This is a genomic window from Mucilaginibacter sp. OK098 (genome assembly GCF_900142915.1).
Lineage (GTDB): Bacteria > Bacteroidota > Bacteroidia > Sphingobacteriales > Sphingobacteriaceae > Mucilaginibacter.
On the sequence record NZ_FRCM01000007.1, the window covers coordinates 346,030 to 403,700 of the forward strand.

Consider the following 57,671-nt stretch of genomic DNA (forward strand, 5'->3'; position numbering starts at 1 on the left):
CTTCTTAAATATTGCAAAAAAACCAAGGGCAAAGCCGCCTAATACAACTAAAGGGGCAATAACAATTTTTGTGTTGCTATAAATATCGGTAGTGCCGCTCATTAATATAAAGCCCAAAGCTACTACAGCAATGCTGATAATCAATAAGCGGTAATTGCCTTTATCAAATATAAAGCTTACCGGTTTTGTCTCTGTTGCTTTATAAGCCGGCTTAGCAGCAGCGGTTGTGTTTTTTACCGGGGCAGTTGGTTTAAATGGTTGTTGTGCCATGTTTAATATTTTCTTAATTATTGAATTAGTGATTTGGTGAATTTCTTAAATCCGAAATGGAACATCCGAAATCCGAAATACCCTCTACCTATACAGGTTATATATTTTTAAACGTAAAAACTTGTTCACAGCCAAAAAGGTGCTGAACCCTGATATAAAGATCCCTATGCCTAATATCGCAACAAATATTAACCCGAATTCTGTATAATTTCTGAGGATGATCAGGTCGGGGATTTCTTTGTAAGCCAGGGAAAGCGTTCCTACTAAAATTACAATAGCTATCAGTCCGCCTAAAAGGCCGTGCCAAATGCCATAAAGCATAAACGGCTTGCGGATAAACCCTTTAGTAGCGCCAACCAGCTGCATTGATTTGATCAGGAAGCGTTGCGAATAAATGGCAAGCCTGATGGTATTATTTATAAGTGCCACCGATAAAACTACAAATATGCCCGCAAATACAAGGATGATGAGGCTTATGGTGGTAATGTTCTCGTTCATCTGGTCAACCAGTGATTTTTGATATTTTACTTCCTTTACCAATGGATTTTTTAACAATTCGGCTTTAAACTTTTCAATATCGGTATTGTTGGCGTATTCGGCCTTCAGGTAAATATCCAATGATTGCGATAGTGGATTATAGCCAAGGAATTTTACAAAATCTTCACCCAGGTCTTTTTGAAGGTTACGGGCTGCAAGCTCTTTACTTACGTACTGGGTTTGCTTCACCATAGTATTGCCTTCTATCTGTTTTTGCAGTTGCAATACATCGGTTTCATGTGCTGCGTCATCAACAAAAACATTCAGCACAATATTTTCTTTTACATACCTGCTAAGGTTATTTGCCTCAACCAATATCAAACCCAAAAGCCCTATCATCGACAATACCATAGCGATGCCGAAAACGGTAGATATATATATCGTTTTGGTTTTTTTTGACGATGCGCTTGCTTCAAATTCTTCCATATGCAGATTTGTTTTGAGATGTGAGATTTGAGACGTGAGACAAATAACCTTAATAGTTTATTACCTCAATCACAATTCATTCCACCTAACTTATTTTGCGAAAATAAGAAACCTAAGCCTAAAGGTAAAAGTTTATCTGTTATAATTATCGTTATAGCATGTAAACAGCAAAAAGTTTAACAAAAATTAACGAAAAGAAAAGCACGAATTTGTACGAATTGGATCGAATTTCACGAATTAACCTTACCGTCGAAGATTAATTTCGGGACTTTGGAGATTTTAATTCGTGAAATTCGATTCAATTCGTGGCATTAGTGTTCAATTCATTTAATAATTCAGCAGCTTTTGCATGGTTTCTTCAAGACGGGCTTTTGCCAAGAACTGCTCCTCCAGCGCTTTGTTCATTGGGATAGCTGTATCAAGGCTTGCACAGCGCATAATGGGTGCATCCAGGTGTTTGAAGCAATGTTCTGCCAAATGCGCCGCTATCTCGCCACCAAAACCACTGGTTAAGGTATCTTCCTGTAAGATAAGTACCCTGCCGGTTTTTTTTGCGCTTTTTTCAACAGCGTCTTTATCCCAGGGCTGTAAGCTGCGCAGGTCTATTATCTCAACAGAAAGATCAGGATATTTAGCAGCATATTCAATGGCCCAGTGAACGCCCAGACCGTAAGTGATGATACTAGCTGCTGTTCCCTCCTGTATTACTTTGGCTTTACCTATCTCTATATAATAATCGCCTTCGGGCACTTCGCCGCTGTTGCTGCGGTATAAATATTTATGCTCAAAATACATTACCGGGTTAGGATCGTCAATGGCGGCCATCAGCAGCCCTTTAGCATCCGCCGGAAATGCGGGGTAAACAACTTTTAGTCCGGGAGTTTTGGTGAACCAGGACTCGTTACTTTGCGAATGAAAAGGCCCTGCGCCTGTGCCTGCACCTGCGGGCATCCGGATCACCACATCAACCCCCTGTTCCCAGCGGTAATGTGTTTTTGCCAGGTTATTTATTATTTGGTTAAAGCCAACAGTGGCAAAATCAGCAAACTGCATTTCCATAACGGCTTTATAACCATTTATGGCCAATCCCATAGCCGCGCCTACCACACCCGACTCGCAAATCGGTGTGTTCCGAACCCGGCCGCGACCAAATTCCTCCACAAATCCCTGTGTGATTTTAAAGGCACCACCATATTCTGCAATATCCTGCCCCATTATCACCAGGTTATCGTGCTTGCGCATGCTTTGCCTTAATCCATCGCTTATGGCATCAATATAACGCTTTGTTGTTGAAAGGTTGGAAGGTTGAAAGGTTGGAAAGTTGTAAGGTTTGTACATATCCTTTACTTCCGTTTCAACATCAGGGATAATATCAGGCTCGTTAAATACCCTTTCAATTTCTGATTCTATCTGGGTAAAAAACTCCTTTTTCATTTCCGGGATCCATTCGGGACGAAGAACATTTTCATCCAGCAAATAATTTTCAAAATTGCGGATCGGGTCTTTCTCTTTCCAGGTATCAAATAAATGCTGCGGTACGTATTTTGTGCCTGATGCCTCTTCATGTCCCCGCATTCTGAACGTCATACATTCCAGTAACACCGGTCTGGGGTTTTCGCGCATGCTGGCTGCCAGCTCGCTCACGGTATGGTAAACTTCCAGCAGGTTGTTACCATCAATTCGCCGCCCTTCCATGCCGTAGCCGATAGCTTTATCAACCAAATATTTACAGTTATATTGCTCGCTTACCGGGGTTGATAAGCCATAACCATTGTTTTCTATTAAAAATATTACGGGCAAATTCCAAACAGCGGCAATGTTTAACGCTTCGTGAAAATCGCCTTCGCTGGTGGCGCCTTCGCCGGTAAATACAAGGGTAGCTTTTTTGCGTTTGCTCAATACGTCGGCAAGAGCAATGCCATCTGCAAGGGCAAGCTGCGGCCCCAGGTGCGAGATCATGCCGATGATCTTATATTCCTGCGTTCCGAAATGAAATGAGCGGTCGCGGCCCTTGGTAAAGCCTGATGCTTTTCCCTGCCATTGCGCCATTAACCGCGAAAGCGGAATGTCGCGGGCGGTAAAAACGCCCAGGTTGCGGTGCATCGGCAAAATATATTCGTCGCTATTCATAGCCAGGGTGCTGCCAATGGCAATAGCCTCCTGCCCTATCCCCGAAAACCATTTGCCTATGCGCCCCTGCCTTAAAAGGATCAGCATTTTCTCCTCAACAAGGCGCGGCCATAGTAACTTTTTGTAAAACTCAAGTAATTGGTTACTATTTAGGTTTTTTCGATCGAAAATCATCTGGCAAAACTACTGAAGTTTTTAAAACTTTGTATGTTTGGATGTCGGTCATTAGTCATTAGTCATTAAGTCATTGGCCAGGACAGACGTATGTCTGACAAGTTTGATTTTTATTTGTAGTTTGCGGCATAATTATTCCGAAGGTGCAATAATTAACAAGAATCCTATGATGAAACGTACACCACTTTTACTCTTAATACTCGCGGCAGCTATCGGATTGGCTGCAACCACGCACGATTTTTTCCTGCTGCCCGAATTCTTTTTTATGCACAAGGGCGATAAGCTTAACCTACATTTGTTAAGCGGCGACTCCTTTATAAAAGATGCCGAAATAAACTATCAACCCAGCAAAACCACCCGGTTTATGCTGTACAACGGCTCAAAAAAAATCGACTTAAGCAAGGTTGCTAAAGACAGCGCAGCACCCGTATTAAGTTATGAGATGGTAAATCAGGGGCAGTCGTTAATTGAAATGACCAGGGGGTATGAGTTCAGCTTTACCTCGCGCGATGCCTATGCCGAGTTTTTAAATAGCCAGGGTCTGGATAAAATGGCCGAAAAGGTAAAAAGCGGCAACCAGTTCAGGGTGAAAGAAAAATATACGCGTTATTTAAAAACGCTGGTTTCTGTTGATAACGAGGATGGAAACGCTTTCGAGAAGATCCTTAACGAAGATTACGAGATAATTTTAAAACAAAATCCCTATAAGAAAAGGTACGGTGACGACATGATTGCCATATTAAAGTTTAAGGGTAAACCTGCGCCTTCCGCAGCTATGCTATTATACATAAAAACTACAACCGGCAACGTATATACGCAAAACCTTACAACCAGCGCCAATGGCGAAGTATCTTTTAACCTGAGCCGGGAAGGAGTTTATTTGTTGCGCAGCGTAAGAATTGAGCCAACCAAAGATAAGGATGCCGATTACGAAAGCTGGTGGGCCTCCTACACCTTCCCTTTCAGCAGCTCAGAGGATCTGCCGAATACTTATAAGGAATTTGGATTTGGGAATAAGCATTAGTTCTTAGTCTTGAGTCGAAACCGGTCGTCACAAAAACATCAACATTTACAACGGCTTCAGCCTTTTCCAACCAAACAACTATATTTGCCCTCATGACTAAAGAACAGATCCAGGATTTAAGGGATAGAGTAACTTCCCTGAGGAGGCATCTTTGACATCGACAAGAAACTCGATGCCCTGCAAATTGAACAGGAAATAACCATTGGCCCCCATTTTTGGGATCACCCAAAAGAAGCAGAAAAAGTTCTGGCTTCCATCAAAGTAAAAAAAGTATGGACCGATGCCTACCAAAAGGTAGTTGCCACGGTTGAAGATACAGGCGTGCTTTTGGAATTTTTCCAGGCAGGCGACGCTACCGAGGCAGAAATGCAGGAGCAATACAATGCCGCAATAAAAGAGATTGAAGAGCTTGAATTTAAAAACATGCTCTCGGCCGAAGAAGACCAATTTAATGCCGTACTGCAAATTACCGCAGGCGCAGGCGGAACTGAAAGCTGCGACTGGGCCGGCATGCTGATGCGCATGTATATTATGTGGGGCGAAAAGCATGGCTATAAAGTAACCGAACAGGATTTCCAGGAAGGCGATGTTGCCGGGGTTAAAACCGTTACCCTGCAAATTGAGGGCGATTTTACCTACGGTTACTTAAAAGGCGAAAATGGCGTGCACCGTTTAGTGCGCATCTCGCCCTTTGATTCAAACGCCAAGCGCCATACTTCGTTCGCATCCGTGTATGTTTACCCGCTGGTTGACGATACTATTGAGATTGAGGTTAAAGATGCGGATATTGAATTTGAAACCTTCCGCTCCGGCGGTGCTGGCGGACAGAATGTGAACAAGGTGGAAACTGCCGTACGTTTATATCACAAACCATCGGGCATTATCATTAAAAACCAGGAATCGCGGTCGCAATTGCAAAATAAGGAGAACGCTATCAGGTTGCTAAAATCGCAATTGTACGAGGCTGAAATGCGTAAGCGCATGGAATTAAGCAATGCGGTAGAAGGCAACAAGAAAAAGATAGAATGGGGGTCACAGATCCGCAACTATGTTTTACATCCTTACAAACTGGTTAAGGACCTGCGTACAGATCATGAAACCTCAAATGCAGCAGCTGTATTGGATGGCGACCTTGATGAGTTTTTAAAGTCGTATTTAATGGAGTTTGGCGGGCCAAAGAGTTAAGTTTTGGTTGATTGGGTTGATTAAGTGAGTGGTTGATTAGGTTCGTTTTTTATATCAATAATTATAGATCATGAAAACAGTTTTGTGTGCCCTGATGCTTGTGTGTGCGGTTATTTTAACCCATGCGCAGGAAAAGCCCTTGCCTTTGTATCCCAATGGGGTGCCAAATGCCAAACCCACGCCAAAAACATACGTCGAAAAAATCAATAAGGATTGGGCCTCCTATGTTAGCGTTCCCACTATTACGCCTTATTTACCTGAAAATGGAACTGCCAATGGTACCGCTATAGTGATCTTTCCGGGAGGCGGCTATACTGGCCTTTCTATGGAGAATGAAGGATCGAACATAGCTAAGGCATTTAATAAAATTGGCGTAACCGCCTTCGTTGTAAAATACCGCCTGCCAAGCGACAGTATTATGGTTGATAAAACTATCGGCCCATTGCAGGATGCGCAGCAGGCGGTTTTAATGGTGCGCAAAAATGCGGTTCAATGGGGTTTAAGGGCAGACAAAATTGGCATCATCGGATTTTCGGCTGGCGGTCACCTTGCATCAACGGAAGGAACGCATTTTGATAAGGTACTGGTTGATGATAAAGAGAACATCAGCGTTAGGCCTGATTTTATGATGCTGCTTTACCCGGTTATCAGCTTTGGCGAAATGACCCATTTTGGTTCGCGCGAAAGTCTGCTGGGTAAAAAACCCGGAGTTGACCTGTTAAACCTGTACAGCAATGAAAAGCAGGTAACCGCCAACACGCCGCCAACCTTTTTGGTGCATGCAGAGGATGATACGGTGGTTCCCGTACAAAACAGCCTGATGTTTTATGAGGCCTTATTAAATGCAAAGGTTAAAGCCGAAATGCATCTTTTCCAGGCAGGCGGCCATGGTTTTGGGTTAAATAACTCAAAAAGCAAAAATAAGTGGATTGACTGGGCAAAGAACTGGCTGGATGAGAATGGTTTTTTGTAGATCTTAAGAAAACCTTATAGGTAAGGCCGTTAAATCTATCTCAATAGTTTAATAGAGTTTCGCACCTGACGGCGCGAAAAATGATTGTATTTTATTATTCTACCGACCTTTTGCTCCTAAAGGAGCAGCTTTAAAACAAATGCTTCCACACTACTGTGCCTGCATAAACGCATGGCGCAGAGTTGACTCACCCGACGACTCCGCTAGCCAGCGGATGGTCGACCTCTCTTCGCCTGCGGCGGAAAGAGGTGAGGAAAAATAAAAAGTTTTTTTAGCCCTCTTTACGCGCAGCGAAGAGAGGGCTGGTCGAGCGAAGCAATGACCGGGTGAGTAAACTCTGTGCGCGATAGTAACGCTATTGCACTGGCGCAAACGTACGGCGGCGGCCCCCATCCCCCCTCTCTGCTACCCCATCTAAACCAGTAACATTACTTCAATTTCGCCAATGCTTCTTTTACCCTTGGGATAAGTTGTTGAATATCCTGCAGTGTGCTTGCACCTACCGATGCCCTGAACCATGGCATCTCGTCATCGGTACCAAATGCCGCGAACGGCACAAAGGCTACCTTAGCTTCTTTAATCAAATAAAAATTAATATCGGCGGATGTTTTTAATACTGTGCCGTCGGGTGTGGTTTTACCGGCGTAGTCAATCTTTATGGTCAGGTAAATGGCCCCCATCGGTTCAATGGCATCAACGTTAAATCCTTCTGATTTTAGTTGCTGAAAGCCCTGGTACAGCGTATTAAGGCTGTTTTGAATATTGCCTTTTAACTGAGCAAGATAGCCGTTAACATTATCGTCCTGCTTTAAAAACTTTGCCATAGCAACCTGTTCCGCCTTTGGCGACCATGCGCCCATGTGCCCTACAATTGCTTTCATGTGGCTCACAACATCGGCCGGACCAAAGCCCCAGCCAACACGTACACCGGTGGCGGCAAAACATTTTGATGCACCATCAACAAACAGCGTTACATCTTTTAACTCAGGGCGTAAGCTAACCGGGTTAAAATGCTCGTGCTTTCCAAATGTTAGCTGCGAATAGATCTGATCATATAAAAGATAAAGCGGCTTTTCGCCTGCTTTACGGGTTTTGTTTTCGGCAATCACCAGGTCGCAGATCTCTTCCAGGTCCTTTTTGGTGAACATGGTGCCGGTTGGGTTAAGCGGCGAGCATAATGCAAGCAAGGTAGCACCTTTTAAATGCGGGGCTATCTCATCCGCAGTGGGCATAAAATTATTTTCAGGCGAGGTAGGGATAATCACAGCCTCGGCTTTCAGCAGGTCGCAATAATGATTGTTGTTCCATGACGGTGCAGGGAAAACCACCTTATCGCCCGGGTCAACAACGGCTAAAAATATAGAGTAGATCAAAGGCCTTGACCCGCCTGATACCAGGATCTGATTTGGGGCATAATCCAAATTAAACCTGCTCTTTAAAAACGCCGAAACGCTTTCGCGCAGGTTCAGCATCCCATCGGCAGGGGGATAATTAGTTTGATTATCGGCATAAGCATCAACAATACCTTGTTTTAGCTGGGCCGGGATAGGGTAAATATTAGAGTCGAAATCGCCGATGGTTAAATTGGCAATGTTTTGTCCCTGGCGTTTAAGTTCATTTATCTCGCCGGCAATTTTAATAATTTCGGAGCCGTGCAGATTTTGGGCTAATAAAGAAACACTCATAATAAATGTGCGAATTTTTGATGTGCAAATGTGCGGATTTTAATTTGAAAATTTGATGATAGGGTGATTTGAAAATGCATTTGGCCAAACTGAAATAATAATCTCCGGACTTACTTTCAGCGAAAAAACTTACCGATGATATCCGGTGGAAAAGCTGGTATCGCAGGGTTTCAAGGGAGCGAAGTAGGGTGCCGGGATTGGAGGCTAGTGATTGGAGATCAGTAGGCCTGTCAAACGCATTAATTGCGGGAATTCTAAAGGGGAATGACAAGGGGTGGCCTGTCATGTTGAGCCTGTCCTTAGGTTGCGCGGGTTGCTTCGAAGCTATATTCCCTCTTAGAACTTAAGCATCTTCCCGCTCATAGCCGCGGAGGCCTAGTTACTTTTTGTCTTGATACAAAAAGTAACCAAAAAAATCAAGACAGAAAAAAGCTTCCCCCCGCAGGCCAGACTCCCCGGCCCGCTTTTCTGTCGTGCCTTTGCCCGCTTTTGTTTTTGGTTCAAATATGTGTTGGTTCTTCGATTAGGCTAGGTCGCGGATGTTGGTGGTTTGAAGCGGAAAAACACAAAACCGGGTGTCATGCTGAGGCGCAAGCCTGCCCTGAGTTTATCGAAGGGAAGCATGTGGGCAAAGGCCTCTGCGCCATGCTTAGCACGCGGATAGGCCTCTGCTCACGTCGCCCTTCGACAGGCTACCCATGACAAGTTTCAACGCCACCAGATTTACGAAGTTTTAAAAACTTCGTAAATCTTTATACCCTTGCCATTTCTCCTTCAGACTTCCCAGGGCGTTTATATCTCAGCAATGACGATTTATTAAAACTGCGAATTCATTTTAATAAACTCCTCCGAAAACTGGGCGAGATACCTGTCTACATTATTCCTTATCTCTTCCAGGTCGCGGTTTTCAAGTTTGGCCAGGATTTGCATCAGCAGCAGGTTATTTATTTTGTTGTAGGCATGGGTTGATGCGGCACTGCTGATCAGCGTAGCGTTCATGTCCATTGAGCGGCCCAGTAAGTCGGCCTTAATTTTGTCGTTTTCGAATTGATCGTTCATGGATTTGGGGTATTAATTGGGTGTTGTTAATGAACGGGGAAGATGCGGAAAAGTTTTGATATGTGGGGAGGGAAATTCGGTGGTAAAAAGGGTTGATGGTTTTTTTGAGAGGCTTTTACTTGATTTAGAGGCTTGGTAAAAACTACGGAATTGGGGGATGGGCAAGGTTTAATTGTGGCGAATTTGCCATAATTAGATGCCGTTGGATTTTTCTAATAGCGCTTTAAATTTTTCAATAGCTATGAATTGAATTGCCAACTCATTGGAATATTCAACCCCTTCAAACTCATGCCAGGTAGGATCAATCCTATAATCAAACGTCCCCCCAAATAATTCTGGCAATCCCCATTCATCGGCATAAAACCATTGGCCATCAATTAATTTAGAGCGAATAAGTGTTTCTCTTTCAGATAACTCAATGTTATCAGGATTGGCAAATATTACTGCACCATACTTTTTATAGTTGGCGCTATCGCGGTATAGGTAATTAAATTTAATGTTTCGCATTAGCCAATGTAGAAACATCAAGATGTTTTGTCAATCGGATATAAGTGAACTTTAACTAACCAATAGCAAGTTTCCCACTTTCTTTCCAAATATATGCAGGCATGGGTTCATTTAAATGCCACTCTACGTTCATCGGCTTTGATCCGCTTGAATTAATGAAGTTTGCTTCCCCTAAAAATACATATGACATTGTAAACCCAAATTCATCCTCATTCTGCTCTCTTACAAACAGTAATATTCGTTTATTTAAATCTTCTTGATTTATATATGATAATCCTTTGGGAGATTCTGGGGAAGTTGCATTCTGTGACTGCCAATGAAATAGATATTCATTAATAGCATAGTCATCATACAGTGTTGTTGGAGAGTATTCTTTTTCGGATTTTTTTAACGTTACAAATAATGCTTCTGTATTTAGATACTTATTTAAAGCAACACCTTCGCGGTTTGAAGATGATTTTTCAAACTCATGAAGACGCAATGCCACTAAGATCTGATCTCGATTGTAACGACTGTGTACTTTTAAAGGAAATGGATAATCTAATTGAATATCCTTTTCAACAAAATCAATCCTGTCAATCAAATATTTTATTACTTCTTCAAACTCTTGAATCATTAGTGGATTTTTGGCAAGTTGTAACATGCTTTCTTTAATAGACTTAAAACCAGCTTTTAATCCTTCCTTTTGCCATATATCATAATGCAACATTAATAACATTAGCCTTTCTTCTTCCGTTTGAACATCAACATTGAAGTTATTTTTGATTAAGTAATTAATGAATTGCAAATAGCTTATTGAATTGCATTGAAGTAATCGTTTAATGCCTTTTGTTATTTCATCTTCATTGGGTTCTATAAAGTCTTGAATTATCCCTGCTTCTACACAAAGTCTTTTCCAATTGCCCTTTTTGTAAATTAATTGTAATTCAATGTGCTGGAATTCGATAAAGTTTTTTAGCGTGAGAGAGGCTGTTGATTGGTGTTTAAAATTTTGAATTTTTATGACCAGTTGTCTTCTATTAAAACCAATTGCAGCCGCAATATTTTTTAGAATGATTTCTTTCGCTTTCTTTTCTAGTATGATAGAGCATCCTAAAGGTAAATGAGGAAACTCATCTTCAATTTCTTTTATAACAGATGTATGAGTCTTTCCCACCAACGCTCTAAACTTATGTGCAAAATCATATTCAGGTCGAGCATTTCCTACAAAATCTAAAACAGTTAAACAATCTTTATTTGGTGCAAGTCGTAAACCTCTTCCAAGCTGCTGAAGGAATATTGTTAAACTTTCCGTGGGTCTAAGGAAAAGAACTGTATCAATTTCGGGAATGTCCACACCTTCATTAAAAATATCCCTCACAAATAAGTAATTGATTTCCTTATTCCTTAGTTTTTCCCTTAGTTCTGTTCTATCTCCGGGGCTGTTACTTGTTAAATAATCCGCTTTTAAGCCTGCAAGTGTAAACTTTTCAGCCATATAGCGAGCATGCTCTTGACTAACACAAAAACCAAGAGCGATAACATCATTTACATCGGTTAAATACTTTTCACAGTTAATTAAAATATCACCTATACGACGATCATCTTCAGTATAAAGTTTGGTCAGTTCATTAATTTCATACTTTCCATTTTTCCATGATAATTTCGATAAATCAACGTTGTCCGATAAGGCAAAATATTGAAATGGAGAAAGCAGTTTTCTATTTAATGCTTCAGGCAATCTAATTTCAGCAGCAATTACTCCGCAAAAATCATTTAAAATATCATCACCATCACTCCGTTCAGGTGTGGCTGTTAATCCTAGTAGTATTTTTGGTTTAAATTTTTCAAGAATAGGTCTATAACTTGATGCAGCTATATGGTGCACTTCGTCAATAATTATAAAATCAAAAAAATCCTCAGAAAGAGCTAATTGACTTATTCGATTATTAATCGTTTGAACTGAAGCAAACACAAATTCATAACTATCTGGCTCTTCCCCGTCAACCCAGAGGGCCCCGAAATTAGCGTTTCTTAAAACGTGTTTAAAAGTAGTTTGTGCTTGTTCTAAAATCTCTTTGCGATGCGCTACAAATAACAGTCTTGCTCTTGGTTGATTGTCTTTAAAGTATTTGTAATCAAAAGAAGAAATCACAGTTTTGCCTGTACCGGTAGCTGCAACAACTAAATTTTTATATCTATTGTGGACGATTCTTTCAGATTTCAATTTCTCCAAAATCTCTTCTTGATAAGGGAAGGGCTTTAAATCAAAAAAGGTTGAAATTCCTTCTTTATAATGTGAATTTTGCTTTAAGGCTTTTTTTAATTTTTGTTTGTCTTGGCCTGATTCATAAAATTCAAAATCCTTATCCGCCCAATAGGTATCAAAGGTTTTTTTGAATTTATCTATTATATGACCGATTTCTTTAGCTGTAACTTTTAAATTCCATTCTAAACCATTTGTTAAAGCCGACCTTGAAATATTTGAAGAACCAATATATCCAGTATTAAACCCCGTATTCCTTAAAAACAAATAAGCCTTGGCATGCAATCGTTCATGCTCAGAATTATATGATACTTTTATTTCAGTGTTTTTTAAGTTGGATAGAAATTCAACAGCTTTAACATCTGTTGCTCCCATATAGGTTGTGGTAATAATTTTAAGCCTTTTTCCACTATTAGTAAATTCTTCCAATTCTTCCTTAAAGATTCGTATGCCTGAGAATTTAATAAAAGAAACAAGCCAACAAATTTCATCTGCAGAAAGTATTTCTTTTTTTATTTCACTTTCTAAAGTAATTCCTGAATTACTACCTGTAAAAAGCTCACTTTGACTTAATCTCGTATAAGGCGTAATTTGTTTAAGTCTTTCATTAAGATCTGGATAGGGGGAATCAAGTTTAGAAAAAACAGCCTCTAATATTTTCCCTTCATTATAAATTAAGTTATTTGAGAGGCCTAATTTTGGTAGTTCATCTATTAAAACTTGAATGAGTTTATTAGAAAGCTCAACTTGGCGAAGTGTTTTATTTTCATCTTTAATCTCATTTAGAGCAAACTTAATTGTCTCAGCTAAGTATAAACTTAAATATCTTGAGGCCTCTTCTTTATCAAGTACAGTACTTTTAATAAAGAAGTTATCACCATTTAATAAGCTTAATTGATTAGCAATTAGCTTTGTTATCAGTTGCTCATAAATTCCTAGTTCAAATTGCATTTAGATATTTTAGGTAATTATTAAGGATAGGGATATCCGCATCGGCCCAATCCAAATCTAACAATTCACTTGTATTTAGCCATTTAAAATCGGCGTGCTCCCTTAACTCGATTTCGCCGCTAACACATTTACAAATGAAGGGAATAAGCTTTATACTTATAAATGGGTAATCATGAATGTTTGGGGCAAGACTCTTAGTAATTTCGATCTCAATATTTAGTTCTTCTTTAATTTCTCGAATTAAACATTGTTCAGGTTTTTCATATGGCTCCATTTTACCGCCTGGTAGTTCCCATTTTAATGGTAAGCTCATTATGGAACTTCTTTGAGTGGCTAACAATTGGCGTTTATCATCAATAATTAAGGCACAAGTAACATCAATTATTTTGCGTGACACCTCTTTCATATCTAATTTTCTACCTCACAAAATACATGTTTACAATCACTATTCAAGCATTCCTCAATATTCATTTTGAGTAGGGTATGGGAAAAGCTGGAAATGAGATCAGTCCGTGTATCACAAATTGGGCAGGTTGTGGGCTGGTCTGTGATTAGGTAAAAGGTTGGCATAATCCAAATTTACAATCTTCCACCCACATAGTTTACAATCCCTCACCAAAAATGAATTGGCTTGTTCCACATTTGTAAACCCATAGCCGGATTAATTACTAAAAGGTCAACCTTATTCGGTGTAATATGCTTGTTCCACCTGTTCCATCTGTTCCACTTGTTCCATGTGTGCACAAGCGGGAGCTGCGAAGCATTGTTTTTAGCCATTTTACCTATAAAAACCAATTTTGATTTGAAAAAGGTTTGTTCCACGTGTTCCACTTGTTCCGCATGTGCACATCGTTCCGCGGAACAAACACAGCACTTTCGTCATTTCTTCCCCCTTTTTGCTTTCGCCTTTAACCTTTCACCGCTCCCCCAAAACATCTTCCGGACTTTCGGTCTTCCCGACTTTCGAACTTCCCAATCTTTTTATTATTTTTGGCAGCAAAACCTACAAAACGATGAGCGAACTCATTAAAAAACAAGTTACCGACGCCAAAGCGCACATGGATAAAGCGATTGACCATTGCGACGGCGAATTACAAAAGATCCGCGCGGGCAAGGCAAGTCCTTCCATGCTTGATGATATAGTGGTTGATTACTATGGCAGTCCGACGCCGTTGAGCCAGGTAAGCAGCGTTAACACGCCCGATGCCCGTACTATTGTGGTGCAGCCCTGGGAGAAATCGTTGCTGAGCGCCATCGAAAAAGCCATTATGGAAGCCAACCTTGGTGTTAACCCGCAAAACGACGGGGTTATTATCCGCATCAACGTACCCCCACTAACCGAAGAGCGCCGCCGCGACCTGGTTAAAAGGGCAAAGGCTGAAGCTGAAACCGGTAAAATTGCTATCCGCAATATCCGCAAGGATGCCAATGAGAAGATCAGGAAACTGAAAGCTGAGGGTGTATCGGAAGATGAGATGAAAACCGGTGAAGGCGAGATCCAGAAACTTACGGATGCTTATATCATAAAGGTTGAGGTGCTTTCTGATGCCAAAGAAAAAGATATTATGACGGTTTAATTTGCCGTTTTGATTTTATATTGAAAAGCCATTTGCTGACTAGCAGGTGGCTTTTTTGGTTTTCCATCGGCGCTTCTTTAATGTCTTCGTGTCCCTTTGTGCATTGCTCCGTGACCTCTGCGGTAAAAGAATTAACCATAAAGGTCTCAAAGAAGCCACAGCGCACACAGAGAAAGATTGGGACTTTCAAAATAGGCCTCTAAAATAGTCCAAATGTCAAATTAAAGTGAATGAGGTGCTTAGCCGTCCGCTTTTTTTATTTTTGTAAAAAAAGTTTATTCACGAATGAAGATTCTCTTATCATACTTATCAAAACACCGCTGGGTTGTTGCGCTTGCGCTGCTAATGGCGGCACTAAACATTGGTTTTTCACTGCTCGACCCTTATATCACCGGCCGTATTGTGGATGAGGTTATCGAAAAACGTACCTTGTTGCAATACAGTCAATACATCCACAACATAATTGTGTTGGTAAGCATGGCCATTGGTGTTGCCATGGTATCGCGTATAGCCAAAAACTTCCAGGATTATTTTACCAATATCATTACCCAAAAAGTTGGCGCCGAAATGTATGCCGATGGTTTAACCCATTCGCTTGAACTGCCCTACCAGGTATTTGAAGACCAGCGCAGCGGCGAGACCTTGGGCATCCTGCAAAAAGTACGGCTGGATTGCGAGAAATTTATCACCTCGTTCATCGGCATTTTGTTTGTGAGCCTTATCGGGATGGTTTTTGTAATTGTGTATTCAGTGCATGTAAGCTATAAGGTAACACTGGTTTATTTTGCCGCTATCCCCATCATCACCTTTGTGAGTATGGCCATGAGCCGTAAAATAAAAACCATTCAAAAACGCATTGTATCAGAAACCACAGCGCTTGCTGGTTCAACCACCGAGTCATTAAGAAATATTGAACTGGTAAAAAGTCTTGGTTTAGTAAAACAGGAGATAGAGCGGCTAAATAATACCACCTATAAAATACTTGGGCTCGAGCTAAAAAAAGTAAAATATGTGCGCAGCATGAGCTTTGTACAGGGTACAACCGTAAACTTTGTGAGGAGTGTAATGGTGGTAGTTTTGCTGCTGCTTATTTTCCAGAACACCATTTCACCGGGACAATATTTTAGCTTTTTATTTTACTCGTTCTTTTTGTTTAACCCCCTGCAGGAGCTTGGCAACGTGATCCTTTCATGGCGTGAGGCGGAGGTATCTTTGGGGAATTTCACAGGAATCCTCAACACACCCATTGATAAAAAGCCTGAAAAACCTGTACTGCTGGAGAAAGTTAAAACCTTAACCTTTGATAATGTAAGCTTTAAGCACTTAACCGCCAACCGTAACGCGCTCAACAACATCAGCTTTGAAACAAATACCGGCGAAACTATCGCCTTTGTTGGCCCTTCGGGATCAGGGAAAACCACGCTCGTTAAATTATTGGTTGGACTTTACCAACCATTAGAGGGTGACATTTTATACAACAATATCCTAAGCAAGGAAATTGACCTCGACCAGCTGCGCGAAAAGATCGGCTTTGTAACCCAGGATACCCAATTGTTTTCCGGGTCGATAAGGGAGAATTTACTGTTTGTACGCCCGGACTCCACTGATGAAGAATGTATGGATGTACTGGAACGTGCGGCCTGCCAAACTTTAATGTCGCGTGCCGACAAAGGCTTGAGTACCGTAATTGGCGAGGGTGGCGTAAAAGTATCAGGTGGAGAGAAACAACGTTTATCAATTGCACGCGCCCTGTTGCGCCGGCCTGATATTCTTGTATTTGATGAAGCTACCTCATCCCTTGATTCCATTACCGAAGAAGAGATCACCGAAACTATCCGTGACGTTTCTGTATTCGATAACCACATCACCATACTGATTGCCCACCGTCTTTCAACCATTATGCATGCCGATAATATTTACGTGCTGGAGAAGGGCCACATCATTGAATCGGGCAAGCACTTTGACCTCATCGCCCAAAAAGGATTGTACTACGCCATGTGGCGCCAGCAGATCGGGGAGAAGGTTAGTGTGGAAGCGTGAGGAAGGTGAAAGCTGAAAGGTAAAAGGCGAAAGGTATTTGAATGCGGAAGTCGGAATGCCAATTGCGGAATTAGACAAAAAACCTTTTACCCTTCGCCTTTATCCTTTCACCTCAACTCACACATTAATAATCCCCGTTTTTATAGCGAAGATAACCAGGCCTACCAGGTTTTTTGAGCGGGTTTTTTCAAACAGGCGGGCACGGTAACCTTCAACGGTACGGATGCTTAAGCAGATCTTATCGGCAATTTCCTGGTTTGAATATTCCTGGCAAACCAGTCGTAAAACTTCAATTTCTCGCTCGTTGAAATCAGCCAGTGAATGTGCGGCATCTCCGGCCGGGTTATTGCCCGCCAGCTGCTTAATAAGTGTTATTGAAAGGTGTTCGTTAAAGTAATAGTCTTTATAATAAACGGTTGATATTGCTTCAATGATCTCCTCGGGTTCGGCATTTTTTAGCAAATAGCCTGACGCACCCGCTTTCATCATATCCACAATGTATTTGTCCTCGTTAAACATTGAAAGTGCAAGCACCTTTATCTGTTTATATTTTTGCTTAACATACGTTGTGGTTTGTATGCCGTCCATTTCAGGCATTTTAATATCCATCAATATTACGTCGGGCGTAATATCGGTAAGCATAGCGGTTAATTGTTTGCCGTTTGAGGCCTCAAGCACTAAATCAAAATCGGCACAATCTTCCAGGGTAGCTTTTAAACCATTTCTGAAAATCTTATGATCATCCGCAATGGCTAATTTAATTTTTCCCATGATTTAATTAAAAGTCAATAAATATAAGTTAAAATCAGTAATTATACTATTACTCTAATAATTGTAATGGTACCATTCCTGGGTTTTGTATATACATTTATCTCACCATTAATAAGTTGAACACGACTTTCGAGGTTTTTAAGCCCGTAACCGTGCCTAACATCATCCATATTAAATCCTTTACCATTATCTTTAAATTCCATTAATAAACTCGTGGCATCTTTTGTGATGGTTAAGTGAATAATGGTAGCTTCTGAATGTTTAATAACATTATTAAACAACTCTTGTGCAATCCTGTAAAATGCCAACTCAATTTCGGGCGCAAGCCGTACGTCGTCAAGATTATTTTTACAATGAACCTTGATACTCGTATTTTGCTCAAATTTCAGGCACAACCCTTCAAGCGCTTCTTTAAGCCCGTAATCTGTTAAAACAGGAGGCAGCACATTATGAATAATATTACGAATCTCCTGGATACACTCATCAGTTAGCTTTCGGGTATCAGCCAGTAAAGGCTCCTTAGTTTCGCCCACAGCACTTTTATCAAGCCTGTGCAGATTGAGTTTTATGGCCGATAGTACCTGGCCAACACTGTCATGCAGGTCTTCGGCCAAGCGTTTTCGTTCATTTTCCTGGGTTTCAAAAACGGCATTAAGCAGGTCGGTTTGTTTTTCGTCATGCAGCTTACGCAAATCTACCTGGTTCTTTATCATTTTTCGCTGGTAGATGATAACGAAAAAAAATAAAAAACCAATAAGTATAACAATTACAAGCGTACCTGTAATTAATACCGGGATCAGGTCGTTTTCTGGAGTTGAGGCTTGCAAAGGAGTCCTACTGTAAATAAAATGTTAGCGATAATATTAGTTACGTTGTTAATCATATAGTATCCTTCCTGATGCGTATCTAATAATTGTTTAAAAAGCATAAACAAAAAAGTATTGATCGCAAAATAAAAAAGTACCCCAGCATTTATCCAGAACAATCCCTGCTTTTCAATATGTATAAATTCTTGCCGGTTTAATAACTGGTAAAAATACGCTAATGAAAAGCAAATAAGCAATACACTTAAAATAGTATTGGCTATAGAAGGATATTCCCAAATGTCCTCCACAAAAATCAGATTAATTATAGAGATAAGAAAGGTTGCCAGGCCCAATATTATAATTGTTTTTTTTATGGCTATTTTAATAAACGCATGGTAGTAAATAGCCGTAAAAAACAGGATACTGATTAGGATGAAAAGATGCAACAGTGGAAAATTATTGGTCACAACCATGGGTTTTGTTACCTGTAATACAAAGTCAAACAAAACCGATACAATGAAAAAGACCGCTGCTATTTTTAATACCCTATCTAAATATCTATAATTATATAATGCTGCAATAACTGGTAAAATACCTGATACAGTAGAAAAAATATTCAGAAAGAAATCTACGGACATAAAGTTATTTAATTACAACTCCGACTTATGCACAGACATCAGGCTTTTCGGGCAGCCAGGCGAACCCGGGCAAGGAGAAGATTGTTGGGCTAATACATCAAACGCTTTTACCGTTTTCATGTCATTTTTAGATAATTTTTGAGCAGAGGCCGTGTTAAGCATATCATGACCATCACAAGTTACGCCTGTTATGATAAGGTGTCTTTCACCGCCTGCTTCGCCATGACCCTTGCTGTGTGCGTTATGAAAACGCAGACCTACACAACCCGGCTGACTCAATATTTTTTCCAGTATTTCTTTACCAAAAAAATGTGAATGAGGCTCGTGCGGATGCCTGTCCCTGTGATTTTTTGTCCAGATAATAGATAATTCCAGATCCCATTCCTCACCTTCTTTACCGCTAAGAAGATTGGGCTTTTTTGATTGTTCCATTTGTTTAAGCAATTAGGTTTTTATTAATAAGTTTTGATAAAACTAATGTTTATAAGTTATTATTTCAATTGCGCTCAAAGGTACCTCTAGACTGTTTCTAAATGAAAAAACGCACAACTAACTCATTGTCAATCACAAACACATTGATATGGCTTTTTAGCAGATAAAACATTGCGTAGTTTTACGCAACAGATTCCGTGGTACTACGGATTGAAAAACGAATGGTTTTTGGCGTTTTACCCCAATTTGTCATTATTATAATAGCTTATAAAAAGGTTGGTTGCCGCATCTTTAGGGGGCAGTCAAATATTACATCCGGTTAACTTATTGCTTATTATATTGCGCCATCAATTATCATAACCTCTTTACCATGGAAAATTATTTAGCCGAACTTTATGAACGCGACCTATTAAGATTAAAGGACGAGATAAAAAGCTTTAAAGACGATTACAACATCTGGCGTAAAAATGATGGTATAAGCAACTCGGCGGGTACGCTGGTGCTACATTTAACTGGTAATCTTAATTTTTGCATTGGCACAAAGATAGGAGGCACCGGCTATGTTCGGAACCGCGAACAGGAATTTTCGGCAACAGATGTTCCGCGCCTGGAGCTTATTGCCGGAATTGAAAATTTAATTGAAGTGGTAAAAACCAGCTTGAAGGATCTAAGCCAGCAAAGACTGGAAGAGATTTATCCACTTGAAATGTACGGACAAAAAAGCACCGCTTACTACTTAACCCTCTTTCTCGCCCATCTGAACTATCATTTAGGCCAGATAAATTATTTAAGAAGAATACTGGAGGGTTAAATCAGGATAATTGTAGTGTCAATCATAAATTAACGCTTAGTCTGGAGTCGACATCACACCAGTTCCTTTTGTATTACATAAATGGAGATTTGCTTCCGGGTTACAAAGCCTAGTGATTTGTAAAGATCTATTGCCCGCGTGTTTGACGATAGTACGTGTAAAAACGGGATGCCTGATGCGGCTTTTATCCGGTGAACATGGTTCAATATCAGCTGTGCAGCATAGCCGCGGCCCAAATAATCAGGATGCGTACAAACAGCACTTACCTCGGCATAAGGAGCAGGATTTAGGCGTTGCCCTGCCATAGCTATTAGTTTATCACCATCAAAAATCCCTTTGTAGTGGCCAAAATCAATGGTTCTTTGCGCAAACGGACCAGGATTGGTCAGCTTGGTTAGGGCCAGCATGGCAAGGATGTGTTCCTCGCCCAGGGGAACGATCTGCTCATCTGCTTCTGCCTGCCGTGCAGGGGTTTCGCACACCAATTGCAAAACATCCATTCGTTGAAGGACTTTCCATAGACCCGGAAAATCTATCTCTGTTGGCGTGATAAACCCGAAGACCGCGTTAACCGGGGCAACATCATACAAAAGCTTAAAGTTATCCGGTGTATTTTCAGCAAGGCCAGCAAATGGCGAAATATCCGAAGGAAAATATTTGGCCTCCCCGTTGCCTTTTGCCAGTTCTTTATTTCCAGTATTTAATGCGTTAAAGGCGGGGTTATCAAGTATGTGGTCCATTGGTTTTATTTAGAATAATTGATCAGTTGTATATTAGCTGATGCTTTTTCCTGTTTTCAAATCTATAAATAATTGGTAAACTAAGCCGGGTGACCTGGTTTTGTTGATGTAATATTAAACGGGGATGACATTATTGTAAATTTTGATCTCAAGACTGCCGTCAGACAAAATCAGGGAATCATGCCATCCCTGATTTTTATTTAAAACCTTCATTTTTTTGCTCAAAAACATACAAATCCCATCGCTAACTATACTACTTTTGTAATAAATCATTAATTTAACGCCATACACCTTTTACCATGGAAAAACCCATAATATTTTCGATAGATGATGATCCGCAGGTGTTACGTGCAATAACCCGGGATCTGAAATCGATGTACGGCAAGGAATACAGAATTATTAATACAACATCAGCAAATGAAGCGCTGGAAAGCTTGATCGACCTAAAAAACAGCTCGGATGTGGTTGCCATGTTTGTGTGCGACCAGCGCATGCCCGAGATGGAAGGCGTTGCTTTTTTAGAGAAAGCCATAAAAATATTCCCAAAGGCAAAGCGGGTTTTGCTTACCGCTTATTCTGATACCGAAGCGGCCATAAAGGCCATAAATGATGTTCAGCTTGATTATTACCTGATGAAGCCCTGGGACCCACCCACTGAAAGGCTTTACCCGGTAATAGATGACCTGCTGGACGACTGGCAAAGCGATTATATCCCCGATTTTAAGGGTATAAAAGTAGTTGGCTACCAGTTTTCACCGCAATCGCACACGGTTAAAGATTATTTGGCCAGTAACCTGATCCCCTATAAATGGCTGGATATTGAGAAAAACCCGGATGCAAAAGAAATTTTAGAACTTAACGATGTTGCTTTAGACCAATTGCCGGTAATAGTTTTTGATGACGGAAGTTATTCATGCAAACCCACCATAAGGTCGATAGCTGAAAAAGTGGGCGCAAACCCGCAAATAACCAATGATATTTATGATGTGGTGATCATTGGTGCTGGTCCGGCAGGACTTGCGGCGGCTGTGTATGGCGCATCCGAAGGCTTAAAAACATTGCTGATAGAACGGAAAGCGCCGGGCGGGCAGGCAGGAACAAGCTCGCGGATTGAAAACTACCTGGGTTTCCCGGCAGGTTTAAGCGGGGCCGATCTTACACGCCGGGCCATAAGTCAGGCCATGCGGTTGGGCGCGGAGTTTTTATCGCCGCAAGCTGTGAGCGATATCAAACAAAAGGACGGTTACAAAACCATTATACTTGATGACGGGCCTGAAATTGTTAGCCGTACCGTAGTGATAACTACCGGGGTTGATTACCGAAAGCTAGAGGTTAAAGGTGCTGAAAATTATACCGGCGCAGGCATTTACTATGGTGCTGCAACTACCGAAGCATCAGCTTGTAAGGATAAGGAGGTTTATGTTATAGGTGGAGGAAATTCCGCGGGGCAGGCGGCAGTTTACTTGTCTAAATTTGCTAAAAACGTTTATATCATTATCCGCAGGGATAGTTTAAGCTATACCATGTCGGCCTACCTGATCCAACAAATAGCTAATCTGCCTAATATTCATGTTTTGGCTGATACCGAAATTATTGAAGCTTCAGGCCATAATTGCCTTGAAAAGCTAACGCTCATTAACGTTAAAACAAAAGAAACGGTTACCAACGAGGCATCCGCACTTTACATTTTTATAGGCGCAAAACCTTATACCGACTGGATAAAGCTGGACATCCTAAAGGATGAAAAAGGCTTTATTGAAACCGGGCGCGAGCTGAGGCGCTATGATGATTTTACCAAGATCTGGAAACAAAAACGCGACCCGTTCCTGCTCGAAACCAGTTGTAATGGCATTTTTGCCGCAGGCGATGTACGTGCAGGCGCCATGAACCGCGTAGCATCTGCCGTGGGCGAGGGCTCAATGGCTATAAGCTTTGTACATAAGTATTTGGCAGAGGTGTAAATACTGGTTGATTGAGTTAGATTAGGTTGATTGAGTTGAATAAGTTATAAAGTAAATTACCATGGAAGACGAAGTATGCAAGCACCTTGGTGCTATTAAAACACTAAAGCAGCCTAAAGATTATGTATGTGAGGAATGTGTAAAAGTGCATGGCACCTGGATGCACCTGCGCACCTGCCAAACCTGCGGCGTTACGCTTTGCTGTGACAGCTCGCCAGCTCAGCATGCCAGTAAACACGCAGCAGAGGCTGGTCACCCTGTAGTGATCTCAGCCGAGCCGGGAGAACGCTGGTTATGGTGTTATGTAGATGATGAAATGGCTGAGTATTAGTTAGCAGCGTGCAGTTTTCAGTTGGCGGTAAAAATTTAAAGTGTATAGCATAGCACTCCATAAATCTGCAAACTGCCTACCGCCAACTGCAAACTTCTACCTACTGTTCCGCTAAATACCTATCCAATGACCACGGCCCTGAACCTAAAATTAAAAATATTACGAGGACTACCAGGGCCGTTACTGATGGCCATACCATATAATTAATGGCATCCTGGAAAATGCCGCTCAAAAAAATCGCTCCCAGCACTATTGGGATCTGCAGGATGCAGCCAAACCTGGTGAGGATCCCTACGCCTATCAATATCCCCCCTACCATGTGCGCAAACATTACGTAATAAACCAGCGACATTAAAATTGCCGGCGAAACATCTATAACGGTCTGATCTGTTATCAGCTGTTTAAGGTATTCGGTGTTTTCCATAAAGGAGATCCCTTTCCATAGTAAAAAAGCACCAAGCGCAATGCGTACAATGTCAATAAATTTAGGGTGATGGGTGTCGCCCCAATTTTCAATACGGTGAACTACGTTCATAATAACCTCCGGTTTTAAGATTATAATTGATTACAATACAAAAGGGAGCTATTGGGATAAACGGCCTGTGGTATTGCTTATATAAATTTAGCGATTATATAAAGCAATAACAATTATTGGGGATAATTAGTTTTAAGTATTGCCTGCGTCTTCACAAAAAATCGATTTTCTTTAAGCGGGTGTGATTTTTTAATTAATCCTTTTCCTCTTTTCTCCATCTAAAATAAAAATCAATTTCATTTATAATCATTCTAAATAAAATACGTTAATTAGCACGATGAAGAAATTTTTGCTGCCCATATTATTAATTACATTAGCCACTACTGCTTTTACTTATGTAAACAGCACCATTACCCGCTCTGTCATCACCTTTAAAACCAGGAATATGGGCATTGGGGTTAATGGCTCAATTAGCGGTTTACAGGCTGACGTTCATTTCAACCCTGCCGACCCAACAACCAGTACCATCGAGGCTTCAGTGGATGTTAACAGCATCAATACTGATAACTCAAGCAGGGATGAGCATTTAAGAAGTGAAGATTATTTTGATGTGGCCCATTATCCCAAAATAACCCTTAAATCTGTTTCGTTTAAACACAGCAGCGGTAATAATTATACCGGGCAATTTAACCTTACCATAAAAGGTAAAACCAAGCCGGTTGAAATCCCATTCACCTATATACAAACAGGCAATGCAGCAGCATTTAAAGGCAGCTTTAAACTAAACCGCCTTGATTACGGAGTAGGCAGCAGCAGCATGATCCTTGCAAACGAGGTTACTGTTAATATTGATGCGGGGGTGGAGTAAGAGACTAGAGATCAGTTGATCAGAGGTTAGGTTAAATTCCCGCTATCTGATAAAATTGAAGCTTCTTCCGGACTTTCCCGACTTTCGGACTAAAACCAGCCTCCAATCTCTATTTTTAACAATTTAATAACCAACCTCTAATCTCCAACCTCTAATCACTAATCGTATCTTTACGATTATGAAACTTCGCATACTTGTTTTAATTAATGCGGCAGCGGTTGCCGTAACCCTTTCGGCCGTAAATTATTATTTTCAGCACAGTTGGTATAATGTTGCGCTAACATTTTTTATTACCATAATTACCAGCTTTTTGGTTTTCTATTACCTGATAGAAAAATATGTGTATTCAAAAATAAAGCTCATTTACAAACTTATCCATAACTTAAAGCTTGGCCGCGATCTGCGCGATGCCCTTGGCGAACATGTTAGCGCCGATCCAATTAACGACGTGGAAACAGAGGTAAAAGAATGGGCAAAAGAAAAGAAGAGTGAAATTGATGAACTGCGTAAACAGGAAAAATTTCGCCGCGATTTTTTATCCAATATCTCGCACGAGTTTAAAACCCCGCTTTTTGCAATCCAGGGATATATTGAAGCCCTGCAGGATGATGACTTTGAGGACAAGGATATGGCAAAGCAGTTTTTGGCAAAGGCATCAAAAAATGTTGACCGCTTAAGTTACCTGATAAAAGACCTGGATGAGATCTCAAAGCTGGAGTCGGGCGAGATCCCTATAAACCTTACCCGTTTTAAAATAAACGACCTGATAAAAGAGGTTTTTGAATCTCTGGAGCTTAAAGCCAGGCAGCATAACATTAAATTAATATTCAAGCAAAAATACGATGAGCCGATACTGGTGAATGCCGACCGCGAAAAAATAAGGCAGGTGCTGGTTAATTTAATTGACAACTCATTTAAATATGGAAATGAGGAAGGCAGCACCTCCGTTAGCTTGTTTGAACTGCATGACCAGGTACTTGTTGAGGTTACCGACGATGGTATTGGAATTGAGGAAAAATTCCTTCCACGCCTGTTTGAGCGCTTTTTCCGTACAGATACAAGCCGGTCGCGGCAAATTGGCGGATCAGGCCTTGGGCTTGCCATTGTTAAACATATTATTGAGGCACATGAGCAAACAATTAATGTGCGCAGTACCGAAGGCCTGGGCTCAACTTTTGGATTTACGCTGCAGCGTTCAAAGCAGACTTTACATTTGCCTAACATACCAAATCTAAAAAATTAACATTAACTTAACATTGCAAAGTTACCTTTGCCCAAATCCCCATTAAACTATGTCGTTAAACAGCATTTTTCAATATTTTGTACCAAAGGATAAAAAGATATTTTTTCCATTATTTGAGCAGGCAGCAAATAACGTTGTAACCATGGCAACCATATTAGTTGAAGCGGTTAATTCCAACAATCCCGCCACCCGCGAAGAGCTGTTTAAACAGATTGATAAACTAGAGAACAAGGGCGATGAAATAACGCACCAGGTGCATCTTGAGCTTGGTAAAAACTTTATTACCCCTTTTGACCGCGAGGATATTCATGCACTGGCATCAGCAATTGATGATGTTGCCGATTACATACAAGGCGCGGCAAACCGCATGAGCCTTTACCGGATTGATGATTATAACGAGCATATCCGCAAACTATCTGAACTTACCCTACAGGCAAGCATCGATCTTGAAAAAGCGGTAAGAGAGTTAAAGGACCTTAAAAATGTACGGAACATCGCCGATTCCTGCATCAGGATAAACAGCGTTGAAAACCAGGCTGATTATGTTTTTGACCGCGCAGTAGCTGATCTTTTCCTGTATGAAAAGGACGCTATCCGCCTTATTAAATACAAAGAAATACTATCTGCACTTGAAACCGCAACTGATATGTGTGAAGATGCTGCCGATGTAATGGAATCTATTTTAGTTAAAAACGCATAATTTTAATGGTTACACCTATACTGATTGTTATTGTTTGCCTTGCGCTGATATTTGATTATACCAACGGCTTTCATGATGCGGCAAACTCTATTGCCACTATTGTATCTACCAAAGTATTAACACCTTTCCAGGCCGTTGTATGGGCTGCTTTCTTTAATTTCCTGGTTTATTTTTTTATAAAAGACCATAAGGTTGCCAAAACAGTTTCCAAAATAGTAGTTGAAAATTTTATTACGCTAAATGTAATACTGGCAGGCTTAATAGCTGCAATTTCATGGAATTTGGTAACCTGGTGGTTTGGTATCCCTTCAAGCTCATCACATACGCTTATCGGCGGGTTTGCCGGGGCAGGTATCACCAACGCAATATACATGGGCGCAAGCGGCTTAAGTGCCGTAAATATGTCATACATAATTACTATACTGGCTTATATAGTACTGGCGCCGGTAATTGGTTTAATAGTTGCCTATATAGTAACCATTATTATCCTGCATATCTGCAAAAATGCAAGGCCAGCCGTAGCCGAGCGATGGTTTAAAAGACTCCAGCTTGTATCATCTGCAGCCTTAAGCTTTGCACACGGTGGTAATGATGCTCAAAAAGTAATGGGTATTTTGTATGTGGCAATAGTTACAGCAAAAATAATAAAACCGGGCGATGTTATGCCCAATTGGATCCCGCTGGCATGTTACTCGGCTATTGCTCTTGGAACTTTGTCCGGCGGATGGAGAATAGTAAAAACAATGGGGTCGAAGATCACTAAAATAACCCCGCTTGAAGGTGTTAGTGCCGAAACCGCCGGCGCCATCACCCTGTTATTTACTGAGCATTTCGGTATCCCGGTTTCAACCACACATACCATTACCGGCTCAATTATAGGTGTTGGTTTAACAAAACGTTTATCAGCCGTGCGCTGGGGCCTAACCATAAATATTATTTGGGCATGGGTAATCACTATCCCGGTATCTGCACTTATTTCTGCAGGCATATTTGCCTTGCTAAGAGTTTTTGTTAAATAAACTTTCTGCTAAAAATTTTGTTTAATTTGGCAGTAACAATATTGATAAATTAACTTTAAAAGCTACCCCGAAATGAAAAACGTATTTTTAATTATCCCTGCCCTGGTTTTATCTTTAACATTATCCAGCTATAATTCTCCTGTTCCTGTTAAAGCAAATCCAATTCAAATAAGCATTCCATCATCATTAGATATGGGCAATGCCTTAAAACAAGCATTACAGCAGGGAACCGCTAAAAGCTCAGATCAGCTTTCGGCTGTAAATGGCTATTTTGGCAATGCTGCCATAAAAATCCTTTTCCCGCCGCAGGCTCAAAAAGCGGAAAAAACATTAAGGGGTTTAGGCTTAGGTAAATTGTGCGACAATGTTATCCTTTCACTAAACCGAGCCGCCGAGGATGCAGCCAAGCAGGCAAAACCTATATTTATTACTGCCATTAAACATATGAGCATCCAGGATGTATCAAACATTTTGCTGGGCAATCAGGATGCAGCTACTCAATATTTTAAAAAAACAACTACCGACCAGTTAACTGGTGCATTTAAACCGGTTATACAGGGCAGCTTAGATAAAACCAACGCCACAAAATATTATAGCCAGGCGGCCGGCGAATACAATAAAATTCCTTTTGTAGGTAAAATGAACCCTGATATCAGTGCCTATGTTACCCAAAAAGCTATTGATGGTTTGTTTTTTGAAATAGCGCTGGAAGAACTTAATATTCGTAAAAATATTGGCGCCCGCAGCACTCCTTTGCTGCAAAAAGTATTTGCTTTCGCTGATAAGAACAAGAAGTAGGAGGAATTGAGACAAGAAATCAAGAGTCAAGACACAAGAAATAATAGCTATTCTTTTTATCTTGACTCTTGATTCCTGACTTCTTGATTCTATCTTCCTATTTTTTAGAAACGAACTTTATGCGGATCTCAACCTGTTCGGTTTGTCCGTTGCTGCTCCCGATCCAATCAGGGCCATTGTTTATCAAATCAATAGCCTTTTTGTTTGTTAACGGGCTTAAGCCCTTTATAACGGTAACTTCGCTGATATTACCATTATTGTCAATCATAAGTGAGAGCTTTACTATGCCATTTTTGCCATCAGGCGATACCGCGTTTTCATTTAAATATTTTTTAAAGCTATGCCAGCCTGCCTGGGGATGCGCCGCTGTTACAGTTTCATCTTTATTTTTTTGTGAGCCGTATCCCACAACAACAACCTCACTAAGGGATTGATTATTGGGCTCCAAACGTATTGTTTTTAGTGAATCCCGGTTACGTGTGTTTAATTTAACCGTATTGTACCCTACATAAGCAATAACAATGCTCGATCTGTTACTATCAACCGGGATAGAAAATTTTCCATTATTATCAGTAACAGCGCCAAATTTTGTTCCTTGTACACGAACAGATACCCCTGGCAAGGCCATTCCGTCGTTTTTATCAACAATTCTTCCCTGTAAAATTATATTTGATGAAAGAGCACTAAACGGCGAGCCCGCAGGTGTTTTTGTTACGCCAGCAACCTGGCTTTGCAATATTCGTTCAGTACTTACAGGGGGGATGCTTTTTAATTTGCTTTCCTCCGTTGCCGGAACACTTTCTTTTACGTCCTTTTTCTTTGCCGCAGTGTAGTTCATTACTACCATTTCATTTAAAGGAGTGGTATCTGCAGCAACGGTATCTGCTTTAGCTGCAACCGGCTCCGCGCTCGCTATCATATTATCAGCCACTGCTTTATCAGCAACAACAACTTCGCGCAAAACTCCCCTTCTTACAGGTCTTTTAGGGAATTTTTCTGGCGGCGCAGCAACATTAGCGGCAATTTGATTACTTATAACCGTATCAGTTGCTACAGGTTTAGCGGCGGCAGGCTTTGTTGCCGGTTCAACAATTTTTGCGGTGGTTTGAGGCACTGGTTTATGATCATTGCTTAACCACAACCAGCCAATGGTAAATACAATTAACACAGATGCTGCAATAGCTAAAGTTCTGTAAGGAATTATGCGCCTTTGTTTGGGTGTGATCCGCTTTTGTAAACGGCTTGCAAGATCATCAAAATTTGCCTGCTGATTGGTTGCGGCATTTTCATAGCCTTCCAGCGCGTCCATCAAAAAAGGATCGTCCTGGGCGCGTTTTTCCAATTGGTGCATAGCAGGGGCATCAAGTTCTCCGTTCAGATACTTCCTAATCAGCAATATGTCTGTTTCCTTTTTACTCACTATCTTTTTCCAAACAGATCTTCAGGTTCCTCTTACCGTTCTGTATATAGCTTTTTACATCGTTAAGACTAAAGCCGGTAAGTTCAGTTATTTCTTTATAACACTTCTCTTTTAAATAAAACAAGCTTATGCTTTGTTTTTGATTGCCCGACAATTTATCCATACATTTTTCCAATGCCTGCATAGCTGCTTCACGGTTATTATCATCAGGATGCAAAACCAGTGAAAATTCCATAACATCATCTAAATTAACCAGCTCCATCTTTTTACCCGCCCGCAGTTGCATTAAACAATAATTACGGCTCAGCACATAAAGCCAGCTCTTAAACTGTTTGATATCATGCTGCTTAACCTTTACTGTCAGTTCCTCAAATATCCCCATAACAGCATCCTTTGCCTGCTCCTCGTCCTTAAGATATTTTAAGCAAACCCCATAAACCAATGCCATCTGATTTTCATAAAGCTTACCCAAAATCGCAAGATCACCGCTTTCGCGGTAATTGGCCAGCAGTTTATCATCGTCTGCATCAGTGGGTTTAATTGGTTTACTAAAAAAATTCATTACGGGGCGGCTAAAATAATTTTTTTTAACGGCTTATGGAAATATGCTTTTGTAATGTTTGATGAAACTGCTGTTGGAATGGTGAAAAATCCCGGTGCCATGCCATGTATGGATTGACTGTCTTGAGCCAAGACTCTATAGCTCTAAGCCAGAAAAAAATAAAATTCACTTATGACTTATAGTTAATTACTGTTGACTTAATACAAGCGGGTTAATAAATGGTCTTTGGCATTCATGTTTTTATATTTCCCGCGTTCTTCCCGCCACATCATGCGCTAAATTTTCCACAGTTTTTGATCCTGCTATTCCCATATTACCCATAATTATTAATCATAAGTAAAATTAGTTTTCCTAAACAAGAATAAAAAGACATATCAACTTAAAAAATGATGTGGCACATCTATTGCCTATTAATTAGAAAGCAAGGTGTTTTAAGTACTTGTAATTGTACTATTACAAAATACAAATATTACTTAAATCGTTAGTTTTAAAATACTTATATTAGCCATTATTTAAACTGATTATTATGTGCAAACTTGTAGTAATTGATGACAACCCAACAGATCACTATATTATGCAACGTTTACTGCATAATAATTATAACTGTCAGCAAGCTACCTATACTTTTGACGGCAGGTTGGTTTTAGATTATTTAGAAGAAAACAAAGACGGCGGCACCATGCCGGATGTAATATTTTTAGATCTTGATATGCCCCAGCTTACCGGCTGGGAATTCTTAGATAAGCTGGAAAGCTTTAATGCCGATGCAAATAAGAACGTTAGAGTTCATATCATGAGCTCATCTATCCGTACTGCGGATGTTTTCCAGTCGAAAAAATATGCCTGCGTTAATTCATTTATGACCAAGCCCCTATCCCGCGACCTGGTTAACCAGGTATGTGAACAGGCAAATCCGTTTAACAACCAGCAATTAAATACCGCATCATAATAAAAACGCAACTACCTGGTCTTCCTCATTTGCACATCTAAACATTATTAGCTTATTTTTACAGCAGTAATGGCTATCCGTAATAAAATATATTTCGCTTCTGACTTTCATTTAGGCACCGGAACTTATGCTTCCAGCAGGGAGCGCGAAGCCCGTTTGGTACGCTGGCTCGACTTTATTAAAGCAGACGCAACCGAAGTTTTTTTAATGGGCGATGTGTTTGATTTTTGGTTTGAGTATAAAACTGTTGTTCCCAAAGGGTATATCCGCTTTTTAGGTAAGCTTGCTGAACTTGCAGACGCAGGTATAAAGCTGTATTTCTTCAAGGGGAACCATGATATGTGGATGTTTGATTATTTTGAGCGCGAGCTTGGTGCAACCATCATCAGCAATGAGCTGGAGATTGAGCGCAACGGCAAAAAGTTTTATCTGCACCATGGCGATGGTTTAGGCCCCGGCGATACATTTTACAAGTTTTTAAAGCGATTTTTCAGGAGTAAGCTCTGCCAGTGGCTTTTTGCACGCATCCACCCAAACCTCGGTGTAGGGATTGCCAATTACTGGTCGGCCCACAGCCGAATAGTTAGTGAAAAAAAGGATAATCCTAAACCGGGGCAACAGGAATGGCTGGTAATTTTCAGCAATGAATTACTGAAAACACATTTTTACGACTACCTGGTATTTGGTCACCGCCATTTACCGCTTGATATCCGGCTAACCGACAAAAGCCGCTATATTAACCTTGGCGAATGGGTATATGCCTGCAGCTATGCCGTTTTTGATGGCGAAACGGTGAGCCTTAAGTATTTTGAAAAGTAGTAAGGAATTTCACTACTCCACCTTATACCGGTACACCTGCCTGCCTAAATTACCTTCGGCATCAATACCTTCAATGACTATGCGGTAGGTTCCTTTACCATCAGCGTTGAAATAACTGAATGAAGCATTGCCGTCTTTATCTGTTATAACATTAGGGTTCCAGTAAATAGTTGTTCTCAGGTCAGCAAATTTGCCGGGAACGGTACTTTCATATTTAGGCGAATAAAATTCGCGGGCCTTATAAAAGCCATTTGCTTTAATGCGCAAAAAGCCGGTTGATACGATATCTTCCGGTTGTAACCCATATTTGGTAGTTATTGCTAACACACCCGCTGTATCAGAGTCACCAGTATTAACCATAGATTCAATTTTATCAATTGTTACTGCACTCAGGGAGTTCAGGTCAAAACCAAGGGGCATTTCCATACCATCTAACACTATTCTCATTGGCTTGGGCTTGCCACCCGTAAGCTTGTTCCTCAACTTAGCATAATAGTGTATTCCATCTCCCGAAAGTATTTCCACTCCTGGTATCCGCCACATTAATTTAATAGCAAGCTGGCTCCCTAAGCCAATTTCCTTGCCATGAAGAACATGGTCAGGAAAGCCATACCTGGCCGACATTGCAGAAGGTTCTGATTTGCGTGCCTTTATCGTTACTTCGTTTAGCATTGTCCCCTTTCCTAAGCCCTGCTTATTTAATTGTTCCTGCTGCTTTTCAGTATTTTTTAAATAAAGGGATATTGGCCCGTTATTATCCTGAATAGTTTGCCGGTTGTCAGGCAATACAGGCGGCCCCGTTTTTGCAGTATATGTTAATTGGGTTGAATTGCCCCCTTTAGCAGTAGCAGCCTGCAAAATAAACCTTGTGGTATCTGCAAACACCATGTTTTTAAACCTGAAATTACCGTTATTATCAGTTTGCTCACTCAGAAAAGAATGCCCCTTAGCTGATATTAAAGTTACCATTCCTTTTGCCAAAGGTTTACCGCCTGTGGTTTTAGCTATGCCGCTTATCTCAAGGCCGGTTTCGGGTTGCCACGTTACCGGTGGATAACCATTGTTTAATAATTGCTTCCACTCAAACTGGCGGTAGCCGTGGGTAAGCATTACCAGGTCAAGCTCTTTTAGCTTTTCATCGGTTACATTAGTGAAATAGTAATTTGGCTGCTCAACATTTCCCTTCAAGTCTGATGTTAACAGCAGATTACTCAATAGGGTGTTTTCTGTATTTTCATCAACCGGTACTTTGTTTTCATCGGCTACCGAAACAGAAAAACTACCGGCAATAAGCGAATCAGCCCTGTTCTTTGCATTTAATTTGATAATAACCTTCTCCCTTGTCGCATATGCCGCTTTATCACTGTTTACTGCCAGTCGCAGATCATCGTAGTTTTGCACAAAAAACAAACGCTCGCTTATTGGTTCCCCGTTTGGCGAAAACAGGGTGAGTGTGGCTACACCAGTGTGGAGCCGGTGTTTGGCAATGTCAAACTTTATCACCGGGCTGTCGAGCGGACTAGTAACTACAGTGACAGCGCCACCCGAATAGATCAGCAGGGAATAATCTTTTCCTTTATTTTGGAGGTAAGCGGTGTTATTGGCGGTAATTACCACCGATATCTTCTGAATTGAATCATTATTTGCAGCCAATGTTGTACCCTGTTTTTCCGCATCGGGCAAATTGATCGCGTTTTGAGTACCATCAGCAAAAGTGAGATTGGCGCTATAGCTTTTACCGTCCTCAGGCTCAAGGTAAAACCAGCCCATGCCTAAATGAGTGGATGCAAAGCTGGTTATTATTTTTCCTGTATTATCAGCAATTATTCCCTTAGCCGCTATGCCCAAGCCATTTGAGCCAATTGCCTTAAAGGCTATTTTTGATTTAATCCCGCTTACAAGGCTTCCTCCTTCAGGTAAGAACTGTATTTCAGGCTTTCCGGGGGTCTGTTGTTGGTTTCTATCGCCGCTTTCAGATATTTTATTTGCAAGTAACGAGCCTAATGCGAAAGGCTGGTCAAAAAAACCCGTTACTCCATTATTTCGCATCCAATCAGTATAGGCCCTTACCCTGTAATTTCCTTTTGGCAGGGAATCGGGCAGCGCAAAATCTCCTTTAGCTACTCCACCTGATATGTTTAACAATAACGATTGGTCTATTTTATTTTGAGTATTAATAAGGTCTACATGCAGTACCCCGCTTATTTGTGATGGTTCATGCCGCTGGCCCATTGTAACATAAGCTTTAAAATACATGGTATCTCCAGCTGCATAGTAAGGCTTATCAAAGTGCAGGTAAGCTTTCTCGGCAGCGTGGCTGGATAAGAAGCCCTTTAATGCGCCTATGGCCTTACCGGCGAAAGTTGTATCCTGACTATATACGACAAAGCTACACGATAGCCATATTAAGCAGGTGATAATTAACTTTTGCTTCATTGAACAATAAATAAGGTGCAGGAAACCGGTAGTAGCGATTGGTTTAAATTGTACTTGATATAAAGATAGTCAAAAAACCAGGTAAAAGTCTGGAACGATGGATTATTCCACTTTATACCGGTACACCTGCCTGCCTAAATTACCTTCTGCATCAATACCTTCAATAACCATGCGATAAGTTCCTTTACCATCAGCGTTGAAATAGCTGAATGAGGCATTGCCATCTTTATCTGTTATAACATTAGGGTTCCAGTAAATAGTTGTTCTAAGGTCAGTAAATTTGCCGGGGACGGTACTTTCATATTTAGGCGAATAAAACTCGCGGGCTTTATAAAAGCCATTTGCTTTAATCGCCAAAAAGCCCGTTGATATGATATCTTCCGGTTGTAGCCCGTATTTAGTGGTTATCAATAACACCCCCACTCCGCCAGTCATGGATTCAATTTTATCGATTCTCGACGCACTCAGGGAGTTTAGGTCAAAATCAGCACCCATTTCACGCTCATCTACTATTATTTTCATTGGCGCGCCACTGCGTATATTCTTTCCCAAAACAGCCGTATAATGTGATCCGGATCCGGGAACTATCATTATCAACACTCCCGGTATCCTTCCCATTAATTTAAAAGCCAGCTGACTCCCTGGGCCAATTTCCTTTCCATAAAGAACATAGTCAGGGAAGCCATACCTTATCGATGTAACAGAAGGATCTGATTTCCGGGCCTTTATTTTTACCTCGTTCAGCATTGTTCCCTTTCCTAAACCCTGCATATTTAATTGCTCCTGCTGCTTTTCAGTGTTTTTTAAATAAAGGGACATCGGTGCATTATTATCCTGGACCATTTGCCGGTTATCAGCCAATACAGGCGGAGTTGTTTTTGCTGTATATGTTAATTGGGTTGAATTGCTCCCTTTGGCAGTAGCAGCCTGTAAAACAAAATTGGTGGTATCTCCAAACGCCAGGTTTTTAAACCTGAAATTGCCGTTATTATCCGTTTTTTCACTTAGAAAAGTATGTCCCTTAGTTGATATTAAAGTTACCATGCCTTTTGCCAGCGGCTTCCCGCCTAAAGTTTTAGCAACGCCACTTATCTCAAGGTCAGTTTCGGGTTGCCATGCAATGGACGGATATCCATTGCTTAATAATTTCTTCCATTCAAACTGGCGGTAGCCGTGGGTAAGCATTACCAGGTCGAGCTCTTTTAGCTTTTCATCCGTTACATCAGTAAAATAATAATTTGGCTGCTCAACATTCCCCTTCAAGTCTGATGTTAGCAGCAAGTTGCTCAATATAGTATTTTCTGTATTCTCATCAACCGGTACTTTGTTTTCATCGGTTACCGAAACAGAAAAGCTACCGGCAATAAGCGAATCAGCCCTGTTCTTTGCATTTAATTTAATAACAACCTTCTCCCGTGCCGTATATGCCTCTTTATCGCTGTTTACTGCCAGTCGCATCTGGTCGTAGTTTTGCACAAAAAACAGTCGTTCGCTTATCGGTTCTCCGTTTGGTGAAAACAGGGTGAGTGTGGCTACACCAGTGTGGAGCCTGTGTTTGGCAACGTCGAACTTTATCTCCGGGTTGTCAAGAGGGGCAGTAACTACCGTGGCAGCGCCACCCGAATAGATCAGCAGGGAATAATCTTTTCCTTTATTTTGGAGGTAAACGGCGTTATTGGCGGTAATTACCACTGATATCTTCTGAATTGAATCATTATTTGCAGCCAATGTTGTACCCTGTTTTTCCGCATCGGGCAAATTGATCGCGTTTTGAGTACCATCTGCAAAAGTCAGACTGGCGGTGTAGCTTTTACCATCCTCGGGCTGGAGGTAAAACCAGCCCATCCCTAAATGAGCGGATGCAAAACTGGTTATTGCTTTTCCTGTATTGTCAGTGATCGTTCCTTTAGCCGCTATACCCAGGCCGTTTGAGCCTATTGCCTTAAAAGCTACTTTTGATTTGATGCCACTTACAAGGCTTCCTCCTTCAGGTAAGAATTGTATTTCAGGTTTCCCGGGTATTTGTTGTTGGCTTCTATCTCCGCTTTCAGATACTTTATTCCCGAGCAATGAGCCTATTGCAATTGTCTGATAAAAAAATCCTGTTTCCCCATTATTCCGCATCCAATCAGTATAGGCCCTTACCCTGTAATTCCCTTTTGGCAGGGAATCGGGTAAGGCAAAATCTCCCTTACCTATTCCCCCCGTTATATCTAACAATAACGATTGGTCTATTTTATTTTGAGTATTAATAAGGTCTACATGCAGTATCCCGCTTATTTGTGATGGTTCATGCCGCTGCCCCATTGTAACGTATGCTTTAAAATATAGAGTATCCCCGGCTGCATAGTAAGACTTATCAAAGTGCAGGTAAGCTTTCTCGGCAGGATGGCTTGATAAAAAGCTTTTTAATGCAACTATAGCTTTACCGGCAAAAGTTGTATCCTGGCTATATGCCCTAAAGCAGCAGGATAACCATATTAAGCAGGTAATAATTAACTTTTGCTTCATTATACGATAAATAAGGTGCAGGAAAATCGGTTTTAGTGATTGGTATTTACTATAAAGCTAGTTAAAAATCAAGGATTACATGCAGCGCACATCAATAATACATTCAATGTTTTATCCCTCAATTAAATTATATAACTTTCGCCTTTTGAATAACTTTATCATTTGTGTTAGTTAAAACTTTTGGAAGTGCGGTTTATGGTATCGAAGCAATAACCATCACCATTGAGGTAAATATAAGTCCGGGTAAGCTGGCCTACTTTATTGTGGGCCTACCGGATAATGCAGTACGCGAATCTATGCAGCGGATTGAGGCCGCCCTGCAAACCAATAGTTACCGCATGCCCCGGCAAAGAATTGTGGTAAATATGGCCCCGGCAGATATCCGCAAAGAGGGTTCTGCTTATGACCTTACCATAGCCACCGCCATATTGGCCAGCTCAGGGCAAATAGAAAACGAAGAGCTTGAAAAATACCTGATAATGGGCGAGCTTTCCCTTGATGGTACTGTACAACCTATAAAGGGCGCCTTACCTATTGCCATACAAGCCCGTAAAGAAGGCTATAAAGGCTTCATCCTCCCTAAACAAAACGCCCGTGAAGCAGCTATAGTAAATGAGCTGGAGGTATACGGCGTTGAAAATATAAAAGAGGTGGTTGGTTTTTTTAATGGCGAAACCCAGCTAACTGCTGAAGTAGTGAATACCCGCGATGAGTTTTTTAAAAGCCTTACCAATTACGACAGCGACTTTAGCGAAGTACGCGGACAGGAAAACATAAAACGCGCCCTTGAAATTGCCGCCGCAGGCGGTCATAATGTAATATTGATCGGTCCGCCGGGAGCTGGTAAAACCATGCTGGCGCGCAGGCTGCCATCTATTTTGCCGCCGCTAAGCTTATACGAATCATTAGAGACTACCAAGATCCATTCGGTTGCCGGTAAGCTGTCTGCTGCTGATGCGCTGGTTACTACCCGGCCGTTCCGTTCACCACATCATACCATAAGCGATGTGGCTTTGGTGGGCGGTGGCAGCAACCCGCAGCCTGGTGAGATCTCATTAGCACACAATGGGGTGTTATTTTTGGATGAATTGCCTGAATTTAAACGAAGTGCGCTTGAAGTTATGCGCCAGCCGCTGGAAGAACGCCGGGTAACTATTTCAAGAGCCAAGTTTACGGTTGATTACCCGAGCTCGTTTATGTTGGTGGCGAGTATGAATCCCTGAAGTGGTGGGAAGTATTCTTTGGATTTTGAGGAAGCGGGGGCGCGTAGGCAAGGTTGATGGTTATATCAGCCTGCCCAATTTCGATTGAGGTGGTGATCGTTTCCACGATGCCCCGGCGTTGCTCAAATGCCAAGTTGTTCCATTCGTCATGCAGGGTTCGCACTTCCGTCAGCACCGAATCGCTCGACATCAAGCTGATAGTGCGCACGTCAATTTCAGCTTCCAACCGTGGCAGTTCTGCATCAAGTTGTTGCAATTGCGCTTCCAGTGGCACGTATGTTTCCATGTACCGCTCCTTGGTCAGCGATCCGTCAAGGCGCAAGTCCAATAAGTCATTAATGCGCTTGGATAGTTTCTGCCGCTCCTTTCGGGAAGCTTCTAATAACACGGTGCATTCCTTCAACTGCATGTCGCATCGCGTGACATAATCCGCGTGGTTGATACTGACCAAATACTCTTTCAGGTACAGTTGGTATATCTCATCGAGATCGGCAACCGCAATCCGGATTTTGCACTTCTTGCACGCATAGGACTTTGAGGAATGATAGACGTACATGGCGGTGCCGCAGGTGCAGAACACGAAGCCGGACAGCAGATAGACCGCCTTCTTTCCCACGGGGGTTCGGCGCTTGGTTTGCGCGTCCAAAATGGCGTTGCATTCGTTCCAGGTTTCCTCCGATACAATGGCCTCGCATGGCATGTATATCCAGTCGCTTTCGGGCTTGACTGTCCAGTTCCTGTCCTTGCCGGGGCTTTTGGTGTAGTTGGCCCGGCGCATGCCCTTTGCGGTGCTGTCGCGCAGCAGGCGGTCGACGGTGGTGGCGGTGAACTTCACGCCCTTGCGGGGGCGAAAGCCTCTTGTGTACAGCTCCTCGGCCACGGCAAACTTGCGCTGGTGCTTCAGGAAGAGCTCGTACATCAGCTTGCGCACCGGGGCTTCCGCGGGGTGGATGGCAAAGTCATTGCCCTTCCACTGGTAGCCGAACGAGGCCTGGCCGCCGAGGGACTTTCCAAGCTTCGCCCTGATGGGTACCGATGCCTGGACGCGGCTCGCAATTTCTTCCCGTTCCCATTCTGCCATTGCGGAAATGATGGTGAAGAACAGTCGGCCTGCCGGCGTGCTGGTATCAATGTTTTCGGCAAGGGAAATGAGGTCTGCCTGTTCCCTGCGGAAGATGTCGGCAAACTCCAGCAGCTCCTTGGTATTGCGGGCAAGGCGGGCAAGCTTCGAGAATACCAGGCCGGTGATGTGCCCTCTTCGGATGTCGGCAAGCATGCGCCTTGCTTCGGGATGGTCTATGACTGACTTTCCGCTGACTGCCTCGAGGCGATAGACCTCCAGTACCTGCCAGCCTTCCTTTGCCTGGACGTAATGCCGGGCGCGCTGCTCGTGATGCTCGGGACTTTCTTCCTTGACTTGTCGTTCGGTGGATACCCTGATCCAAATGCCGACGTGCTTGGATTGTTCCATGGTTGAGTGGTTTTATGTGGTTGTGAAAGGAATTGGTTATTTGTATTAAAGATAGCGAAATATCCGTTTGCCTAACAGGAGGAAGAATTTTTCAACAAAAAACACTCAAGGTATAACTACCTTGAGTGTCGCGTCGCTATTTGTTATTGGTAATGATCTGTTGGTGCAGGTAGTGGGCGGCGAGCACCGCCTCGAACATCTTGGTCTGGTAGGGCTGCCTGTGCCGCAGTTCCTTCTCCTGCTCGTGAATGAGTATCGGAAAGCGGTTGGTGAGATAGCGCATTAGCTCCTTGGGCGTTTGCACTTCGGGAATGTCCGCCTGGATCGAAGCCTTCGTCTTGTACTCGACCATGCATCCGTGCCGCTGGCAGAGTTGCAGCAGCTCGTGGATAAGTGCGTTGATAGCCGGGGAATGATGGGTGTACGGAGGGACCTTTATCAGCACCCACTTCACCGCGTATTTCCTGATATAGGCTTCGTACCGGTCGACGATGCAGCGCAGCTTCATTTCGGACCAGGTGCCGGGCGTGGTATGCACCTTCCAGTGGATCAGCGTTTCGTAGCTGATTACTGCCACGCCGTTGCGCTTGGCCCCGAGGCTAATACCCAGAATGCTCATATTGCGCTGTTTCATCGTCGTGGCTGGTTTGCGGCTTGTTGCTGATAATGTGGTTGAAGAGCGCGCCGCGCGAGCGCCTGATTTCCTCGCTGGGAATGGCCATGACGTGGGCAAGGACGCTGCGCAGCGTCCGGTGCGAGTACTTTTTGGTGCAGGCAAGGTAGAACGAGATCGAAACCTCGTCATTCAGGTCCATTGCGATCTCGTGCGCCAGCTTTATTTCTTGTGGTGTATACATATAGCTTTTGATAGCTTTCATTTATTTATTGTTGTTAATGTGCTTTTTGTAATCGTTCGATCTTTTTAAAAAATCGATGCGTTCGTTCGAATTATCTTTCAAGCGCCAAAAATTTGCGCACAAAAGAACCCTGCCCTTACGGACATCCAAATCATACCAATATTTATTTGTGTCCTTTAGAGTATTTCCCCTGAAAGGTCTTCTTTGGCCTTAAGTGCTTTTTTCAGTGATTGGTAATATTCGAAATACAGTTCGTTAGGATAGGTGTTGTATATGATACCAAGCTTTATGAGGTTAGTGCCGCTTGGCATATCCGCACCACTTTCCCATTGAGAGAGCTGAGTTACCGTTTGGAAGCCCAAAAGTCGTGCGGCCTGGATTTGCGTCAGGCCGCTTAACTTGCGATGCAGTTTCAATCTATTGGGAATAGAAATACTTTCGGCTTCCATGTGCTACATAGTATCGGAAGAATAAGTATAACAGGAGTGGGTAAAAATTTTCTAAAGTTTGGAATAACCAATTACAAAAGGTAATTAGTATTAATTGCAACGATTTCGCTTGAGTAATGGTAAGGTCTTAATGGCTTACTTCCGAATAATCACTTGATTAAAATACACTTTCTTTTGATGTGCTGAACAATGTGAAGCGTAGTTGGATACGGGTATCCCGGCATAGCTTGTTTGGGTGACCAAACACGGCTTGCTTTACTGCTCCATTCGATAATGTTCAGTTATCCTTTATTGGTTATTTGGCTTAAATTAGTTTTTGTTAATATATTTTACCGTAACAACGTACACATTCACTGCCAATCTTATTTCTGATGAAGCTGGTTACCATCGAAAAAAGTTTCTCTGCCTACCCGTTTTTACTATACTTTCTAAATGCCGAAATAAATTGGAAAACCAAATAACCGATGACGACTTTATTTAGGTAATCCACCGTTAAAGCTAATCCGGTCAGATCAGATTTATTAACCAAAAAATCGCTCCAATGTGTGATATCAATAAAAGAGAAATAGTAGCCAATCAGTTTGAGATCAAGTTTAGTAGGCTGAAAAAGCATTCCGAGGCTCCAGAGATAAATTAAATAGAATGAAATGGTTAACCTAAAGAACCAGTAGGTAGGCTTTTTAAGTGATAAGCCATAGCCGTTTGAAACCCTGTTTAAACGCAATATTATTTTATCTCCTCTTGAGATAGCTTTTACCTGGTGAAGTGCTGCATAGGATATTGCCTGAAGTTTTAAACCCTCATAGTAATTACCGGTAGATTCAAATGCTTTTTTCAATTGCAAAAGCATTTCATACTGATCTTTATGATAATTGTTCGGACGCTCTTCGACAAGATGTATATTAGGTATGGTGAGGAATTTATCGAAGCGTTCATATTTGTCTGGAAAGCTACAGGATGTGAACGTTGCTTTTGAGAGTTTTGAACGATAAAAAGAAAGCCTATCGAATTTGTTAAACTCCACATTATCAAACCAAACATGATCAAAGTTACACTTATGAATACCTACTTTCGTTTCATCGATCAACAATGGACGTGGAGTTAAATTATAAAAAACGGTTTCGTTTTGAGGTTCAAAATTTGAGAGGTACAAATTCGACACCTCAACATTATCAATATTAATTTTTCCTAACGGTATACCGGAAAGAGAAAGAGATTGTAAAACGACATTATCTACAGATGTAGCGCTATCAGTTGAAATAGTTCCATAGTTTATGGTTAAATGAATTTTTAAGGAATCAGCCTCTGCCTTTGTTAATTTATAGCCGATCCGATACTCCTTTCTATTTTCCCATTCGTTAATATACCTTCCACTTTTTTCATCCGCCTTTTTAGTTGACCTAATAGCAATTTGACCCGGTTTTTCAATATGATAATCTTGTCGTTGGCGTAATATCCTTTTATATTTTGGCTTTCCGATTTTTCTAAAAATCTTAGACCACCAGTATGGGAAAATATTTTCAGTCGTATAAGCAATTGAAACCGATTTTTGAGTAATCAAAAAAACACTACTTATTAATATACAGTTACCAAGACTAATCGACCTAAGATTAATTGCATTTACCCTACCGCTTAACATTGAAGCATGAATGTTGATTGTAACGTTTGAAGTTAGGACATCAGATATTATTAATTCTTCTATATAACAATTAAAAAAACCAAGTGAAACCTCTTCAAATTGAACGTCTTCACCATTTTGAATGATCAATTTTTTAAAAAAGCAAGACTGATAGGTGACAGCAATTTGCCCTGTTTTATACTTGACACCTGCAAAGTCCTCATCACGCAAAACGATAATCGTATTACCGAAAGTTCTGTTAACATTTGGCGAATAAGGTTTGGGATTTAAGATCATTTATTTCAATTAGCAAATGACTGATATGCAAATATTGACATTAAAAACTGTCGAGTAAGATATAGAATTAAATATAATAAGAAATTTCACATTAGGCGCTCAATTCGCAGCTTAACATTCCCTAAGACCAAAAGTTCATGTTTTCAACATACTTTCATTCCAGCCTAAAATGCTGTACCTTCATATTTTCCACTTAAACAATGAATTTCGACGATTTAGTTGACAAGCATTTACCAAAGGGCAGCGCAAATAAGGACCTTGAAAAGACATCACGGATTGAATTTGAACGCATCTTAGACCCAGGAAAGTTTCAGGCCCGGCCAGAAACGGATACAGATGTGGGCATCGATTATATAGTAGAGTTAAAGAATAATAACCACTACACTAATTTTCGATTTGCCGTTCAGCTTAAGTCCACGTCATCCATAAATGCTTCGAATGACGGATCGTTCCGGTTTCCTGTAGAAGTTTCGAACGTTAATTACCTGATCAGCTTCAACGGGCACTCATATTACGTATTGTTTGTTGCAAAAGAATCCAAATTTTACTATAAGAACGCCCATGAAGTATTCATTTATCTAACCGAAACTTACCCAGGAGGCGACTGGCCTAACACGGTCGGCGTAAAGTTTACCGACATATTGGATAGCGATGCGCTTGATACGCTTTACCAACAGATATTTACGAGAAGTAAAACAATTCGGAACGTTAGGCACCTACTAAATGTACATTTCCAAAATGATCGCTTTTCCCGTGTCACCATTGATGAAAATGAAAAGGTTACGGCGGAATCGGATATTGTTGCTGAGCTTGAACGCTTTGGGATGAGGTTGATCAATGAATACAAGTACGACGAGATTATCCGTCAGAAAGGTTTGGTAAACTACAGGATAATAGATCGCGCTTTATTTCAGATGGTTTGTGGAATGGCGCATTATCGGAAGGCAGAAATGCATCAAGCCATAACTTGTTTCAAGATAAGCCTGAAATTCAAAGAGCAACTCAGAGATGGCCTCGCGGAAATAGCCCGTTACCACCTGGAAGCCGCCAAATATTCGTTGGGTATCAATTCCCGTGAGGAATACGATGCTGCGATGGAAACAATGGTCAATTCAAGCTATATCGGGCTTTACGTAAGTATTCAAAAAAGTTTCAATGAACTATTCGACGGTCATTCGCTGACCCAAGAAAGAGTGCGAGGCTTTTACCAAAAGATGAATGAAATTATTGCCCATCCCGAAGCGGACGATAATATTGGTATACATGCCCGTGCACAAATACTCGCCATGGAGGCTGAAGTGTTGAATAATGCGCTTATTAGGAACCTAAGTGTTTTAAGGGGGACACCCTGGGCAGCGGATATAGTAAGTAGGGAGCTTGCAGAATGGCAAAAAACAGCAGATATGTATGGCCCACGAGCTGAAGAATTGCGTGAATTTGCCCGCGGCCAAGGCGATTTCTTTGCTTATAATATTATTACAATCACTGTTATCAAAGCTTATTACAGTAATCTGTTCACACACGAGTATATCATGAATTTTGATGAAAGTGCAAAGGTGGTCAACGTTATATTTACCACTGAACAAATTGAAAAAGTGATTGGCTATTGTACCATACTGGACGAGGTCGCTGCAATTTACCAGACACTGGATTCGACCGAGAACTTGATAGTCGCCCATTCGCTCAGATATGAACTTTTACGCCTTATCGGACATGACGACCAGGCAACGGAAGCGGGCTCTACAATGGAAACGTTGATTGACACCTATGATTTAAAAGAACTGCGCAAAAAATATGAGTATCTGACTAACGGCGGCACCAGACACGAGCAGTTTTTAAACCTTTTAATCAATACATTTCAAAACGAGGCCGAAGCCAAACGGGAGTTAGAAAAGATCATTGAAGAATTAAAGTCAATTGATGTCACAGAAAAAAACTTTGGTCCGATACCAAAAGCCAATTACCAAATTGATCTTTTTCCGATAGGTTATTTCACCTATCCCAAAGAGCAATTTGATTTATTGATGAACATCATAGACGTTGTAACAGACCTTCGTCCGCATATTTTGAGACTATCCGGAAAAATAATTCCCATTTTAAATTTATTTCATAATCCAGTCACGCAAGAAGGACGTGTCGATGGAAATGAGTCAGCTAATCTTGAAAGCTACCGCAACATACTGAGGGTCAGAAGGGAATTCAAAGCAAATAAGATTGTGCCGTTCCCGGCCCGTAACTAACAATAGCGCATTATTCTTGAGGCGCACAAATGCCACACAGACGAACGAAGAGAAGATCTTTAATTATGGATACAACTGATGATACGATATTTGAACATGGTACTAATAGTCCCCGTAAACCAGCTTCCGGTCATTTGTACCGTCAGCATTTTAAATTGAATGCGTCCCATAACGAGGATAATACCATTCGCTCCATAGCGGCTATGCTCGGGGTTTCTGAAGAAAAGCTTCGTGCCGAAATCAAAAAGGGCCAGGAAAATAACAGGGAGGAATACCTCGCAGTCCAAAACTACACTGAATCCTACAGGTCATTACTTGACAGTACCCCTAAGACAACCAAGGATAAGTACGAAGAATTAATGGATGCGGGCCGGTTTTTGACTAAAACGGGATTAAATATTGAGTTTAGTGCGCCATCAAAAATGTCAATATATCCGGATTTTATTTTCAAAATGGGTGAAGATAAAATCGGACTTGAACATTCACGTATCATCGATGAAAAGATGAAACGTGCAACAAAAACCACTCAGAAATTGCTGCAGGATGCTGCCGTTATCGTTCAGCAAAGCGACCCAAGCCTTGACGGTATCGTCAATCTTTTCATTGACTTCGACCAGCCGGCAATTGCCAACAAGTCTTTAAACGCAAGGGGATTTACTACCGGGGAACGGGAATCATTAAAGAAGATAGTTGCTAAATACGTAATTGGAGTTTTAAAAAAAGAAAATCCTGTAAGCCCGCTATTTATAACCGAGACTAATTTTGAAAGCAATCCCGGCCATCCGGTCAGCATTGAGCTGGGCGAACGTTATTTTGCAATCGGAGGTTTTAGAGAATTGGCCGAAGAACGGATAGCCGCTAAGGACAAAAGATTTAATGACTATCAATCTGAAAGCGGACTAAAACGTATCTGGTTATTGCTGACCGTAGATGGATTTAGCAGCCATTCGGGATTTGATCTTGAAAACGAAATATTCATTTACGATAAGCATTCTGCGTTTGAACTGATCGTGGTCTTTGAAGTATTTTCTGGCAAGTATTTTTTGATTTACGATAATAACCGTCATGAGTCGGTGGGACACCAATAACCAAAATTTTAATTCCCAATATATCCAAATGGCCTGATCTGATCATCCTGGCTATCATAAATCAGGTCGTTTTCTTCATTAATTGCATCAATCATATTAATGCCATTTAACCATTTTCCATATATGGTTACATTTTGGCTGAACGCCTGCTCGAAACGGGATATGATAGAATAGATTGCCGCGTGAAATGCTTTTGGGTAGGCTTGTTTTACCAATGTCAAGGCATCGCTGAAACAGGTATTACTTGCATTAATAATTAAACTATCGTCGCAACCCTCATTAATAAGGGTTAAACGCGACACAAGCTCTTTCCAGTAAACAATGAAATTTGCATCCTTAACAAATCGCTCTCTGTTTTCATTGCCATGAGCAATCAAATGAATGAGAATCCCTTCAAACGTTTCAACTTTTGCAATTTCATCAAGAATTGCAAAAAGGTCCTCTTTCGAAGTTGGTGTTTTAAGCTCCACCGGTATCTTACCTTCAAAAAGGGTTACGAATTGCCCTGATAAATTCATATCAGACAGTATATCAATAATATATATATTGCCGATGCCTTTATTAAAAAGTTTCAATTTTAGTTTATTTAAGTTCGTAGTGATGGTTTGAAAAACGGTTTCCTAGCGTCGATTTTAGCGATTTGTGTTTGATATCTTCAATAACCTGGTCAAGCAATTGCAGATCTACGCCATTTAGGTCGTCAGTGGTTATCAGGAACTCGGTTAAATTATCTTTATCAAACGCTCTTCGCCGGCCTTGCCAGTCATTGTAATAATCTCGTAAATCTAACATGCCGAGGTGTTCCCAATAAATAGTCACTCCTGTATTTAAGCGAATAGTAAAATCAGGATGTATTTTGAAGCTGTAGCTGCTTAGCTGTAATTCCTGTTCATATTTAAAAGCCATGTTATGCCTCTTTAAGGCCTCATAAATGATGAGTTCAATTTTTGAAGATACATTAACGCCTGGCTCGGGAGAATATTTACCTACTTTGTTTTCCGGCCTTCTGAATACCGAGGTCTTTCTTTGCAACAATTGCGAAGTGTTCTTGGCTTTCATCAGCAGGTTTTCTTTAGTATCCTGCAGGAAAATAAACAGCCGGAATTTGGAGCGGGTTAATGCCGTGTATAAAAGTTCCTTATTTAAAAGGGCTGCTTTTTTAGGAATCACCATGAACACGTTTCTGAAATCACTGCCCTGGGATTTATGCACGGTTATCGCATAGGCTAAATCAAAGTTTTCTTCGTCATCAACGGACTTCATCGGCCAGTCGTTATCTCTAAAATGGTATTTCCTTTCTTCCGGTATTATGGATGTTTTAACATTCACAATTCCCATCGAACCGTTTGAAAGTTTCAACTTCCGATTATCTCCCCAACCGGTGTACCAGTTATTAAGCCTGATGATCTTCTCTGCGTTATGAAATACAAAATTATAGCTTTCCTTTTTGTTCTTTCGGCGGTAACTGTCCTGAAAAAGCTGATTCAAGCCAGATGTTCCATAATAATCAGTTCGGTAAGGTGTTAAGACTTGCAGCCTTTCAATCTGAAGGGTTTGTTTAAAACCACCGTCTTGATTATTTACCCAACCGCTATTATACAGGCCGAATAATAAATTTAGCTTTTCAAAATCATCGTAATCCTGGTGGTCATCCACTTCGTAACCGAAAATGATATCCATAGCAGCTCTTATTTTTTCAAAAAGTGCCTCGCCGTTAGCCCAGCGATAGACAAATAAACCGTCGCTTTTTTGACCATCCGAACCTTCGATCTTATTAAAGGATTGTTCATAATATTTATTCTTTTCAGCAAATGCCTCGGCTAGACCAAGGATAGTTTCATCATTTTCCTGCCTACAGTTGGAAATTAACTTGATATAATGATTAATGGCCAGCTCCGGTACGGCTTTAATGTGGTTGATGGTATCGTGAAATGGTTTACCTAAACCAATTGGCGGCAATTGGTTTTCGTCACCTACTAGGATGATCCTTTTTAAATGTTTCTTATCGAAGTTGATGATGGAAAATAAAATAGATAATTTATTCAGGTCGATCATCGATGATTCATCTATCACCAAATTTTCCACAATGATCTTCTTATCTTCCGGAACAACAAAACATTCGTCCCAATCCTCATATAGGTAGGCAAACTTCTTTTCGAAAATAAAGCTGTCGATTGTCTTTGCTTCGACATTCGTCAGTTCGGTGTACTTCCTGATATTCTCCGTTAACCTAAGCGCAGCTTTACCAGTTGGCGCAAGTACAATAATTTCTTCATTTTGATTGGTCAGGTGCTCAATGATCTTACTGGTTTCATAAGTTTTACCAGCGCCGGGCCTCCCGGTTAGCAGGAAAAAAGACTTCTCAAATATATTGACGTATAGTTGTTTCCTTTCCGATCGGAATTTTTCTTTATGCTCCTCAGTAGTTATTGTGTTTTTAAGTTCGGCCAGGCTATCATTAATGTGTTGGTCAATATCTATATTGGATATTTTGTGCGCTGGTCTTGCAATTAAATTGGTAAATGCTTCTTCAATCTGGTGTTCTGCCTCCCGGACTACTTTGCGATAATAGAATTTTTCTTTTTTGCTTTCCTCGTAAAGACTGAGCTTATTTTCAAAATGCGATTTGTAATCATCATCTATATTTAAGATGGCATTGTTATCCAGGGTAATACCATTTTTATAGATTAGCGGATTTTCATATAGGTTTTCTAAAACCTCCTGGGCCGAGCTATAACAATGTCCAGCCTGCCCAATATCAAACAAGTAGTTTAATATTACAGACCTTAACCTTTCCGGGCTGTCCTCAGTTAAATTTTGCATTTTCCGGTGCCGGCGAACAAAATTCACATCTGGGATCATCCCGATATCGATCTTGAATATATCAATTGGCTCATCCTGCATATCAGGATTATTCAAATCATCTTCACCTGCCTCGTAATCCTCATATAAGATGTATGGATTAATTGCGATTTCTTTTAGCAAATCGGCATTTTCAATGATGCGGTTAATTTGATTGGGTGTTAATATAAACAACGAAAGCTTTGCAAGTGACTTAATATTTTTCTTGAAATGCCGCTTTTCAATCAGATCGAGTAATGAATCTTCAAAAGGCATTAAATAGTTAGGTATATCTTCATTTAACAAACCTTCTAATATTTTCAAAAGGTGGTTTTCATTGGTGGCATTATTTTCAATGATGTTGGCCAGCTCAGATGATAATTCTTCGTTATCAAAATAATGATTGAAAACATGATTTAACGATGGGTATATACCTCGCTTATCCCAAACACTTTTGATCAATTTGTTGATCCGCCCTTCCTCTATGGAGTAGTCTGTATTAACAATAGCCTGTTTATGTTCCTGAATCTTTTTAATGGATTTTCTGATCTTATAAAGCAGGTATAGGCATTTATCATCATCAATATCCATACTTACATATTTGAACCCCTTGATTAAAGATGGCTCATCGGCAACTACCTTAATGTCATCCAAAAAATGCTGATTGTCCGGATTGTTCTCAATGTGGGTGAGATATTCATGGTAAGGTAATTGAATAGCAGTTTCCGGATCATGGCTGAACTGAAGCATCCAGTTCATGGTCGGGAAATTTTTCATGTTGTTATTGTCAACCCAACTGTTTCCAACCTTTTTCCTTTTAATTTTCCGAATTTCCCTAAGATCTTCAGGCTCAAAATCGAAATGAAGCGGGGTCGGCACCTGTCGTATCATCGAACATCCAATGACAAGGTATTTCATATCATCACCTGAAACCGGGTTATCATAGTTGGCATAAAAGAAAAGTATGGACTGTTTTGGCGTAAATTTTTTGATGTAGTTGTCAATTCTTTGGTCTAAATCAGGCCAATAATTTCCGTGCAGCCTTTTTTCTTCGGTGCCATGAACAAATGATAATCGGAAAGGCCAGGTAACTACTGAATACTTTCTTAATACTTCAGGTATGGTTTGTTCCACCCATTGGAAAGCATGCTGATGTTCAACGGGCACATCCTGATCGCTGAATGCGTTTATACTCCAGTAACAAGGCGGTACTTCGGCTGCTGCAAAATTCCCCGCAATATATTGATCACGAACGCCATCCTTTTGCTCGTATTCGGTATCTTTTCGTTTTTCTATTCTGCCGGATAATAGAGAATGTACGCCGGTACAATAGGTATTTGCGGCAGGATCACAGCAAACTTTGCCGTTCCATTTGTTATCGTGCCAGGCCATTCTAACAGTAAGGTGCATTGCGATAAGTTTAGATATGAAAATTAATTTAAGGTTGTCAAATTACCTATTAATTTTGAGCTGTTTAACCAATTCTTTAAAAACCCGTAATTGTTACCTTTATTCTTATCATGGACAAAATTGAAGAACTGATCACGTACCATAAGGAAAATGAATACCTGGATTTTAAGGAGCGTGAGTACAGGAAAGAGGGATTTGCCAGCTTGATAAAAGATGTTGCATCTTTTGCCAATGCAAACTACGCTGGTGATCGGTTTATTATTATCGGTATCCGGAAAAAGGATGACGACATAACAGCTGTTGCAGTTGAAAATTCTATGGACTCTTCCAGAATCCAGGAATTAGTTCATAGCAACATTACACCAGAAGTAAATATTAATTATGAGTCGTACCTATTTGAAGGAAAAACCATTATGGTTCTAACTATTAATGACCCTCAAAACCAGCCATACGCCATTGTAAAAGATTATAGGGACGCTGAGCAGACCCAGCTTAGAAAAAACGAGATCTACATGAGGAAAGGCAGCCGGTCGCTGCTCATGGCACTTTCGGACTTCGAAAGAATTTATAAAAAGAAATATTCAACCACGGGCCTTGATGGAAAAATTGAATTGAAATTTGAAAATGGTAATACTGAAATTGAACTCCCTTGCATTACCAATATCGAACTGCCGTCTGACCGCGAAAAGCGGTTGATGGAGGAAGAACATGAATTTCAGCACGCCTTCATGATGAAAAATGGTGGTAATTTATACTTACAAGTTTACGCTGATGAAGCTAAGGGAGGAACATCTTATCAGGAAATGGATATGCCCCAATTACGACATCTTATGTCAAACGTAAAAATGAATTATGCAAGTGACGACAAATATTACCTGGAGGAGACAAGGGCTTTCAAATTAAATTTCGCCATTATCAATAATGCGGAATTTTATTTAAAAAAGGCGTTATTCCTTATGCGGATTCCTTTATTGCCCGGATTAAAGATAGTTCCGAGAATTGCATTAACCACCCGGCAGATGAGCATGCCTGATAGCATTCCGAAGTATAATTATCCTGAAATAACTACAGAAAGCAATATCGTTATTATTAGACAGGAATTAGGTGAAATCAGGCATCAGCTCGGTTCAAAGGTTTTTGGAACAGCGTTACGAATATCAGCCGATGAAAAGCTAATTGGCCAATCACAAATAATACAGGCACAGATCTTCGGCGCTAATCTTTCCGCCCCTCAAAACTTTGAGTTTAAAATTACTTACGTTTAATGCCATCGCCGGTATTCGCGCTTGCGTTCCCAATCCGCGCTTCGCTTTTCCATTGCAATTCGCTCAACAAGCCAATCCTGGAACTCCACATATAAATATGGCTCTGGAAGTTCACCAATGGCATTGGCAACCATAGTGTATTCTAACGCCCGGTAATCTCCCCATTGTTGTTTGGCACCGCCATAACTGCTAAATGAATTATTGCACCAGTCACTGGCTGTAAATACTTCGAGATTGGCATTTTTTAAGATCCAATATTTGATCAGTTCTTTATATTGCTCTTTCAGGTAATTTCTGCCGATCTCCCATACAGTCGAAAGCACTTTAGGATTTGCCGGATAATTATCAATAATTTTTTTCAGTACATTAAATGCTTGCTCTCTGTACTCAGGTTTGATATGCTGAAAGAAGTTAGAGGCAAAAGTATTTAATCCGTAGCAGTAGATATCTTCGCAGAACTTTAACAGGCACTCATATACCATTTCGTCCCCTTTTTCAAATTCCCATATGCCATTGATAGGTAAGCTCGGGGCACTATGGTATTCTTCGTACAATTTGAGACGAAAATCCATGTACTCCCGGATAAAGAATACATCCCTTTTCATAATGGCGAATAATTCGCTTCCTCGCGGATCAAAATTAGGATTGATTTTATCCTGGTTGAGGTAAAGTTTTTTAGCAAATTCAAGATCTTTCTCTGTCAGATAAGGATATTTTTCAATAAAGAAATAGTCAACCTTAAAGCGAAATTCGGCATCAAGTTCACTTTTTTGCACTAATACCGCGCACAGATCACGCAAAGTTCCCGGCTTGATTTTTTCATAGCCATCGAACCATTGCTGGTGCAAATCGTAATGATTACTCGCATTCTTGAAATCGATCAACATGCGCTTGATCAATGCCTTATTAATACAGCTTTCCGGTATACATTCATAAAACCGCTCTAACCAGTACTGTTTATATTGAAAGGCGGATTGTTTGATAATCTGATAAATGGTTTCACATTGACCGGTTATAGGAATCACTACATTAAATAAACGTCCGGGCACAAGGTCGCTAACGTCCGGTTGGGAAAGGTAAAACATTAAGGCTTCATAGCCCAATGCAATATTTTGCTTGAAAATGTTCTCGAAAACTAAGGTAAGTCCGAAGCCAATATGGTAGTTGTCATGGTATTTAAATGCACGCAACGCCTGTATCGCTACATTTATTTTTTTAAACCCTTCCAGGTTGTTTACTTTAATATGGTTGCATAAAAATTTCTGCTGTATATCTAACGTTCCCGAATACTTACTGTAGTTACTGAACTTTATCCTTTTGTCGTTCCTTTCAAGGGTCAGCACTTTTATAGTTTTATACTCCGGTGATCGAAATTTTTTTTGAGTATTCTGTAAGGCAGAATTAATAAGCAAGTGTTTATCAGTAAGCAGGTTGATGTATTCCTGCACAAAATAACAATGCCCGAAATTAGCTGGTGATAGATGTGCCTTGATAATAGTTAATATTTTCTCTTGATCCTCTCTTAGGTAAACATAGGCATCATTACCCTTGCCATCCAAGTATTCAATTAACAGATCATAGCAAATCTCCGGTTCATTGCCATAAATTAAATTAATATCGTCCCAAAACTGTTTTCTTAATTCTGTGAATTTGGGAATAAATAATTCTTCGCCGTTATTCATCTCATACAATCCCCAATTGAAACTCGAATTAAGGCAAACATGCTGAAAACCATAAAAGAAGAGATATTTAAATAGTTTACTGTCATTCAAATGTTCCTTGAAAAAATTGTATGCTGCAAATTGCTTTTCAAATTCGACAGCTGCATCCTCACTACCTGCCCACAAAGCATCTTTAACCTGCTTAACAAGCATATCCATTAATCCTTTCTTTTTCTGAACATATCTGATTGCTAAACCGATTGCTGTCAGGAAGTCCTGAGTCGTATTTTTGAAAAATGGATCTAATAAGTGAAGAATGGGATCATGGTGATTTGGTCCGTTTTTCTTGTAAGAATTTATGAATTCAAAATCATCCTCCTTATCTGGAAGGGAGTCTGTGAGCTGCTTGATGAAGATGAAAACCTTCGTTGGCAAATATGGTCCGAATACTTCAAAGAATGCAACAGTAGCGGATTCAACTCCTTTTATTTGTTCCAGGTAATTCAATAAAAATTGCGGATTTTCCCCCAGTACGTTCACCACCCCAAAAGTATTGATGGCAGGTATCAAAGTATCCTGGACGCGCCACTTATAGCGCTCAAACAAATTAAAGATTAGGACTTCGCGGCTGAGTAATTGTTGTCTGCAAAAGGCCTGATAAAAGAAATAAGTTCCTAAGACCTGGTCACCAATTTTTGCGATGCTTAGGTATTTTAAATCCACGAATTCGTGACTATCAAGAATACCCACAGTTTTGCGAAATTCTTCAACCGGAATATCAAAGAGTTCGAGCAATTTTAACTCCGTTGGTTCCTCAAAGTCAAGCGTTTCAATAAAGGCCAGCACACCTAAAATTTTAATGGTCAGCGGGTCTTTGAAAATCGTAATGTCATTAGTAAGGTTACTAAAATATTCGTCATAGATAGACGAGGCATCTTTTAAGATATTAGAATCAGGATTTTTTGCCAGTATTTCAGCAGCCATAATTGCCAGCCTCGCATTACCTTTACAGATCTCTATTACCCGCGCTCTTTTAGCTGCATCCAAGAGATGGAATGGTTCGGCGTATAAAATGTTGTTAAGTGTGTCATCACCCAAATTTCCGATGAATACAGCTAAGAAGTTTTTTGCGCCAAGTTCTTTTGCAACTTCATCCAAAGCATAATCTCGCACCGTCATAATGATTTTGACATTAATTTGCGCAGCAATCGCTTGGTTAAGAACAGCAATAAGGTTTTCCATCTGCCGGTTCGCATCATCTATAAATATGATATAACTTTGATCGGCCGTCAAAAAAGTGTTTAAATCTTCAAATATTGATTCCCGAACCGAAAGGATATAATAAGGTACAACTTCAGGATTTTCTTTAATGTAGTCGTCAATTGCCTGCAAAGCCAATTTGCTCTTTCCTATACCGGCGTTACCTGTTATGACAATCTTATTTTCAATTTCAAGCTGTTTTTTCAAATAATCCAGCTCACGTTCTCGCCCAAATAATTTATTGTCTAAACGAGTGGCAATTTGCTTATGCCCCTGATAACGTTGCAGAAACTCTTCTTTTGAAAGCACCTGTCCCGTATTAAATGGAATACCTAGGAAATCATGCGCGAAAACCCTGCCGATGTAATAATAATAATCCGCCAACGTAAGCAGCGGCACGATTTTGAGTTTAATTCGGTATGGCTCGATAATTTTATTCAATTCTTCCCTGATAGGGGCATCTACAGTAGAATTGCAACATAGAACAATTAGTTTAACCTTTTCGGCTGTTACGCCGATATTGTCAAAATCAAGACATCCCAAGAGATCGCTTTTTAGCTTTGCAACGAATTTTGACTTGTCTTTACTGTCTTGCGTTGTTATTTCAGCCAGGATATAAGTGCCGTCGTCTTGAGCTAAAAAGGTGTCTGGCCTTCCGGTACGTGTTTTAGTTTTATCCTCCATCGCACCGGGGCTTTCGAGTGTGCCACCGAAAGTTTTTAACAGGTAGTTATTGCATACTTCTTGAAAAGCACCTTCCTCAATACCATAAAGTTTCTGCTTTAGCAGGTCGTATAAGCTCATAATTAACCTAATTTAAAAGGTAAATCTAATCATAATAACCATGTATGATTTTAGTATTGAAGTTGAATCACGATCAGAAATCTATGAAAGCTTTTAATGGCATATCAAGGCCTTTTGCTAATTATTAATGCGAATACCCTAATTCGAAATTGTGATTAGGCTCAGGTTTTAAGCCTCCGGCAGCAATTGTCAAGTGGCTTTATTTTTTAGTAGACATGAGTAAGTGTTTTGCACTCCGTAGATTTGATAACTGATCGAAACAAAAACTGCGTAAAGAGCAAATGTCCGCACACTAAACACCTCAATTATTAAAAATATTTTGTTACACCCGGCAAAGGAGATGGTTACCTACAATATTTAAATCAGCAAATAGAAGGATACCGTGTTTCCAGAGAAAATATATGTATGGTTCGGTCATTTAATGATATTGAATGTTTTTGGAAATTGAGGTAGCTAACTTGTTAAGAATTTGATTCGAGCTCAATCTACGGTTAAACGATATATATTTCACTAAAATATATAAGAGTAGATTCAACTATAAACGAACTCCCGAGAAGCTCAGGTTATCAAAATAATATTAGTTATCTTGGTACGTGGAACGGATCATATTGTTAAAAACACAGCTGGCTGAAGCGGCGAAATTTGCCAACGCAGATGACGCGGCGCATCAGCGTCTCGCTATTATTCTGCTGGATAATTTCGTTGAGATACAGTTGTCGGCGCTCATGCGTAAAAAGTTTAGCCATGAGGATGTATTTACCTCCAGGCCTAAACAATATGCCTATGCTCAGCGAGTCAAGATCCTCCATAATTATGACGATCTGTTAAAAGCGGTAGTAATAGAAAAACTCATCACCCCAGCCGATCAGAAAGCGTTAACATTTTGCCATGAGGTCCGGAACCGGGCCTATCATATTGCTGCCGGAGAGCATGCGGTTATCCAGATCGCGATAGCTTTTCTGCAACAAATTGTCGTGAGCTATCAGCCGCAGTGGCGATCCGGGCGGGATTTCATGAGCGGTAACTTCAAAACGGTCGATCCGTTTGCTATAGGTCCCGCAAGTCCCTGGGGGCTGGGTTGTAACGATGAAAAGGAATGGTCTGCGTTTTTGGACAAATATTTTATAGCAGGTTCATCCGGGTGCCCTGCTGCTGTCATGATCGCGGATTACCTCAGCGGTAAAGTAAGACAGGCGGCTGACTGGTACAACTATTTTCGTAACGAATATTCAGTTTACGCACCGGATACCAAAGATTGGCAATTAAACGATTTTGTCAAATTCTATTCCTTCTTTGAAAAGCACGAGTTCGAGTTAAAAGTACTGAAAGAAGAAAGCAGCGGCCATGTTTATAACCAAGGTTATACCAAACTGATGGCTCAGCATGTTGCAGGGTGGAAATTTATTAGGCCTGACCGTTTGGTAACCCTCGAAAAAAAGTTTAAAGCAATTGCCGGGGTTCCAGCGCACAAAGCGCTTGAAAAGTACATTAGTCATCGTTCTGAAGTCGAACTATTACATGGTGCCATCGGGTGCGCCGCAAGCGCTTTTGATCAAAGGGTTGAGGAAAGCATCGAATACATCCAAGAAATGAGGCGCTGAACTGAATTTTGTAAGCGTTTTAGTTATCCTGTCCCGGCTGCCTTGTTGATTGAGTCCCGGTAATTATTTATTAAATAGTAACTTTGCAGGATGTTTTACAGGAGAAAGATCATATTGGCGTTGATGGAGTTGTTTGAGGGGAAGTTGGAAAAGATCCGCTTACAAAAGCTCTTATTCCTGTTTTCAAAGCGGCAAACTGAACCGGAATATGAATTTATACCTTATAAATACGGTTGTTTTTCTTTTTCAGCCCAGGCTGACTTGGTGACCATGGTAAATAAAGGCCTGCTGATCGACGATCAGGAAGGGTTAACGAAAAATGATACTGTAAAATATTTTGCGGCCCTTAAAGCAGATGACCAAAAAGCACTCGCCGAAATTAAAAAGTTGTATGGAGCCATGAATGGTGCCGCACTGATGCGCCATACCTATGTAAATTATCCTTATTTCGCGCTTAACAGTGTTAAAGCAACTGAGATACTAACGCCTGACGAATTGGATAGAGTAAAAGCC

General features: G+C 40.8%; 47 protein-coding genes and 1 pseudogene (2 of these 48 only partly in view). 21 read left to right on the plus strand and 27 right to left on the minus strand.

The window, feature by feature from the left end:
• From BUE31_RS24130 to BUE31_RS24140, 3 genes are all read right to left on the minus strand, one after another.
• Window positions 1-270: the 5' portion of a DUF3098 domain-containing protein gene (locus BUE31_RS24130; RefSeq protein WP_083620260.1), read on the minus strand. 21 nt of this gene lie to the left of the window's left edge; the window shows 270 of its 291 coding nt (coding positions 1-270); the start codon lies at window positions 268-270; its stop codon lies off the left edge, out of view.
• An 84-nt stretch (window positions 271-354) separates the two neighbouring features.
• Window positions 355-1,233: a cell division protein FtsX gene (locus tag BUE31_RS24135; RefSeq protein WP_073406413.1), complete on the minus strand. Its 879-nt coding sequence runs from the start codon at window positions 1,231-1,233 to the stop codon at window positions 355-357.
• A gap of 327 nt (window positions 1,234-1,560) precedes the next feature.
• Window positions 1,561-3,537 carry an alpha-ketoacid dehydrogenase subunit alpha/beta gene (locus BUE31_RS24140; protein ID WP_073406414.1) on the minus strand — a complete coding sequence of 659 codons (1,977 nt, stop codon included), beginning with the start codon at window positions 3,535-3,537 and terminating at the stop codon, window positions 1,561-1,563.
• 166 nt (window positions 3,538-3,703) lie between these two features.
• On the opposite strand from BUE31_RS24140, the gene BUE31_RS24145 reads away from it, so the two are divergent.
• From BUE31_RS24145 to BUE31_RS24155, 3 genes are all read left to right on the plus strand, one after another.
• Window positions 3,704-4,561, plus strand: a complete 858-nt coding sequence (locus BUE31_RS24145; RefSeq protein WP_143167235.1) for a DUF4198 domain-containing protein — start codon at window positions 3,704-3,706, stop codon at window positions 4,559-4,561.
• 92 nt (window positions 4,562-4,653) lie between these two features.
• A protein-coding gene (gene prfB / locus BUE31_RS24150) for a peptide chain release factor 2 (protein ID WP_143167236.1) occupies window positions 4,654-5,746 on the plus strand; the annotation gives its coding sequence in 2 pieces (ribosomal slippage) (window positions 4,654-4,713 and window positions 4,715-5,746; 1,092 coding nt in all).
• 70 nt (window positions 5,747-5,816) lie between these two features.
• Entirely contained in the window at window positions 5,817-6,719 is a 903-nt protein-coding gene (locus BUE31_RS24155; protein ID WP_073406417.1) for an alpha/beta hydrolase, read from the plus strand.
• A 428-nt stretch (window positions 6,720-7,147) separates the two neighbouring features.
• On the opposite strand, the gene BUE31_RS24160 is transcribed toward BUE31_RS24155, so the two are convergent.
• The 6 genes from BUE31_RS24160 to BUE31_RS31180 all read right to left on the minus strand — a co-directional run bounded on the left by BUE31_RS24160 (window position 7,148) and on the right by BUE31_RS31180 (window position 13,943).
• Window positions 7,148-8,404 (minus strand): pyridoxal phosphate-dependent aminotransferase, encoded by a 1,257-nt coding sequence (locus tag BUE31_RS24160; protein WP_073406418.1) that lies wholly within the window; start codon window positions 8,402-8,404, stop codon window positions 7,148-7,150.
• A gap of 816 nt (window positions 8,405-9,220) precedes the next feature.
• On the minus strand, window positions 9,221-9,463 hold the full coding sequence (locus tag BUE31_RS24165; protein ID WP_073406419.1) for a hypothetical protein: 243 nt from the start codon (window positions 9,461-9,463) through the stop codon (window positions 9,221-9,223).
• A gap of 192 nt (window positions 9,464-9,655) precedes the next feature.
• Window positions 9,656-9,970 (minus strand): hypothetical protein, encoded by a 315-nt coding sequence (locus BUE31_RS24170; RefSeq protein ID WP_073406420.1) that lies wholly within the window; start codon window positions 9,968-9,970, stop codon window positions 9,656-9,658.
• A gap of 55 nt (window positions 9,971-10,025) precedes the next feature.
• The gene (locus BUE31_RS24175) at window positions 10,026-13,166 is read right to left on the minus strand and encodes a DEAD/DEAH box helicase (protein ID WP_073406421.1); all 3,141 of its coding nucleotides are present in this window, start codon (window positions 13,164-13,166) and stop codon (window positions 10,026-10,028) included.
• Complete coding sequence (locus BUE31_RS24180; protein WP_234997897.1) at window positions 13,156-13,572, minus strand: (deoxy)nucleoside triphosphate pyrophosphohydrolase; 417 nt, start codon at window positions 13,570-13,572, stop codon at window positions 13,156-13,158. The genes BUE31_RS24175 and BUE31_RS24180 overlap by 11 nt, the downstream gene beginning before the upstream one ends.
• Window positions 13,573-13,778: 206 nt before the next feature.
• Window positions 13,779-13,943 (minus strand): hypothetical protein, encoded by a 165-nt coding sequence (locus BUE31_RS31180; RefSeq protein WP_159440739.1) that lies wholly within the window; start codon window positions 13,941-13,943, stop codon window positions 13,779-13,781.
• 236 nt (window positions 13,944-14,179) lie between these two features.
• On the opposite strand from BUE31_RS31180, the gene frr reads away from it, so the two are divergent.
• Both frr and BUE31_RS24195 read left to right on the plus strand, forming a co-directional pair.
• Window positions 14,180-14,743 (plus strand): ribosome recycling factor, encoded by a 564-nt coding sequence (gene frr / locus BUE31_RS24190; protein ID WP_073406423.1) that lies wholly within the window; start codon window positions 14,180-14,182, stop codon window positions 14,741-14,743.
• 285 nt (window positions 14,744-15,028) lie between these two features.
• Entirely contained in the window at window positions 15,029-16,783 is a 1,755-nt protein-coding gene (locus BUE31_RS24195) for an ABC transporter ATP-binding protein (protein WP_073406424.1), read from the plus strand.
• 117 nt (window positions 16,784-16,900) lie between these two features.
• Here BUE31_RS24195 and BUE31_RS24200 read toward each other — a convergent pair whose 3' ends face one another.
• The 4 genes from BUE31_RS24200 to BUE31_RS24215 are packed head-to-tail and all read right to left on the minus strand — an operon-like array spanning window position 16,901 to window position 19,430.
• Entirely contained in the window at window positions 16,901-17,554 is a 654-nt protein-coding gene (locus tag BUE31_RS24200) for a response regulator transcription factor (RefSeq protein WP_073406425.1), read from the minus strand.
• Window positions 17,555-17,595: 41 nt separating this feature from the next.
• Entirely contained in the window at window positions 17,596-18,381 is a 786-nt protein-coding gene (locus tag BUE31_RS24205; protein ID WP_073406426.1) for a sensor histidine kinase, read from the minus strand.
• Window positions 18,351-18,998 carry a hypothetical protein gene (locus BUE31_RS24210; protein ID WP_073406427.1) on the minus strand — a complete coding sequence of 216 codons (648 nt, stop codon included), beginning with the start codon at window positions 18,996-18,998 and terminating at the stop codon, window positions 18,351-18,353. The genes BUE31_RS24205 and BUE31_RS24210 overlap by 31 nt, the downstream gene beginning before the upstream one ends.
• Window positions 18,999-19,010: 12 nt before the next feature.
• Window positions 19,011-19,430 (minus strand): hypothetical protein, encoded by a 420-nt coding sequence (locus tag BUE31_RS24215; protein WP_073406428.1) that lies wholly within the window; start codon window positions 19,428-19,430, stop codon window positions 19,011-19,013.
• Window positions 19,431-19,800: 370 nt separating this feature from the next.
• Here BUE31_RS24215 and BUE31_RS24220 point away from each other — a divergent pair, with 370 nt between their 5' ends.
• Window positions 19,801-20,241 (plus strand): DUF1572 family protein, encoded by a 441-nt coding sequence (locus BUE31_RS24220; RefSeq protein ID WP_073406429.1) that lies wholly within the window; start codon window positions 19,801-19,803, stop codon window positions 20,239-20,241.
• Window positions 20,242-20,294: 53 nt separating this feature from the next.
• Here the strand turns inward: BUE31_RS24220 and BUE31_RS24225 are convergent, their stop codons facing one another.
• The gene (locus BUE31_RS24225) at window positions 20,295-20,981 is read right to left on the minus strand and encodes a GNAT family N-acetyltransferase (protein WP_073406430.1); all 687 of its coding nucleotides are present in this window, start codon (window positions 20,979-20,981) and stop codon (window positions 20,295-20,297) included.
• A 299-nt stretch (window positions 20,982-21,280) separates the two neighbouring features.
• Between BUE31_RS24225 and BUE31_RS31615 the strand changes: the two genes are divergently transcribed.
• Window positions 21,281-22,942, plus strand: a complete 1,662-nt coding sequence (locus tag BUE31_RS31615) for an FAD-dependent oxidoreductase (protein ID WP_073406431.1) — start codon at window positions 21,281-21,283, stop codon at window positions 22,940-22,942.
• Between the two features lie 61 nt (window positions 22,943-23,003).
• On the plus strand, window positions 23,004-23,273 hold the full coding sequence (locus tag BUE31_RS24235) for a UBP-type zinc finger domain-containing protein (protein ID WP_073406432.1): 270 nt from the start codon (window positions 23,004-23,006) through the stop codon (window positions 23,271-23,273).
• A gap of 100 nt (window positions 23,274-23,373) precedes the next feature.
• Here BUE31_RS24235 and BUE31_RS24240 read toward each other — a convergent pair whose 3' ends face one another.
• A complete protein-coding gene (locus BUE31_RS24240) occupies window positions 23,374-23,808 on the minus strand; it encodes a DoxX family protein (protein ID WP_073406433.1) in 435 nt (144 codons plus the stop codon).
• Window positions 23,809-24,085: 277 nt separating this feature from the next.
• Between BUE31_RS24240 and BUE31_RS24245 the strand changes: the two genes are divergently transcribed.
• From BUE31_RS24245 to BUE31_RS24265, 5 genes are all read left to right on the plus strand, one after another.
• Window positions 24,086-24,616 carry a YceI family protein gene (locus BUE31_RS24245; protein WP_073406434.1) on the plus strand — a complete coding sequence of 177 codons (531 nt, stop codon included), beginning with the start codon at window positions 24,086-24,088 and terminating at the stop codon, window positions 24,614-24,616.
• Window positions 24,617-24,794: 178 nt separating this feature from the next.
• Window positions 24,795-25,859, plus strand: coding sequence for a sensor histidine kinase (locus BUE31_RS24250; protein WP_073406435.1), 1,065 nt, complete (start codon window positions 24,795-24,797; stop codon window positions 25,857-25,859).
• Window positions 25,860-25,908: 49 nt separating this feature from the next.
• Window positions 25,909-26,559: a DUF47 domain-containing protein gene (locus BUE31_RS24255; RefSeq protein WP_073406436.1), complete on the plus strand. Its 651-nt coding sequence runs from the start codon at window positions 25,909-25,911 to the stop codon at window positions 26,557-26,559.
• Between the two features lie 5 nt (window positions 26,560-26,564).
• A complete protein-coding gene (locus BUE31_RS24260) occupies window positions 26,565-27,578 on the plus strand; it encodes an inorganic phosphate transporter (protein WP_073406437.1) in 1,014 nt (337 codons plus the stop codon).
• A gap of 72 nt (window positions 27,579-27,650) precedes the next feature.
• On the plus strand, window positions 27,651-28,376 hold the full coding sequence (locus tag BUE31_RS24265) for a DUF4197 domain-containing protein (protein ID WP_073406438.1): 726 nt from the start codon (window positions 27,651-27,653) through the stop codon (window positions 28,374-28,376).
• 97 nt (window positions 28,377-28,473) lie between these two features.
• On the opposite strand, the gene BUE31_RS24270 is transcribed toward BUE31_RS24265, so the two are convergent.
• Both BUE31_RS24270 and BUE31_RS24275 read right to left on the minus strand, forming a co-directional pair.
• A complete protein-coding gene (locus tag BUE31_RS24270; RefSeq protein WP_073406439.1) occupies window positions 28,474-29,796 on the minus strand; it encodes a carboxypeptidase-like regulatory domain-containing protein in 1,323 nt (440 codons plus the stop codon).
• Window positions 29,789-30,358 (minus strand): RNA polymerase sigma factor, encoded by a 570-nt coding sequence (locus BUE31_RS24275; RefSeq protein WP_073406440.1) that lies wholly within the window; start codon window positions 30,356-30,358, stop codon window positions 29,789-29,791. The genes BUE31_RS24270 and BUE31_RS24275 overlap by 8 nt, the downstream gene beginning before the upstream one ends.
• Before the next feature lie 526 nt (window positions 30,359-30,884).
• Here BUE31_RS24275 and BUE31_RS24280 point away from each other — a divergent pair.
• Both BUE31_RS24280 and BUE31_RS24285 read left to right on the plus strand, forming a co-directional pair.
• A complete protein-coding gene (locus BUE31_RS24280; RefSeq protein WP_073406441.1) occupies window positions 30,885-31,307 on the plus strand; it encodes a response regulator in 423 nt (140 codons plus the stop codon).
• 69 nt (window positions 31,308-31,376) lie between these two features.
• Window positions 31,377-32,126, plus strand: a complete 750-nt coding sequence (locus BUE31_RS24285) for a UDP-2,3-diacylglucosamine diphosphatase (protein ID WP_073406442.1) — start codon at window positions 31,377-31,379, stop codon at window positions 32,124-32,126.
• A gap of 12 nt (window positions 32,127-32,138) precedes the next feature.
• On the opposite strand, the gene BUE31_RS24290 is transcribed toward BUE31_RS24285, so the two are convergent.
• Window positions 32,139-34,562, minus strand: a complete 2,424-nt coding sequence (locus BUE31_RS24290) for a hypothetical protein (RefSeq protein ID WP_073406443.1) — start codon at window positions 34,560-34,562, stop codon at window positions 32,139-32,141.
• A 102-nt stretch (window positions 34,563-34,664) separates the two neighbouring features.
• The gene (locus tag BUE31_RS24295; RefSeq protein ID WP_073406444.1) at window positions 34,665-37,073 is read right to left on the minus strand and encodes a hypothetical protein; all 2,409 of its coding nucleotides are present in this window, start codon (window positions 37,071-37,073) and stop codon (window positions 34,665-34,667) included.
• Between the two features lie 164 nt (window positions 37,074-37,237).
• Between BUE31_RS24295 and BUE31_RS24300 the strand changes: the two are divergent.
• Window positions 37,238-38,293: pseudogene (locus BUE31_RS24300) on the plus strand (YifB family Mg chelatase-like AAA ATPase); the annotation flags it as partial.
• On the opposite strand, the gene BUE31_RS24305 reads toward BUE31_RS24300, so the two are convergent.
• The 5 genes from BUE31_RS24305 to BUE31_RS24325 form a co-directional block, all read right to left on the minus strand.
• On the minus strand, window positions 38,268-39,767 hold the full coding sequence (locus BUE31_RS24305; RefSeq protein WP_073406445.1) for a recombinase family protein: 1,500 nt from the start codon (window positions 39,765-39,767) through the stop codon (window positions 38,268-38,270). The pseudogene BUE31_RS24300 and the gene BUE31_RS24305 sit on opposite strands and share 26 nt — an antisense overlap.
• Before the next feature lie 136 nt (window positions 39,768-39,903).
• Window positions 39,904-40,401, minus strand: a complete 498-nt coding sequence (locus tag BUE31_RS24310; RefSeq protein WP_073406446.1) for a hypothetical protein — start codon at window positions 40,399-40,401, stop codon at window positions 39,904-39,906.
• The gene (locus BUE31_RS24315) at window positions 40,367-40,645 is read right to left on the minus strand and encodes a hypothetical protein (protein WP_073406447.1); all 279 of its coding nucleotides are present in this window, start codon (window positions 40,643-40,645) and stop codon (window positions 40,367-40,369) included. The genes BUE31_RS24310 and BUE31_RS24315 overlap by 35 nt, the downstream gene beginning before the upstream one ends.
• Window positions 40,646-40,800: 155 nt before the next feature.
• Window positions 40,801-41,073 carry a helix-turn-helix domain-containing protein gene (locus BUE31_RS24320; protein WP_073406448.1) on the minus strand — a complete coding sequence of 91 codons (273 nt, stop codon included), beginning with the start codon at window positions 41,071-41,073 and terminating at the stop codon, window positions 40,801-40,803.
• Between the two features lie 406 nt (window positions 41,074-41,479).
• Complete coding sequence (locus BUE31_RS24325; protein WP_073406449.1) at window positions 41,480-42,988, minus strand: hypothetical protein; 1,509 nt, start codon at window positions 42,986-42,988, stop codon at window positions 41,480-41,482.
• 200 nt (window positions 42,989-43,188) lie between these two features.
• Here BUE31_RS24325 and BUE31_RS24330 point away from each other — a divergent pair, with 200 nt between their 5' ends.
• Both BUE31_RS24330 and BUE31_RS24335 read left to right on the plus strand, forming a co-directional pair.
• Window positions 43,189-45,228: a DUF4365 domain-containing protein gene (locus tag BUE31_RS24330; protein ID WP_073406450.1), complete on the plus strand. Its 2,040-nt coding sequence runs from the start codon at window positions 43,189-43,191 to the stop codon at window positions 45,226-45,228.
• Between the two features lie 65 nt (window positions 45,229-45,293).
• Window positions 45,294-46,316, plus strand: a complete 1,023-nt coding sequence (locus BUE31_RS24335; RefSeq protein ID WP_073406451.1) for a hypothetical protein — start codon at window positions 45,294-45,296, stop codon at window positions 46,314-46,316.
• An 8-nt stretch (window positions 46,317-46,324) separates the two neighbouring features.
• Here the strand turns inward: BUE31_RS24335 and BUE31_RS24340 are convergent, their stop codons facing one another.
• Window positions 46,325-46,891 (minus strand): hypothetical protein, encoded by a 567-nt coding sequence (locus BUE31_RS24340; protein ID WP_073406452.1) that lies wholly within the window; start codon window positions 46,889-46,891, stop codon window positions 46,325-46,327.
• 7 nt (window positions 46,892-46,898) lie between these two features.
• Window positions 46,899-50,567, minus strand: a complete 3,669-nt coding sequence (locus BUE31_RS24345; protein ID WP_083620265.1) for an ATP-dependent DNA helicase — start codon at window positions 50,565-50,567, stop codon at window positions 46,899-46,901.
• 110 nt (window positions 50,568-50,677) lie between these two features.
• On the opposite strand from BUE31_RS24345, the gene BUE31_RS24350 reads away from it, so the two are divergent.
• Entirely contained in the window at window positions 50,678-51,832 is a 1,155-nt protein-coding gene (locus BUE31_RS24350; RefSeq protein ID WP_073406454.1) for an AlbA family DNA-binding domain-containing protein, read from the plus strand.
• Here the strand turns inward: BUE31_RS24350 and BUE31_RS24355 are convergent.
• A complete protein-coding gene (locus BUE31_RS24355; RefSeq protein WP_073406455.1) occupies window positions 51,829-55,557 on the minus strand; it encodes an nSTAND3 domain-containing NTPase in 3,729 nt (1,242 codons plus the stop codon). The two genes, BUE31_RS24350 and BUE31_RS24355, sit on opposite strands and share 4 nt — an antisense overlap.
• A gap of 593 nt (window positions 55,558-56,150) precedes the next feature.
• On the opposite strand from BUE31_RS24355, the gene BUE31_RS24360 reads away from it, so the two are divergent.
• The gene (locus BUE31_RS24360) at window positions 56,151-57,158 is read left to right on the plus strand and encodes a hypothetical protein (RefSeq protein WP_073406456.1); all 1,008 of its coding nucleotides are present in this window, start codon (window positions 56,151-56,153) and stop codon (window positions 57,156-57,158) included.
• A gap of 123 nt (window positions 57,159-57,281) precedes the next feature.
• On the plus strand, window positions 57,282-57,671 hold the beginning of the coding sequence (locus BUE31_RS24365; protein WP_234997898.1) for a DUF488 domain-containing protein. Its footprint extends 462 nt past the window's final position; only the first 390 of its 852 coding nucleotides appear in the window; it begins with the start codon at window positions 57,282-57,284; the stop codon falls past the right edge of the window.

Coding starts and splice junctions, on each gene's coding strand:
- BUE31_RS24135 (WP_073406413.1), bottom strand. CDS start 1,233: ATGGAAGAATTTGAAGCAAGCGCATCGTCAAAAAAAACCAAAACGATA.
- BUE31_RS24140 (WP_073406414.1), bottom strand. CDS start 3,537: ATGATTTTCGATCGAAAAAACCTAAATAGTAACCAATTACTTGAGTTT.
- BUE31_RS24145 (WP_143167235.1), top strand. CDS start 3,704: ATGATGAAACGTACACCACTTTTACTCTTAATACTCGCGGCAGCTATC.
- BUE31_RS24155 (WP_073406417.1), top strand. CDS start 5,817: ATGAAAACAGTTTTGTGTGCCCTGATGCTTGTGTGTGCGGTTATTTTA.
- BUE31_RS24160 (WP_073406418.1), bottom strand. CDS start 8,404: ATGAGTGTTTCTTTATTAGCCCAAAATCTGCACGGCTCCGAAATTATT.
- BUE31_RS24165 (WP_073406419.1), bottom strand. CDS start 9,463: ATGAACGATCAATTCGAAAACGACAAAATTAAGGCCGACTTACTGGGC.
- BUE31_RS24170 (WP_073406420.1), bottom strand. CDS start 9,970: ATGCGAAACATTAAATTTAATTACCTATACCGCGATAGCGCCAACTAT.
- BUE31_RS24175 (WP_073406421.1), bottom strand. CDS start 13,166: ATGCAATTTGAACTAGGAATTTATGAGCAACTGATAACAAAGCTAATT.
- BUE31_RS24180 (WP_234997897.1), bottom strand. CDS start 13,572: ATGAAAGAGGTGTCACGCAAAATAATTGATGTTACTTGTGCCTTAATT.
- BUE31_RS31180 (WP_159440739.1), bottom strand. CDS start 13,943: ATGGCTAAAAACAATGCTTCGCAGCTCCCGCTTGTGCACACATGGAAC.
- frr (WP_073406423.1), top strand. CDS start 14,180: ATGAGCGAACTCATTAAAAAACAAGTTACCGACGCCAAAGCGCACATG.
- BUE31_RS24195 (WP_073406424.1), top strand. CDS start 15,029: ATGAAGATTCTCTTATCATACTTATCAAAACACCGCTGGGTTGTTGCG.
- BUE31_RS24200 (WP_073406425.1), bottom strand. CDS start 17,554: ATGGGAAAAATTAAATTAGCCATTGCGGATGATCATAAGATTTTCAGA.
- BUE31_RS24210 (WP_073406427.1), bottom strand. CDS start 18,998: ATGTCCGTAGATTTCTTTCTGAATATTTTTTCTACTGTATCAGGTATT.
- BUE31_RS24215 (WP_073406428.1), bottom strand. CDS start 19,430: ATGGAACAATCAAAAAAGCCCAATCTTCTTAGCGGTAAAGAAGGTGAG.
- BUE31_RS24220 (WP_073406429.1), top strand. CDS start 19,801: ATGGAAAATTATTTAGCCGAACTTTATGAACGCGACCTATTAAGATTA.
- BUE31_RS24225 (WP_073406430.1), bottom strand. CDS start 20,981: ATGGACCACATACTTGATAACCCCGCCTTTAACGCATTAAATACTGGA.
- BUE31_RS31615 (WP_073406431.1), top strand. CDS start 21,281: ATGGAAAAACCCATAATATTTTCGATAGATGATGATCCGCAGGTGTTA.
- BUE31_RS24235 (WP_073406432.1), top strand. CDS start 23,004: ATGGAAGACGAAGTATGCAAGCACCTTGGTGCTATTAAAACACTAAAG.
- BUE31_RS24240 (WP_073406433.1), bottom strand. CDS start 23,808: ATGAACGTAGTTCACCGTATTGAAAATTGGGGCGACACCCATCACCCT.
- BUE31_RS24245 (WP_073406434.1), top strand. CDS start 24,086: ATGAAGAAATTTTTGCTGCCCATATTATTAATTACATTAGCCACTACT.
- BUE31_RS24250 (WP_073406435.1), top strand. CDS start 24,795: ATGAAACTTCGCATACTTGTTTTAATTAATGCGGCAGCGGTTGCCGTA.
- BUE31_RS24255 (WP_073406436.1), top strand. CDS start 25,909: ATGTCGTTAAACAGCATTTTTCAATATTTTGTACCAAAGGATAAAAAG.
- BUE31_RS24260 (WP_073406437.1), top strand. CDS start 26,565: ATGGTTACACCTATACTGATTGTTATTGTTTGCCTTGCGCTGATATTT.
- BUE31_RS24265 (WP_073406438.1), top strand. CDS start 27,651: ATGAAAAACGTATTTTTAATTATCCCTGCCCTGGTTTTATCTTTAACA.
- BUE31_RS24275 (WP_073406440.1), bottom strand. CDS start 30,358: ATGAATTTTTTTAGTAAACCAATTAAACCCACTGATGCAGACGATGAT.
- BUE31_RS24280 (WP_073406441.1), top strand. CDS start 30,885: ATGTGCAAACTTGTAGTAATTGATGACAACCCAACAGATCACTATATT.
- BUE31_RS24285 (WP_073406442.1), top strand. CDS start 31,377: ATGGCTATCCGTAATAAAATATATTTCGCTTCTGACTTTCATTTAGGC.
- BUE31_RS24290 (WP_073406443.1), bottom strand. CDS start 34,562: ATGAAGCAAAAGTTAATTATCACCTGCTTAATATGGCTATCGTGTAGC.
- BUE31_RS24295 (WP_073406444.1), bottom strand. CDS start 37,073: ATGAAGCAAAAGTTAATTATTACCTGCTTAATATGGTTATCCTGCTGC.
- BUE31_RS24305 (WP_073406445.1), bottom strand. CDS start 39,767: ATGGAACAATCCAAGCACGTCGGCATTTGGATCAGGGTATCCACCGAA.
- BUE31_RS24310 (WP_073406446.1), bottom strand. CDS start 40,401: ATGAAACAGCGCAATATGAGCATTCTGGGTATTAGCCTCGGGGCCAAG.
- BUE31_RS24315 (WP_073406447.1), bottom strand. CDS start 40,645: ATGAAAGCTATCAAAAGCTATATGTATACACCACAAGAAATAAAGCTG.
- BUE31_RS24320 (WP_073406448.1), bottom strand. CDS start 41,073: ATGGAAGCCGAAAGTATTTCTATTCCCAATAGATTGAAACTGCATCGC.
- BUE31_RS24325 (WP_073406449.1), bottom strand. CDS start 42,988: ATGATCTTAAATCCCAAACCTTATTCGCCAAATGTTAACAGAACTTTC.
- BUE31_RS24330 (WP_073406450.1), top strand. CDS start 43,189: ATGAATTTCGACGATTTAGTTGACAAGCATTTACCAAAGGGCAGCGCA.
- BUE31_RS24335 (WP_073406451.1), top strand. CDS start 45,294: ATGGATACAACTGATGATACGATATTTGAACATGGTACTAATAGTCCC.
- BUE31_RS24345 (WP_083620265.1), bottom strand. CDS start 50,567: ATGCACCTTACTGTTAGAATGGCCTGGCACGATAACAAATGGAACGGC.
- BUE31_RS24350 (WP_073406454.1), top strand. CDS start 50,678: ATGGACAAAATTGAAGAACTGATCACGTACCATAAGGAAAATGAATAC.
- BUE31_RS24355 (WP_073406455.1), bottom strand. CDS start 55,557: ATGAGCTTATACGACCTGCTAAAGCAGAAACTTTATGGTATTGAGGAA.